41 protein-coding genes and 1 tRNA gene (1 of these 42 only partly in view) are annotated in these 57671 nt (G+C 50.2%); 15 read left to right on the top strand and 27 right to left on the bottom strand.

Annotation, left to right across the window (positions count from 1 at the left end; translation table 11 throughout):
• Positions 1–123 precede the first annotated feature (123 nt).
• The 9 genes from AAA857_RS04285 to AAA857_RS04245 all read right to left on the bottom strand — a co-directional run bounded on the left by AAA857_RS04285 (position 124) and on the right by AAA857_RS04245 (position 16822).
• The gene (locus AAA857_RS04285) at positions 124–315 is read right to left on the bottom strand and encodes a cold shock domain-containing protein (RefSeq protein ID WP_338173471.1); all 192 of its coding nucleotides are present in this window, start codon (positions 313–315) and stop codon (positions 124–126) included.
• 67 nt (positions 316–382) lie between these two features.
• Positions 383–1102 carry an ABC transporter ATP-binding protein gene (locus AAA857_RS04280; RefSeq protein WP_338173469.1) on the bottom strand — a complete coding sequence of 240 codons (720 nt, stop codon included), beginning with the start codon at positions 1100–1102 and terminating at the stop codon, positions 383–385.
• Positions 1099–1884, bottom strand: coding sequence for an ABC transporter ATP-binding protein (locus AAA857_RS04275; protein ID WP_338173467.1), 786 nt, complete (start codon positions 1882–1884; stop codon positions 1099–1101). Before AAA857_RS04275 ends, AAA857_RS04280 begins: the two co-directional genes overlap by 4 nt.
• A complete protein-coding gene (locus AAA857_RS04270; RefSeq protein ID WP_338173465.1) occupies positions 1881–5480 on the bottom strand; it encodes an ABC transporter permease in 3600 nt (1199 codons plus the stop codon). The genes AAA857_RS04275 and AAA857_RS04270 overlap by 4 nt, the downstream gene beginning before the upstream one ends.
• Positions 5481–5563: 83 nt before the next feature.
• Entirely contained in the window at positions 5564–7798 is a 2235-nt protein-coding gene (locus AAA857_RS04265) for an ABC transporter substrate-binding protein (protein ID WP_338173463.1), read from the bottom strand.
• 137 nt (positions 7799–7935) lie between these two features.
• The gene (locus AAA857_RS04260) at positions 7936–8448 is read right to left on the bottom strand and encodes a GNAT family N-acetyltransferase (protein WP_338173461.1); all 513 of its coding nucleotides are present in this window, start codon (positions 8446–8448) and stop codon (positions 7936–7938) included.
• Positions 8449–8494: 46 nt separating this feature from the next.
• On the bottom strand, positions 8495–10327 hold the full coding sequence (locus AAA857_RS04255) for a hypothetical protein (RefSeq protein WP_338173459.1): 1833 nt from the start codon (positions 10325–10327) through the stop codon (positions 8495–8497).
• Positions 10328–10395: 68 nt separating this feature from the next.
• Positions 10396–10477, bottom strand: a tRNA-Leu gene (locus AAA857_RS04250).
• Positions 10478–10510: 33 nt separating this feature from the next.
• Positions 10511–16822 (bottom strand): hypothetical protein, encoded by a 6312-nt coding sequence (locus tag AAA857_RS04245; protein WP_338173457.1) that lies wholly within the window; start codon positions 16820–16822, stop codon positions 10511–10513.
• Positions 16823–17008: 186 nt separating this feature from the next.
• Here AAA857_RS04245 and AAA857_RS04240 point away from each other — a divergent pair, with 186 nt between their 5' ends.
• Positions 17009–18022: a hypothetical protein gene (locus AAA857_RS04240; RefSeq protein ID WP_338173455.1), complete on the top strand. Its 1014-nt coding sequence runs from the start codon at positions 17009–17011 to the stop codon at positions 18020–18022.
• Positions 18023–18086: 64 nt separating this feature from the next.
• On the opposite strand, the gene rpsJ is transcribed toward AAA857_RS04240, so the two are convergent.
• The 5 genes from rpsJ to AAA857_RS04215 form a co-directional block, all read right to left on the bottom strand.
• Entirely contained in the window at positions 18087–18416 is a 330-nt protein-coding gene (gene rpsJ / locus AAA857_RS04235; protein ID WP_338173453.1) for a 30S ribosomal protein S10, read from the bottom strand.
• A 42-nt stretch (positions 18417–18458) separates the two neighbouring features.
• Positions 18459–19748, bottom strand: coding sequence for a translation elongation factor EF-1 subunit alpha (gene tuf, locus AAA857_RS04230; protein ID WP_338173451.1), 1290 nt, complete (start codon positions 19746–19748; stop codon positions 18459–18461).
• Positions 19749–19856: 108 nt separating this feature from the next.
• Positions 19857–21308, bottom strand: a complete 1452-nt coding sequence (gene pyk, locus AAA857_RS04225; RefSeq protein WP_338173449.1) for a pyruvate kinase — start codon at positions 21306–21308, stop codon at positions 19857–19859.
• Between the two features lie 20 nt (positions 21309–21328).
• Positions 21329–22522 (bottom strand): PKD domain-containing protein, encoded by a 1194-nt coding sequence (locus AAA857_RS04220; RefSeq protein ID WP_338173447.1) that lies wholly within the window; start codon positions 22520–22522, stop codon positions 21329–21331.
• Between the two features lie 52 nt (positions 22523–22574).
• Positions 22575–25259: a DNA polymerase domain-containing protein gene (locus AAA857_RS04215; RefSeq protein WP_338173445.1), complete on the bottom strand. Its 2685-nt coding sequence runs from the start codon at positions 25257–25259 to the stop codon at positions 22575–22577.
• Positions 25260–25366: 107 nt separating this feature from the next.
• On the opposite strand from AAA857_RS04215, the gene AAA857_RS04210 reads away from it, so the two are divergent.
• The gene (locus AAA857_RS04210; RefSeq protein ID WP_338173443.1) at positions 25367–26437 is read left to right on the top strand and encodes a branched-chain amino acid aminotransferase; all 1071 of its coding nucleotides are present in this window, start codon (positions 25367–25369) and stop codon (positions 26435–26437) included.
• Here AAA857_RS04210 and AAA857_RS04205 read toward each other — a convergent pair.
• The 4 genes from AAA857_RS04205 to AAA857_RS04190 all read right to left on the bottom strand — a co-directional run bounded on the left by AAA857_RS04205 (position 26431) and on the right by AAA857_RS04190 (position 28547).
• The gene (locus AAA857_RS04205) at positions 26431–26940 is read right to left on the bottom strand and encodes a plastocyanin/azurin family copper-binding protein (RefSeq protein WP_338173441.1); all 510 of its coding nucleotides are present in this window, start codon (positions 26938–26940) and stop codon (positions 26431–26433) included. The two genes, AAA857_RS04210 and AAA857_RS04205, sit on opposite strands and share 7 nt — an antisense overlap.
• Before the next feature lie 62 nt (positions 26941–27002).
• Entirely contained in the window at positions 27003–27449 is a 447-nt protein-coding gene (locus AAA857_RS04200; RefSeq protein WP_338173439.1) for a signal recognition particle subunit SRP19/SEC65 family protein, read from the bottom strand.
• A 55-nt stretch (positions 27450–27504) separates the two neighbouring features.
• A complete protein-coding gene (locus AAA857_RS04195) occupies positions 27505–27885 on the bottom strand; it encodes a 30S ribosomal protein S8e (protein WP_338173437.1) in 381 nt (126 codons plus the stop codon).
• Between the two features lie 53 nt (positions 27886–27938).
• A complete protein-coding gene (locus AAA857_RS04190) occupies positions 27939–28547 on the bottom strand; it encodes a fumarylacetoacetate hydrolase family protein (protein WP_338173435.1) in 609 nt (202 codons plus the stop codon).
• 76 nt (positions 28548–28623) lie between these two features.
• Between AAA857_RS04190 and AAA857_RS04185 the strand changes: the two genes are divergently transcribed.
• The gene (locus AAA857_RS04185) at positions 28624–29130 is read left to right on the top strand and encodes a PUA domain-containing protein (RefSeq protein ID WP_338173433.1); all 507 of its coding nucleotides are present in this window, start codon (positions 28624–28626) and stop codon (positions 29128–29130) included.
• A 56-nt stretch (positions 29131–29186) separates the two neighbouring features.
• Complete coding sequence (locus AAA857_RS04180; RefSeq protein WP_338173432.1) at positions 29187–29771, top strand: hypothetical protein; 585 nt, start codon at positions 29187–29189, stop codon at positions 29769–29771.
• Here AAA857_RS04180 and AAA857_RS04175 read toward each other — a convergent pair.
• The 3 genes from AAA857_RS04175 to AAA857_RS04165 all read right to left on the bottom strand — a co-directional run bounded on the left by AAA857_RS04175 (position 29768) and on the right by AAA857_RS04165 (position 33490).
• A complete protein-coding gene (locus tag AAA857_RS04175) occupies positions 29768–30175 on the bottom strand; it encodes a hypothetical protein (RefSeq protein ID WP_338173430.1) in 408 nt (135 codons plus the stop codon). The two genes, AAA857_RS04180 and AAA857_RS04175, sit on opposite strands and share 4 nt — an antisense overlap.
• Before the next feature lie 11 nt (positions 30176–30186).
• Entirely contained in the window at positions 30187–32403 is a 2217-nt protein-coding gene (locus AAA857_RS04170) for an SAP domain-containing protein (protein WP_338173428.1), read from the bottom strand.
• A gap of 94 nt (positions 32404–32497) precedes the next feature.
• Complete coding sequence (locus AAA857_RS04165; protein WP_338173426.1) at positions 32498–33490, bottom strand: hypothetical protein; 993 nt, start codon at positions 33488–33490, stop codon at positions 32498–32500.
• A 55-nt stretch (positions 33491–33545) separates the two neighbouring features.
• Here AAA857_RS04165 and AAA857_RS04160 point away from each other — a divergent pair, with 55 nt between their 5' ends.
• From AAA857_RS04160 to AAA857_RS04150, 3 genes are all read left to right on the top strand, one after another.
• A complete protein-coding gene (locus tag AAA857_RS04160; protein ID WP_338173424.1) occupies positions 33546–34781 on the top strand; it encodes a RimK family alpha-L-glutamate ligase in 1236 nt (411 codons plus the stop codon).
• Between the two features lie 75 nt (positions 34782–34856).
• A complete protein-coding gene (locus AAA857_RS04155) occupies positions 34857–35036 on the top strand; it encodes an SAP domain-containing protein (RefSeq protein WP_338173422.1) in 180 nt (59 codons plus the stop codon).
• 49 nt (positions 35037–35085) lie between these two features.
• Positions 35086–35622 carry a hypothetical protein gene (locus AAA857_RS04150; RefSeq protein WP_338173420.1) on the top strand — a complete coding sequence of 179 codons (537 nt, stop codon included), beginning with the start codon at positions 35086–35088 and terminating at the stop codon, positions 35620–35622.
• Position 35623: 1 nt separating this feature from the next.
• Here the strand turns inward: AAA857_RS04150 and AAA857_RS04145 are convergent, their stop codons facing one another.
• A complete protein-coding gene (locus AAA857_RS04145) occupies positions 35624–38650 on the bottom strand; it encodes a DEAD/DEAH box helicase (RefSeq protein WP_338173418.1) in 3027 nt (1008 codons plus the stop codon).
• Positions 38651–38744: 94 nt separating this feature from the next.
• Positions 38745–43814 (bottom strand): CARDB domain-containing protein, encoded by a 5070-nt coding sequence (locus tag AAA857_RS04140; protein WP_338173416.1) that lies wholly within the window; start codon positions 43812–43814, stop codon positions 38745–38747.
• A gap of 150 nt (positions 43815–43964) precedes the next feature.
• Here AAA857_RS04140 and AAA857_RS04135 point away from each other — a divergent pair, with 150 nt between their 5' ends.
• Together AAA857_RS04135 and AAA857_RS04130 are read left to right on the top strand one after the other, a co-directional pair.
• Complete coding sequence (locus AAA857_RS04135; RefSeq protein ID WP_338173414.1) at positions 43965–44357, top strand: hypothetical protein; 393 nt, start codon at positions 43965–43967, stop codon at positions 44355–44357.
• A gap of 15 nt (positions 44358–44372) precedes the next feature.
• Complete coding sequence (locus AAA857_RS04130; protein WP_338173412.1) at positions 44373–45356, top strand: S26 family signal peptidase; 984 nt, start codon at positions 44373–44375, stop codon at positions 45354–45356.
• Here AAA857_RS04130 and AAA857_RS04125 read toward each other — a convergent pair.
• Positions 45323–46090 (bottom strand): hypothetical protein, encoded by a 768-nt coding sequence (locus tag AAA857_RS04125; protein WP_338173410.1) that lies wholly within the window; start codon positions 46088–46090, stop codon positions 45323–45325. The genes AAA857_RS04130 and AAA857_RS04125 overlap by 34 nt on opposite strands.
• A 48-nt stretch (positions 46091–46138) precedes the next feature.
• Here AAA857_RS04125 and AAA857_RS04120 point away from each other — a divergent pair, with 48 nt between their 5' ends.
• Complete coding sequence (locus AAA857_RS04120) at positions 46139–46903, top strand: hypothetical protein (RefSeq protein WP_338173408.1); 765 nt, start codon at positions 46139–46141, stop codon at positions 46901–46903.
• Here AAA857_RS04120 and AAA857_RS04115 read toward each other — a convergent pair.
• Positions 46884–48359: a site-2 protease family protein gene (locus tag AAA857_RS04115; protein ID WP_338173406.1), complete on the bottom strand. Its 1476-nt coding sequence runs from the start codon at positions 48357–48359 to the stop codon at positions 46884–46886. The genes AAA857_RS04120 and AAA857_RS04115 overlap by 20 nt on opposite strands.
• 95 nt (positions 48360–48454) lie before the next feature.
• Here AAA857_RS04115 and AAA857_RS04110 point away from each other — a divergent pair, with 95 nt between their 5' ends.
• On the top strand, positions 48455–48973 hold the full coding sequence (locus AAA857_RS04110; RefSeq protein WP_338173404.1) for a hypothetical protein: 519 nt from the start codon (positions 48455–48457) through the stop codon (positions 48971–48973).
• A gap of 2 nt (positions 48974–48975) precedes the next feature.
• Here AAA857_RS04110 and AAA857_RS04105 read toward each other — a convergent pair whose 3' ends face one another.
• The gene (locus AAA857_RS04105) at positions 48976–49602 is read right to left on the bottom strand and encodes a macro domain-containing protein (protein WP_338173402.1); all 627 of its coding nucleotides are present in this window, start codon (positions 49600–49602) and stop codon (positions 48976–48978) included.
• Positions 49603–49759: 157 nt separating this feature from the next.
• Here AAA857_RS04105 and AAA857_RS04100 point away from each other — a divergent pair, with 157 nt between their 5' ends.
• The 4 genes from AAA857_RS04100 to AAA857_RS04085 all read left to right on the top strand — a co-directional run bounded on the left by AAA857_RS04100 (position 49760) and on the right by AAA857_RS04085 (position 57085).
• The gene (locus AAA857_RS04100; protein ID WP_338173399.1) at positions 49760–55060 is read left to right on the top strand and encodes a TIGR03790 family protein; all 5301 of its coding nucleotides are present in this window, start codon (positions 49760–49762) and stop codon (positions 55058–55060) included.
• A 33-nt stretch (positions 55061–55093) separates the two neighbouring features.
• Positions 55094–55327, top strand: coding sequence for an Lrp/AsnC ligand binding domain-containing protein (locus tag AAA857_RS04095; RefSeq protein WP_338173398.1), 234 nt, complete (start codon positions 55094–55096; stop codon positions 55325–55327).
• A gap of 155 nt (positions 55328–55482) precedes the next feature.
• Positions 55483–55749: a non-histone chromosomal MC1 family protein gene (locus tag AAA857_RS04090; protein WP_338170917.1), complete on the top strand. Its 267-nt coding sequence runs from the start codon at positions 55483–55485 to the stop codon at positions 55747–55749.
• A 241-nt stretch (positions 55750–55990) separates the two neighbouring features.
• The gene (locus AAA857_RS04085) at positions 55991–57085 is read left to right on the top strand and encodes a tyrosine-type recombinase/integrase (RefSeq protein WP_338173396.1); all 1095 of its coding nucleotides are present in this window, start codon (positions 55991–55993) and stop codon (positions 57083–57085) included.
• A 220-nt stretch (positions 57086–57305) separates the two neighbouring features.
• On the opposite strand, the gene AAA857_RS04080 is transcribed toward AAA857_RS04085, so the two are convergent.
• Positions 57306–57671: the 3' portion of a helix-hairpin-helix domain-containing protein gene (locus AAA857_RS04080; protein ID WP_338173394.1), read on the bottom strand. The gene runs 108 nt beyond the window's last position; only the last 366 of its 474 coding nucleotides appear in the window; the start codon falls outside the window, past its right edge — the gene reads right to left on this strand; its stop codon occupies positions 57306–57308.

Below are 57671 nucleotides of genomic sequence, written 5' to 3'. Positions count from 1 at the left end.
AACATCCATGCCACTCATTCCGATGGGCTGGAGGTGTGTTATCCGTAGAGGTTCCGGTGCAAAGGCACAGCTCACGCTGATTCATGCTAGAGCGTATGTTCTGCAGAAGCAGAAAACGGTGTCTCACTCGACTTTGCTAACGCCAACGGCGTTTGGGCCTTTGGGACCTTCACCGACTTCAAACTGAACGGTATCACCGTCAGTGATCTCTCCGGTGACCTCGGAGATGTGGACGAAAAGGTCGTCTCCACCTTCAACTTCAATAAATCCGAATCCTTTTACTTGGTTAAACCACTTGACTGTTCCTTGCGCCATATTTGCCGGTCAATTCTTCAAGTACTTGAGGGCGATGGAAAGAATAGTCTGATTTAATGGAAATATATCAGTCATCGTGAGAGCCGAGGAAGTATTCTCCAATCTCAGGATCGTTGAGAATGAATTCTGCATCACCCGTGTGTACGACCTTTCCATTGGCGAAAATATAACCCCGGTCCGAGCGAGCGAGACTCAAGCGAGCATTTTGCTCAACAATGAGGACTGTAATGCCCTCTTTGCGCAGGTTGTCAATCCGTTCGATGATCTGTTGCTGGTAGAGCGGTGAAAGGGCGGCTGTAGGTTCATCGAGGAGCAGGAACGAGGGGTCGGAAATCAAGGCACGTGAAATGGCCAACATTTGTCGTTCTCCGCCCGAGAGTGAAGCAGCCAGGTCGTGCTCTCTTGAACGTAGGTCTGGGAACATGTTGAGTGCTCGTTCAATGCGTTCTTTCAGGACTTTGTTTGAAAGGGAATTACCACCCATTTGCAAATTCTCTTCAACAGAGAGCGTCGGAAACACGTTGTTCACTTGGGGGACATAGGCGATTCCCTTGTTGACCAATTGGTCTGTACGCAATTTCTCGATGGATTCGCCGTCATAGGAAACTTCCCCGCCGTAATAGGTTGCAATCCCAAACAGAGCCTTGATGAACGTGGATTTACCGCAGCCGTTAGGACCGATAATGGTCACGAATTCACCTTTGTCAACATAGAGGTCCACTCCGTAGAGAATCTGTACACTCCCGTATCCAGCGGTCAACCCTTTGACATCAAGCATTCGGGTCATTCTTCTTCACCTCCATCGCTAGCTCCCCCGAGATAGGCTTCAATGACTGCCCGGTTGGATTTGACTTCTTCTGGAGTCCCGACCATCAGGATTTCTCCTTCATTCATGACGACAATACGGTCAACACCTTGGCGCAAGATGAAATCCATGTTGTGTTCAATGACGAGGACAGAAATCCCTGTCGTATCAACGAGTTCGCGCAAATTGGTAAAGATTTTCATGGCTAGAGGGCCGGCAACGCCAGCAACAGGTTCGTCCAGCAACAACAAATCTGGACTTCCCATCATTGAACGTCCGATATCAACAAGTTTGCTCTGACCGCCGGAGAGTTCACTCGCGAGGTTGTGGGCCATATGAGGCACTTCAAGCTGGTCCAATACGGCAAAGGCGTTAGCGAGGCGTTCTTTTTCGGATGGACGCGAACGCCCTCTGAACAGCGACAAAATTGGATTGGGTGAGAATTGTTTACGCGGTGGAACGAGCATGTTCTCAATAACCGTCATGTCCTTCCAAAGGCGAGTATGTTGGAAGGTACGGGTCATGCCAAGTTTTTGAATTTGGTCTGGACGCTTGTCTGAGACATCTTTTCCAAACACTTCAACGGTTCCTGATGTCTGTTGAAGAAGACCGCTAATGCAGTTGAAAGTGGTTGACTTACCGCACCCATTTGGACCGATTAAACCAATGAATTCTCCCTTCTTGACCTCAAAGGTGACATCCTTAACAGCGACAAGTCCGCCGAATTCCATTCGTAAATTCTTAACCGACAAAAGTGGCTTCATTGTTCTTCAGCCCCCTTTCCTGCTGGATGCGGAGGCCGATAAGGAACCTCAGGTAGCAACCCTTTGGGATTGTATCGCAGTGAAAAGACGATGAGAAGGCCAATGAGCAACACCTTGACGTAAGCCATTCCCGCACGAACGACTCCGGTTGGATAAGCCTCCTCGATAGAACGGTCATCGAAGAAGAACGAGCCACAGGCAAAAATTAGACCCACCCAGAAGAAGGTCTCCCGCACTGATTCCCATTTGACAAGATGAGCGAGAAGGACAATTGCGATGCAAATCCACATGACTTGGACCTGTTCAATGACAAGCCATTCAAACCAACCGTCAATGGTAGCAGCAACTTCGTTGAGAGGGAGGTCGGAACTTCCTTGACCTGCTACGAGGACGTTGAAAACAAATTCCATGAGGACAATGATTGATGCTCCGATGATCATTCCACGGTTGTTTCCAGCCCCGCCAATGATGAACGCAGCCCAAACCAAGAAGGTGGTTTTAGCAGGTGACATGAACGACGGTTGGAATCCTGTTAACTTCCATGCCCATAGTGCGCCGGCAAAAGCAGCAATTGAGGCACCCAATGCTAGGCTTGCTGCCTTGTGGCGCAGAACATCATGGCCGTGATGTTGTGCAACCTCTTCATCTTCTCTGATGGCTCGTAGAATTCGCCCCCATGGTGATTTAAGAACCGTGTTGAGCAACCACCAGGCTAGAATTAAACCAATCAGGCCTATGGTTGCGAGGACAAACATGTAAGGTGCAGGTTGGCCGAGATTAAGCCATTCACCAACGGTTGCGGCCATGCTCTGTATGCTGTCATCTCTTGAACAGGCCACAGGAGAGAGAGGGTTTCCGTTTGCATCGTTCGGAACGGAATCTCCGCAGAACCACCATTCTTGAAGCGGTAATTTGTATCGAGATATACCAACCGCACTGCCCCAGGAGCCTGCTCGAAGGAGCGGTTCTCCACTCAGTAGCACCCGAACGATTTCGCCGAGTGAAATCGTAATGATGGCGAAGTAATCGCTTCGCAAGCGGGCGGTAGGATAGGCAAGGAACCACCCAGCCACAGCGCCAAGGAACATGGAAAACAATACGGCGTAAACAATTGGCCAATCATAACCGTGCAGTTCCTTAGGTGCAGTCAAAATACCAACGGTAATGGCTCCGATGGCGGCAAAGAAGATGACACCAAAGTTGAGCTGGCCGGTAACTCCGGTATGCAGATTAAGTGAAAGCGCAAGGATTGCAAAAATGGCAAACGTGACCATGACGTTGGACAGTTGAAGCGTTTTCACAAAGCTTGCTTGGTCCGAATCCGCAACGGGAAGCCAATAAATGAGGCAGGCCATGACGACAGCGAGAACTCCAAACGACACCCATGAGCCAAGTTCACTTTCACGTCCATAGGACATGTGTAATTTTTTGAGAGCGCTGTTTCGTTTGTCAACGACCGTGTCACGGAACTTTGTTTTCCCGGTGTTGGCCAAACGGTGTGCATGAACTCCGATGAAGCCAATCTTTGCATCGACTGCTTTCGTTGCCGTACGCCACATGGTCCCACAGCGGGTACTTACAGCATCCCAGCGACTGGAAACGAGAGCGATACCGGCAAATGGTGCTGATTTCTTCATCTCTTTGCCTTGGAGTGTGTAGTAGGCTTCGCGCCATGCGATGAGATAGAATAGAATCGGTACCGCAGGCCAAAGCAACATACCGATACCGGAGATGAGTTCCACCAAAACATGCTCAGCCTGCATGAACGATAGCCAGGCTTCTTGTTGGACAGCAGTGTAAGTTTCAGGGGCATGAGACAGAGCAATGGTTTTATCTCCACCCGTCAAGGTTTTGAAAATGTCACTGTCTGCAATGGAGTGCTCCCTAACAAACCGGCTGAAGACATAGGTGATGTATGCAGCAAATGTCGTGAGAAGATAACGCTGGCCGCGGAGGCTGTTTCGAACGCTGAAATGGTGAAGGCCAAGCGGGGCAAAGAAAATCCCCAGGATGGACGCTCGTTTCAGATTAGGAGTGAAGTCTTCTGCGGCTCGAGTTCGGATCCGTTTGATGTTCCACTTATCATAGGCATCGCCGATTCCCTTAGGCATGACAAGAAGGATAGCAATAATCATGACATAAGGCATCACTTCGGCAAGATTCGCATAATTTGAACGATCCAAGGGGGTTCCAATTCCCATCAAGATAGGAGAGGACACCGAGCGGACAAATCCAATCAGGAGCGCTCCCACAATCGCGCCTGGTACCGAGCCGATGGTTCCGAGTACGATGACAGCAAAAGCGGGCAAAAGTAGAGTGAATCCCGTCTCAGGGCTGTAGCGGATGGTCATGGCAAAAATTGCCCCTCCGAGCCCAGAAATTCCTGCTGACAGGAAAGCGCTCATCATGTGAACGCGCTCTACGTTGATTCCGCAACTTGCAGCAAGTTCTGGGTTGTCAGCAACAGCGCGCATGCGACGACCAAGACGGGTCTTGGTCAACAAAAGAAGCAACAAACCAACCGAAGCGAAGATGACGAAAGGCATGGCTGCGTTGTAGTAGGAATAATTTGCAGTGAGTTCGGTGACGCAATCTGAGCCCACCGAGTATACATCTGCAATGGGCTTTGAGCCCTCACTAACGACTTTTTCATACACTGGATTGGATGCTGTACCTACATTTTCACAAGAACCGTGGGTGTAGGTGGCGTCACTTGCAAGAGAACGGTCCCCTAGGTTGAGTTTCGTCAACATTGTGGGTGCTTCAAACCGCTGCTCACGAGCAATACGCCAGTCAATGTCCGGTTCAAACAATTTCGTCCCTGCACCAAAACGCAGGTAAACAATCGCTCTCAAAATAAGAGCAACACCTAGAGATGCAATCATCATGACGTCAGCACTTGATTTTCGGTCACGGAATCCTCTGAAGACCAAACGGTCAATGATGATTCCAGCAAGGCCTGTTAAGACAAAGGCACCAAGAAGCGTCCAAAGTAAAACGGTCCAAACCAAGACACCGTCCTTGGGAACCGATACGAGCGGGAAGAAGTAGTCCATCCAAACGATCATGATGGCGACGTACATCCCCAGCATGAAAAATTCGCTTTGAGCGAAATTCCCGTATCGCTGAACGCTGTACGTCAAGGTACAACCAACTGCGATTGCTAGGTATGTCGATGACCATGTTAAGGTGCTAAATCCAATTGAGCTCAAATTGAAGTAGATAACGGCGCTTGAATCAAGTCCAATCATCAACAACTCTATGGTGAACAATACGACGAAGAGCAGGAATAACGGCGAGAACGCCATCAAAACGGTTCTAAGCCATCCATGCTGCACGTCATCAAAGACGACCTTCACCAGGAGGAACCCCATCGATATGAGCTGGATGGACTGTGACAGCCAAACCATGTCATTGGGAAGGTTTCCCAGCAGTATCGCATCAATACCGTTGCCGATGCCCGATTGAAACATCAATCCCAGAATGGCATCAATGGCCACGACTGTTGCGATCACAAGTCTTCGCTTGAGGCGAGGGAGTTCCTGCCACCGATGAGATAGAGAGGATTTGTCCTTTGATTCGTGCTCGGAGTCCATTCAACAAAGCCTCCGCATATCGTCCTTAAGGCATGCAAACAATCCTTGGGGTAAAAACCCCCCAAGGATTAGTGCAAACAAGTTCACTCAGCGTTATCTTCGACCCCGCCTGCAACCGTCCAGTACTTGGTACATGTGAAGGTTCCATCAGCAGCGTCAGAAGCAGCGTAGCCACAGATATCGTAACCGTCGCCACCAACGTCTCCGTTAGCAAGGAAGGTGTGGAGTCCACTTGCGCCTTCGTATGCTGTACCGACTGTGTTGATTGCTTCGCTAGGAGTGTCTGCATCAGTAAGAGCGGCTTGACCGAGCATCATGATTGAGTCATAACTGGTCAAGACATAGGACTTGATCGAAGTGATGTTTGAAGCATCGTAGCGTGCTTCAAAGTCTCCGAAGGAGTCTCCCGCACGTGGGGTTGTGACATAGAGTCCGTCAGCAACGACGTCGTCGCTGAGCTCTACAAGAAGCCCTTCACCAGCAGGTCCATCACCAGAGAAGAGCATGATGTCGACTCCTTGGGTCGAAATTTCGTTAAGAATCATAGCAGCATCGGTCACGTAGGAGACCATGAACACAGCGTCACAGCCTGCGTTAGCAATCTGTGTGATTTCTGAAGCAATATTGGTTGCTGTTTCAGCGTATCCAATCTTCTGGCACAATTCGCCGTCCCATGCATCTTCGATAGCATCTGCAAATCCTGAGCCGTAATCGTTGGTCATGTGAATGATAGCAGGGTTGGAAACGTTCATTGAGGCCATCATTGCAGCAGCTGCTGGTCCTTGAATGGCGTCAGAAGGAACGATACGGAAGAAGTCGGGGTAAGCCGTAGCGTTGCTGAGGCTTGGGTTCGTGGATGCGTAGGAAATCATTGGGATTCCTGCAGCGGACAACACAGCGTTAGCGGCCATGGTAGCACCGGAACATGCGGCACCACCAACGGCGATAACGCCTGAGTCAACCAAAGTCTGTGCAGCAGCAGCAGCGGCGGTGCCGTCACAGCCAGAGTCGACTTCAACAAGTTGGAATTCAACCCCGAAGTCTTCGTACATGGCGTTCAGGTCAACAATCGCTTGTTGAGCACCGAACTGGAAACCAGCAGCATCTTGTGCTAGAGGTCCAGTTAGCGGGTTCATGAATCCAAGTTTGATGATTTCATCAGGGATCACAACGCCGTCTGCGACAGTCCAGTATGCAACACATTCGTACTCTCCATCGGAGGCACCGTCTGCGTAGTAGTCACAGATATCGTAACCTGCGCCACCAACGTCGCCGTTGTCAAGGAAGGTGTGAAGGCCGCTTGCACCCTCGAAAGCAGTTCCGACGGTTGAGATTGAGCCACTCATGTCGGTTGCGTTCAAGTTGTATGCTTCACCGATGATGGTAACGGCATCGTAGGAAGTCAAGACGTATTGCTTGATACTTGGGATGTCTGCTGCAACGTATCGTGCTTCAAAATCACCAAAGGAAGAGCCAGCACGAGGCGTGGTCACGGTTAAACCGTCTGCAACGCTGTCGTCGCTGAGTTCTTCAAGAAGTCCTTCGCCTGCTGGTCCATCGCCGGAGAAGAGCATGATGTCGAGCCCTTGTGTTGCGACTTCATTGAGGATGAGAGCGGCGTCGGTAACGTAGGAAACCATGAACACCGAGTCGCAGCCTGCGCTAGCAATTTGAGCGACTTCAGAGGAAATGTCTGTAGCGGTTTCAGCGTAGCCGATCTTAGCACAGACATCGCCGTCCCATGCGCCTTCGATAGCGTCAGCGAATCCTGAGCCGTAATCGTTGGTCATGTGGAGGATTGCTGGTGATTCTGCATCCAAAATGGCCATCATTGCTGCTGCTGCAGGTCCTTGGATGGAGTCACTAGGGACAACACGGAAAAAGTCAGGGTAAGCCGTAGCGTTGCTGAGGCTTGGGTTGGTGGATGCGTAGGAAATCATTGGGATTCCTGCAGCGGAAAGAACGGCGTTAGCAGCCATTGATGCGCCAGAGCACGCAGCTCCTGCGACAGCGACAACTCCTGCATCAGCCAATGTTTGAGCGGCTGCGGCACCGGTGGTACCGTCACAGCCGGAATCAGCAACAACCGCTTCAAAGGTGGTTGTGTTTTGTGCTGCGTTCAAGTCGATAACGGCTTGAAGTGCACCGTACTCAAACCCAGCCGCATCTTGAGCCAAGGGTCCAGTTGCTGGGTTGAGGAACCCAATCTTGACGACGTTTGCGACGACGTCTGTTTCGTCAGACGAATCATTGTCAGAATCGTCTTCATCGTTGCTTGTACAACCTGCTAGGGCAGCGGTCATAAAAGCTAAAGCCATTAGTGTGGTTAGCAATTTATTGTTCATTGTTCTTCCTTCCTTGCCTTTCGGAAGGTTCTTGGTGTTATATGGCTATCGCCGATTTATTGGCTGTAGGTCGCCGACCCAAGGCAAATCAATCACGATTCTAGCAGGATTTAATCGGTTGTGTGGAGGTCGATTTCAAACAAATAAGCAGCATCTTCTGCATAGTGTGCCGGCAGATTCGTGGGGTCAGCAATTGTTACCGGCTCCAAAGAGGAGAACCCATGACTCGTGTACAGACGAATAAGTCCAGGATTGTAACCTACCGTATCAAGGCGTATGAATCGAAGGTTATTCTCAACACATTGGGTTTTGGCCCATTCAACCACTAGGCCAACCAAAGCGTTTCCACGTTGCATTGGATGGTTGGCGATTCGGTGGAGAAAGAGAGACGGTTCTGTCGGCCCCCAAATGAGTTCATCATCATAGGCAACAACCCAAACGCATGCGAGTCCTCCATCGATCAAAAGTTTCCATTGACGGCCCTCGCGAATCTCTGCTTCAACGAGTTCTGGGCTGATTTTAGGCCATTGAACCGTACCTTTGGACTGCTGCAATGCCGTCGCCGCATCGTAGAGCGAGAGAATTGCTTCAAGGTCGCCCAACTCACTCTGAAGAATCTCCATGAACTCCCCTCCTCGAATGGGCATTTCAACTTTTCAGAGCAACCATTCACGGTTTGTAATCCAAGAACATAAAAATTCCAAATATGAACACGATGATAGGGACAATGAGCATCTCAAATCTGGACCTGCGCTTAGCAACTACATCCAATTCGGTACCCAAGCTCATGATGGACCCCTCGCCTGTTTCAGAGGATGGAACCATAGTAATCAGCGCACTGCCCTCTGTCTCATCTCCACCCCAAGCATCAAGATGCTCTCGCGTCCTCGGAACACAATCACCCAGAACATACAGGGGGTCACCTACGCCAATAGCACTGACGGTCCACTTCCATTTCCCTTTCTCCCATTCAGCAATGTTTGCGCCAAGGTTTGATGTTTTATTTTTCGCCTGCCATAGGCTTGGGTCAATGATCATGCCCCCCGTACCATCGTGCAAAACAAATGGAACACCACCGTTTTGGGTTTCACGATGTTCCCAACCGCATTCTTGGCCATCGTCTGTTTGCCGACAGACATACTTGAATGAGGACCAGGTCCAAAGTACAGTCCCCTGCATCTCTTCGCCTCCAACAGTAAATGCTGGCGTTCCAGCACTGGAAGGACGTACTTGACCAACGACCTCAGCTTGGCCAACCGCAACACTCCGAATTGGACTTGTTGGGAGGTCGTTGATGGTCTGGGATAACTTCGCTTGCCTGTATGCACTGAAAAACCATAGAATGTTAACGATCGTGACAAAGAACGTCATAAGGAACCCAATCATTGTATGAAAATCAGAGCCGTCTCGAGCACGAAGGTCCGAAGACAACCATATGAACGACACTGCGAAGGTAATGGCTCCTAGACTGTAAGGCGTCAACATGGCGGGGCGTGGTGTTCCGATACGTTGAGGGTGCTCCGGGATAAGTGAACCATCTCCGTCTTGAGCGAAAACGTTGGCGTACGATGCAGGAAGCGGAGGGCATCCAAACAGCCAGTCGTCAAACGCTTGGCGAAGCGGTTGTTTTGCAGGCCCGATTACCTCGCCGTTGGGTCCGCAGTGTTGGAACTGCCTGCCTTCCAACCCAAGGACACCCACTGCAGATGCTGACTCTTTGGCATCGGTTTGATTTCTCTTTCGGATTCTCCTCAGGTCATAACTAAGGGGCGAAGGGGTGCTGTACATGAAAATTAAGCCCCCTATTCCACTGGCGAGGAGAGCGAAGCGTCCTGCATCTTCACGTTGTGTAATTTCGGGTGGGCTTCCCTCATCGTTGAAACCCTTGATTTCTGCGAACGATAAGAGTTGATAATATTCGTTTGGTTCGTTTTGAACCAGCATGTACGTCATCAACATCCGATTTTCGCTGCTGTCTCGCCCGTAGCCTCTGACATCATCTTCCCATGCCTGGTTGCACCCTGGTTGGATAAAATCACCCTCTGGGTCCAACGTTCCTGATCGATCAAATGATGTTGTAATGGAGTTGCCCGCCTGATCCCTAAATGTAACAATAGACCTTTGGCTTAATTCGTAACCATAATTGATATCCACATTGCCATCCTCATCTTCGCTTTCATAACATCCTTCTGTGCCGATTATGCCTTCTTCCAATTCCAATGGGATCAACACAAAGGCTGCTTTGTTGCTTTGATAATGAGGTTGCTCATATCCATCTTGAAGGGATTGAAAGTTGTAGGAATCAATGTCCCCGAGTTCATCCAGCCGGTCGGCCTCAGATAATTGAGGAATGTCTGGAATGGACTGGCCGGAAGAATACATAGTAAAAGCACTCACAAACATGCTTAATGCAATCAAATATCCAATGAGGCCTCTCCATGTAGGAAGTGGGAACTTGAACAAACCTTGGTCCAAGTCTGTAACGTCATGCTTCGTGGCCATGTTAATCAATACGAACCTTCGTTTTTAACAGAATTCCCTTCTGCGGTGCAATTGAAGAAGAAAAAAGGTGCCGGGGGCAGGATTCGAACCTGCGAAGCAATATGCAGAGGAGCTTGAATCCACCCCCTTTGACCACTCGGGTACCCCGGCTTCTTGGTTCGGGCTGATGCCTTCTCTTCTTGACTATTCCTCTTGGGAGGTGTCCATGAGTTCTGGTGGTCGAGGCGGGGGGCGCGTTCCAAAAACAATACGTCGTATTTTTGCTCGTTGATACACTTCCTCCCGTTCTTCCCATCTCTGCCGTGCAATAAACAGCACCATTCCAGCCAAGACTACCGAGAGCAAGGACAGACTGAGCAAGGCCATTTCCCCTTGAGCGTCGTCGGGATCGCCACTCCTAATATCAGCCAACGGAACTGGGATTCTTGGCGTCATGTTTTCAATCTCTACCGTCAAACCAAGCCGTCCGGTTTTCCATGCCTCAACTTCCCAAACATAGTTTGACCATTCACCTCGTGAGAGTGAGAGTGTTTCTGTTTGAAGGAGAACTCCTTCATCATCCCGTAGATGGACCGTCAAATTACCGTCCAGCAATCCAGCGTTTGCAATTCGCACGAAAACCGAGATATTTTCTCCGACTGATGGTCGGAACGGAAGGGCTGAGATATCGGTAAATGTCGGCTCAAACGCGACCCACGTGACTCCAATTCGAAGTGGGTCGCCAGAAGTGCCTAATCCCACCAGCGGTCGACCTGAACGGTCTGAGCCTTCAAACCAAACAACAAGTAAATCACTGCGTTGAAGTTCAACACCGTTCGGTTCGAGGTTCAAAGTTGACTCGTAGATGAATTTCGTATTCAATGAAAGGTTCAACGGAACCAAGGTCTGCCCTTTTGACCCCTCAACTTCCTCGCCCATTCGGTAAAACACGTGGTGGAGAATCAACGGCTCAGGAGGCATGTGTGTATCATCACTCACCATCAGCATCAACGGTACTGCTTGAAGTGAATCAGAAGCAATCCCTTGAAGCGAACCGGGCGCGAGCGTAAGTTGTGGGGCGAGATCATCAACAACAACTTCGTATTCTAATGATGTTAAGTTATATCCTGAAAATCCGAGAACATCAACCTGTAACCCCCCATAATCATGATACAATGTATTCTCGTTCATGATGACATCAAAGACAAACAACCCGTCGCTTGAATGGGTGATGTTGCCCGATTCTTTCCGTTCACCGTCAGTCAACTGCCAGGTTAACTGACCCTGCTCAGGAAGGAATTCGGCAAGATGGTCGGTGCCTGCATGGAAAAGGCCAATTTCGTGGTGGACTCGGTCATTGCGATGGAACCAATAGGTCGTTTCGTTGTTTGAACCAAGAGGTTGAGTCGTGTCACTGATGTTGATCCAGCGCATATCAAGGGCGTTGGAAGGCACCCATGAGAGGCGGTTAATTTTGGACAAGCCCAACCCTAGGTCATTGCCCTCATCAAAGATTTTGAGAGAAGGAGTCCCTCCTTCATCCATCAAATCAAAGGTTGCGTTCCATTCCAAACGGAACTTGATTTGGATTTGGAACATGGATGTGAGGGGACGCTGCGTAACCGACACTGCAGGCGCCCCCAGGAAACAGGTTTCATCGAAGATGACTTCTCCAAAGCGAGGCCCGTAATGGACGTTACAGTCGTCGGGTTGATCTCTTCCCAGCAATGCAAACCGGATGCTTTCAAGAGAATTCAAACCGTTACCGTCCGAAATATCAAACGAAAACGTATGTTCTTTGCCGGCTAAAAGTGAGTTGTTGACAAGGTCCATGTCGATGCTCTCTATGCTTAGAAGCGTATCGTAACGCATTTGCACCGTAAATGTAGCAAGGTCATTCGCTTCACCAAATGAGCCTCCACCTCGAAGGGAGTTTCCGCCTAAATCCTCGCTTTCTAAAACGATACTAACGCGACCTGTATTGCTTGCGAAGCCAACTGCATCTGTCCATGAAAGAAGCGGTAAATCAACTTCTAACTCTGTACTACCGAGGTTGAGGCTCACGTTTTCTTGTTTGTATTCACTTTGGTCCATCACACCATCATTGTTAGAATCGTCCCGCGCCTCCATCCAAGAGAAGATACTTAGCTGAGGTGAGACACCCTCAATGTCCATGATATTGAGACGGAGTGGAATGTCTTGTCCATTCGTCCAAACGTGTCCGTCAGCAAGAACTTCTTCTCCCGAATCCAAAACCGTCAGTGATGTCACCGTTGGAGATACGATATCAAAGAGGAACCGGACCGGCGTGATGATGACCGTTCTGTCTTCGCTCGTGGATAAAGAGGCACTCAGAGGACCCGGCCTGGAAATTGTTGGTTGTATTTGGAGCCACGTATTGCTAGGCACCTCATCCGACAACTGTGGAGAGATGAGTGGAAGAGAAAACCGTCCATCAAGGCCCACTTCGGTCGTCCAACTTTGAGACCAATTAACCGCTGAACCCGGCCATTCATCTGGACCGCCCGATTCGTTCCTAGGGGGGACTGTGTGAATGTTAATCTGAATTTCAGCATCACCTTCAGAAATCCATTCGTTAGAGATTCCCTCCATACGAACACGGCCTTCTGCAATCATTGAACGGTTACTTGATAGATGGAATGGCCAAAGGGGGTTGGTCCAATCATCCAATCGCCTTGAAAGGTCGTCTGTGACTTCAAATTGAACGATTTCCATATCATTTTCAACTTCATTGAAATTGGTTTTTCTCACCGAAATTGCTGGACCTGTTTGCAGTCCATCCGTGTCGGTTCCATAAGTCAGCACATGAAGGTCGTCAACATCGTTGAGAAGCCAAGTGCTGGTAAACACCCAAGTAATGCTGCAGGAATTTGTGTCGCAAAAGACTTGAGAACTTGATGTGTTGATCGGTGCAAGGCCCATGCCGTTGAGATGAAGGAAACGAGGCGTTGTATCAAACCGCTCGGCCTTGGCGTGGACGAAGGCGTCTGCTGCATTGTCTGTTCTAGAAAGAAGAAGTTCAACCTGTTCAAAGTCGGCTGCATCTTCTGCTAAATCAACGGGGTTGATTCGTTGATGGTGGGTGACAATCGTAATCGATTCACCCGGGAGCCAGCGCGTATGGTCCATTTCCTCCACTGATTCAATCATCAACGGAGCGGTCTGAGCCTGCAGGTCAAGCGTGATCCCGCCACTCTGAGTTGAAATATGGAGGGGTACGTCAAGAACTGCGCGCATATCACCCATAAACGACGCTTGTTTAGCCTGATTAAGGAGTGCCCCTGGAATCTCAATGTTGTAAGTTTGCACATCGTACATGTGTTGGAAATCAATTATTTTCAAGTCACCCTGACCTTGGAGCAGAATGGAAAGTTGACACGTGGCCAAATCAAGACCGGCCCCATAAGACCGTTGAACGACTCGATTTGGACATGTTTCATTGGATGTGTAGATATAGCCGGTTGGGCCCAAAACCGTAGTTTTGATCACCCCGTTAACCAGTAAGTCCACGGTTCCACTTGTGTTGGTAACGAGAATGTGCAACACAGTGGTTGGAACGAAAGAATTCACCGTGGTAGTGGGCACAACTGCAGTGTAATTCACCCGATAAGGCAGGGAATTGACCGAGACTGAGGGGGAAGGGGCAGTGGCGTTCCACTGCCATTGTTGTTGGTCATACTGAGCGTGTGAAAATTGATGGTTAAGTCCAAACGAAGGGGAGGCTCCTGTTTCTGGCCACTGCCAAAGACTGAGGTTGTTGTGGCCGAGTTGAAGGTGGGGCGAACGGGGCGGTGAGACGCAATCAAGTGTCATCTTTGCCCGATGGAAAACCTCTCCGCCGTTCGCATCAACCCGAAGGGAGTGAACAAGTTCGGGTGTACCGAGATAGGACATGTTGAGATGATTCACGCCCCCCCCTGCGCTTGTATAAGACGAGGTTAGGAGTTGGGCTCTTGCATTGGTCCATGTCAAATTGGCCCCATAGGTGGTCAATCGATATCCTGAATGCGGGCAAAGTGCAACGGGGGGCAAATCAGCCCCCGACGTCCCGTTAACCTCAAGGAACCCTTCGCTGCTCAAGACCGATTGTTGGAAAGGAGCCAGTGATTGAAGGTACTGAGGACTAATGTAAACTGTAGAACCAACTGTTAAACTGTGAATAAGGGGGGTGACCAATACGTCCAGAGTGCTCATTTGGACACGGAGATAGACGACAGGGTGCTCGATGGGGTCAATCGCCAAATGAAACGGCAATACCAGGTCATTATGCCCGAGAATTACCGACCCACTGGCGTCCAAGACGTCAATGGCCATCGCGGTATCGTCTGGAACATAGGCCCATCCATCAACCAAACCGTAACCGTAGTTCTCGTCGGGATAGAGCGCTGGTGATGTCCAAGACCCTTCCGATTCAAACACGTCGACTTCGATTCCAGCGTCATCAATGTACCACCCATCGGCTTCAATATATGTATCTGAAAAGAACGAGAATCGAGCTCGCACCGTAGTTCCAGAGAGATTGGAAAGGTCCTTAGTTTTCAAATCAAAACCACGGGGGGCATTGTTTCCACCGCAGCCCCCAGCCACGTTTGAACCGTCGAAGATACCTTCTCCGAAAAACGGTGAATTGCTGTTTGGGGTTGAAATTTGGTCATGAAAGGAGGTCGTATCTACCGGTAAAAACCACCATGAATCTCCTCCATCGGTTGAAATGGATACCGCTCCGCCGTCCCAATCTGCTTCTGAGCAAATCCACGAGCGAAACGTGAGACGAGCCGTTGCGTTTTCTGGAACGACGTATTCCGGGCTGACCAGATGTGTGTAAATGTTGGGCTGGTAACGTGTTGTGAGGTTGATTGCTGCACCGTTGAGGCCCGAGTGGAATGCTCCAGGACCGTACCCCGATGTGTTTCTTGTTTGACCGATTTCCCATGTTTGTGCGCCAGTTCCTTCAACATACCATCCCGAGGGGGTGGTCAATGAAGATTCAAACGCGTCCGAGTCAAATGAAGCACCGTTCATTCCGTATTGGTTGGTCCACTGCCATTCGTTGATGTCTCCATTGGGGGGGGGGAGCCATCCCTCTGAACTCCCGACCGTACCGGAGGGTTGGTTTGAGAAATTTGCTACGAGCCTCTTTTGCTCCAAGGGAGTGCCGATGTTGCTGTAAACGGAAACATCGTCGATCATGATCCCTTCCCAACCGGATGAGCCGCTTCCACCAAACCCTACCTGAGAACTGGTAAGCACTACGAATTCCAAAAGTGCATGACTGGCATTGACGTGAGTAGACGCATTGGCTGGAAGTGAATACACCTGAGGCACCCAACGATTGGACTCGTCCATGTAGTAGGTTCCCTGCCAGTTAAACCCGTTACCTGGAAGGCCCGGAAGGCCTGAAAGCAGCTGCCATGTTGTTCCGTTATCGAGGCTCAGGAAGGTTTGCATGTTATCGTTAAAACTTCCTTCAAGGTCCCAATTCGCCCAGAATTCCAAATCAAGCGGACCCGCCATCCCTGACAAATTTGCACCAACTCGCAATATTCCATAGGCGTCCGATGCATACGAGCCAGTGAGGTTTCCGTGAAACCAAACGCCCGGCAAATCTCCGGCATTTGAGAGATTCATATTGTCAAGAAACCATCCTCCACGAGGCGAAGAGGTTGATGAGGTCTGAAAACACATACGAAATTCAAACGTTGTGGCGCCGTGAGGTAGGATCGAATCGAGGGCAAATTGAGTGGACAGCCATTGACTTGACTGGCCAGACCAAATTTGAGAGGGTGTATTTGAAAGTCCTGAAGCGTTGCTATAACCGCCCACTGGGACAAGGGTCTGCCATGCATTCTGGGAAGAAGACCTCCACTCCATCCAAGCAGCGTCGGAATCCTCCAAAGCCAACCATTGGTCAATAGAAAGCGTGTAATCTTTTACAAATCCAGGAATTGAATACGACGGTGAAATGAGACACCCTGTCATGTTTGCCTGCAGGTCATGAGGGTGAACGGTCCCTACGACATTCTGACCGGAAGGCGCTGAAACAGGAAGGTTGTGAGAACTGTTTGTAGTCCAACTTCCTGGTTGAGTAATGCCCCACACCGAATGATGAAGGCCCGTACCCCTCCAACCGACTGCTGTTTCAACAAGGGATTCAAAATTAGTGAGGGTGGCGATGGATTGTTGTGAGGCCAGGCTCAATTGCCCCCCACGACCAATTCCCTGAGTTCCATTGTGAGTCCCACTCCACCCGTTCCCAGAATCAATGCCAAACGAGGATGATGAATCCTCATTCTCCAACCATTCCGGAGTGATTGAAAGGTTTCCTCCAAGGAACGTCTCGTTGTAGGGGACTGAGAGGGCGTTGTTTTGTGTCAATGAAACACCCGTGGCATTAACTTGAGGCAGGTATGTCTGCGCCATAGAGGGGTTTTGTTCTTCTTGAAGAGGGTAGGATACTGCTGCGGTCCAGGAGGTGACGACCATCATGAGCGCCATCAAGAATGCGGAACTGCGTTTCTGCAGCAGGCGCTTTGACGGAACTTTGGCCAGCAATTTATTCTCACCTTACTCCTACAGACGAGGTTGTTGGATATGAAGGGGTGTCTTTGACGCATCACCATGCACCAACCCAAACCAGGATGAGAAAAGGGTTCAAATCAAGTCACCTGCACGACCCGACTGATGTCCTCAATTCGTGATCTCGACAGCGCACAAGCGCGAGAGATTGAGGAACAACTCTTCACGACTCATCGACAGCAGTTACCCCGTCATGTACCCGTCCCACTGCCCCGTCAGGACTTTTGGGAAATGATCCGAAGGTTGCTCTCAAGCCTTGATTTGGACATTCAGGAAATGATGCGAAAGGGGGCGACTGATATGCGGCTCCAAAATTTACAGAAACGCCAAACGAACATTCGGCGAATTGCATCGGAACTTGCTCGAAAGCGAATGGTAGCCATGATGCAACACGCAGCCAGTCAGTCCCTTCGAGGTGCGATGAACCCCGGAATGGTCCAGGAGTTGCCTGCAATTGACTGGCAGCGACACGATCCGGCTGAAAAGGCATTTTATCACGCCCTAATACTCAACGTTGACCGTTTCAAGAAAGAGATCGACTGGCAGGGTATGCAGCAAGGCATCGTGGGTGAAATCGACCGAGGGCCCATGACTCACGCCCCCGGAACCATGCAACTTGACGCTTTTTTGGAGGCTGGTTCCGAAGGACTAACATCGCAACCCCCTCCAGATTTGGCTTTTGAGGATGACCTCCCTCCGCTAGGAGAACCTGAAACTGATGAAGAAGACCGACTCCTTGATGAAGTTGAATGGCATGACGAAGAAGCCTACCTTTTGGAAGACCCAACACATTCTGAACCAATCCCTCTGCCTCTCGCTTCAATCCCTGTTGCTGGAAAGCACGGTGCAGCAATGGAACTTGCTCCATCAAGTGAACCAATCGCCATCATTGATGAGCCTCCAATGGATGCTCAAGTAGAAGTCAATGAGCCCAATGAAGAAAATACTTCAGTTCAGGACGAACTTGTTCGGGTTCGAATCCTTGAATCCCTGCCTGAGCCGATAGTAACCGAAGACGGAGAGGAACTCAGTCTAGAAGGCGGAGACATTCACTTCCTTGACACACCAACGGCAACATGGTTGATGGATGCCGGCGTTGCAGAGCAAGCAGAGCTTTGATTTTACAACCTAAAGTTGTCAAAAACAAACTTATGTCGTTCTCAGATGAGAAGCAAGTTGAGACTCAGTTGACGGAGCGCATTGAAATTTCAATGCTCACGGTGTCAGGGATTGGAATCTTTGTAACCAGGCGAAGGGCATTTTCGTCCTTACCGGTCGAGATGTCCATTTCAAGAAGTCGCTTGTGTACGCGAAGTTCCCAGTGATCGTAGGTTTCACTGCCTTCACCGTCTGGAGCCTTGCGAACAGGGACTACGAGACGACGTGTGGGCAGGGGAATTGGCCCACGAAGGGTAATTCCGCCTGTATCACAGATGGTTTTGATTTGGCCTGCAACCGAATCGAGATCTTTGTGGTTTTCACCGGTTAATTTGATAACAGTCACTGCGGCCATGCTCTCCCCTCCTTGAATCAACAATCATTGCTCGAGCAATGCTCACTTCTTATCGATCTTCAGACAGACACCTGCGGCGACGGTCTTACCCATGTCACGGATAGCGAAGCGGGAAAGTTCTGGGAACTTGTCCATTTGCTCGATAGCCATTGGCTTGGTGGGTTGGAAGCGGATGAGGCATGCGTCACCGGTCTTGAGGAAGGAAGGGTTAGCTTCCTTTCCAGCCTTGTTGGTCTTCTCAAGAAGTTCCATGAACTTCACAGCAACTTGTGCGGTGTGAGCGTGGAACACTGGGCAGTATCCAACGGAGACAGCCTTTGGAATGTCCATAAGTTGGATTTGACCGACGAAGGTCTCATCGTGACGAACGAACGTAGGTTCGCTGTCGGAGTATCCAGCAACGTCACCACGGCGGATGTCGGTTGCAGCAAGTCCACGGACGTTGAATCCAACGTTGTCACCAGGTTCGGCCTTTTCGACCATGGTGTGGTGCATTTCAATGGACTTCACTTCACCGGACTTTTGCGATGGGTTGAACACGATGTTCTTTCCAACGTTTAGTGTACCGGTTTCAATCTTACCAACAGGCACAGTTCCGATACCGGAAATCTTGTACACATCTTGGATAGGCAAACGGAGAGGCTTGTCAAGAGGCTTGCTTGGCATTGGAGTAGCGTTGATGGCTTCAAAGAGAGTTGGTCCCTTGTACCATGAGCACTTGTCAGACTTGTTGTAGACGTTGTCGCCGTTAAGAGAGGATGCAGGAATCATTGGGACGTCGTCAGGCTTGAATCCAGCCATCTTAAGGAGCTGGGAGACTTCTCCACAGGCCTTGGTGTACTTTTCTTCTGCCCAGTCAACACCGGAAATATCCATCTTGTTGACGTGAACGATAAGTCCCTTAACTCCGAGAACCTTAGCAAGGAAAGCGTGTTCCTTGGTTTGAGCGTTAACACCGTCGTTTGCTGCACAGAGCAAAACAGCGGTATCTGCTTGGGAGGCACCGGTGATCATGTTCTTGACGAAATCTCGGTGACCAGGAGCATCGATGATGGTCCAGTAAAAGTCAGGAGTAAAGAATTCCTTGTGAGCGACGTCGATGGTAATTCCACGCTCTCGCTCTTCCTTAAGTCCGTCCATAACGTATGCAAGTCCGAAACCGGCCTTACCAGCTTCTGCAGCGAGTTTTTCGTTCTTTTCGATAACGTGGCCTTCAATGTGACCAGAGTCGAGGAGGAGACGTCCAACGGTTGTGGACTTTCCGTGGTCGACGTGACCAATAAATACGATGTTACGGTGTGGCTTGCTTCTGTCTTCCCATTGTGATGGCATGGTAATCGCTCCTTAGCAAGCCTTCCGAAAAGCAACCCCTATATGAAAGCCGCGACGCGTTCAATTTTCCCGAATTCTCTTCAAGTTGTGGAATAAAGCAGTCCCAAGTCACTGTGAACCTACGATTTCGCCATTCTCGTCAATACGATACAATCTGAGTGTGCTGGTTGCTCCACGCATAGCGAGGGGGCTACCAGATATGGTGACAACTCGTTCTCCTGGACCGATTCGGCCTTGGAGCGATAACAACCGAACGGCTTCTTTCATCGTTTGCGACCCTCGTTCGTGTTCTTTCACCAAAACCGAATCCACGCCAGGCAACAAGCAAGTTCTCCGGAGCGCACGCAACCGGTCGCTGACGGCAGTGACTGGGATGTCTGGCCGGTAACCGGAAACCAAACGCGGTGCATTACCGTGCTCGGTAGCAACAACAATTCGGGTTGCGCCAGCTTCCTTTGCGAGTTCAACGCCCGCATGCGCAACGGCACGGGTGGAACGGAATCGAGCGAGTGCATTTGGACGCTGGTCGTGTGATGCAAGACCTTGTTCGGTTGCATAAGCAATCTTAGCCATCGTTTTCACCGTTTCAAGCGGGTATATTCCAGATGCTGTCTCTCCCGATAACATGACGCCGGTTGCTCCATGGCGAATCGCAGTAGATACATCACTCACCTCAGCGCGTGTCGGACGAGGTTGAAGGGTCATGGAATCCAGCATCTGAGTTGCTACGATGACCGGCATACCCCGTTCAAGGGCTTTGTCAATAATGGTCTGTTGCGCCATTGGCACGTCCTCAAGAGGGATCTCAACACCCAAATCGCCACGAGCGACCATGACCGCGTCAGCCACATCAAGGATTGAGTCAAGATTGACCAACGCCGATGGATGTTCGATTTTTGCGATGATGGGGACGTGCATGGATGCCGCTTTCACGGCATTCTTTGCGGGAATCAAATCCTCCGCAGTCCTGACGTAACTCACTGCGATGTAATCTGCACCTTGTTCAAGAGCATGGGCCATAGCTTTCTCGTCTTTTGGACCAATGGCTGGTAGTTCTACCAGGGTACCAGGGACGTTGACTCCTTTGCGGCTGCTAACCGGTCCGCCATCTTCTACGCGGCACGTCACCGTGGAATTTGGAGTTCCAGGCGTCTGAACGACCACCATGCGAATGAGCCCGTCTGCAATCAATATCGGGTCGTTGGGTTTGAGTTCTGCCGAGAGGCCCCCGTACTGAACCGGAAGTGAACTTCCATCGGTCGACTCCATTTCATTCAAGCCGCAAACCAATTCTACCGTTGAGCCAGCCTCCAGCATTACCACTCCTGGGAACGAGCCCAAGCGGAGTTTAGGTCCCGGCAGGTCGGCAAGAATACAGGTAGGGCGGCCCAGTTCATCCTCAATTGAGCGGATTCGCTGGTAAAGTTCTGTCTTGGATTCGGGTTCACCATGAGAATAATTGAGACGGCATACGTCAACGCCCGATTCCATGAGTTGTGTCAACAACGAACGCTCTTCGCTTGCCGGCCCAATGGTGGCGATAATACGAGTGCGGCGCATGTTGAACAACCCTCCCTAGTTCACTTGTAATAGAGGCGTATAACAAACAGGTCAACCTTGATATCGTTCGGGCGTTCATTGTGAACACTCAATGTCCATTCACCGTCTCCATAGGTTGTTTCACCTTCTGTGAACATGTATGATGACATCTTAAGTTCAACACAATATTGTTCGTCATCGCAATCACCAAAATCGCGGGACTCATCAGCAGTTTCGCTGGTATTTTGAGCTTCATCACCCTCTTCATTGTAGGCGTAAATGTCAATTTTGTTGTTGTTGGCTGAACCGGCTCCTGGGATCCAATCATCGTCCTCTTTAGGGTAGGTGAGTTCCGATGTAAGTTTTCGAATGGTATTTCCACTTTCTTTATCGTAGTGAATGACAACGTCAAAGTCCAGTTCAACTGCACTGTTTGATGTGTTCCCTCCGATTTCAAAATCCTCCCAGTATCCTGCATAGTTTACGAAGACATCGATGGTTGCGCTATCGGTCATTCCGACGTTGTTGGTGACGGTCAAGCCGACTTCGTATTCGCCGGGTTGAACGTCCTTCCATTCCACTGTTTCACCTGAAAGGTCATCGTCGTTTTCACTGTCTCCATCATTATCCTTGTCTTCGTTAAGGTCCAAATCCCAAAACCATTCAGTAATGTATTGAGAAGAGTCTCCGGATTCAGAAGGTGACGCATCAAGAGAAACGGTCATTGTTTCAGAAACCGAGCGGTCCGTGTTGGTTTTCTCACGCGCACAGATCCAGAGAACGATGTCTTGCTCTTCACTTATGGAATCGTCCTCACAATCTTCATCGTCAGAATATTGGACGATGGTTGCGATGGGCTCTACAGCCCCCGCTTCCACCACGGTTACGGTTCTAATTTGTTCGGATGTACGTGTTCCATCGGAGATTTCCAAACTGACCTCATAGGTGCCTGCTTCGGTAAATGACCATGTTGCGGTACGTCCTGTTGCATCAATGTCGTTAGAACCGACGCTGTCAAAATTCCAACGGTAGGTCAAGGAACCGTCGCTTGGGGTTGAACTCGAACCGTCAAATGTGACGGCGTCCCCAACCCTCACATTGCTTGTTTTGGAAACTGAAAATACCGCAAGCAGGTCCTCATTCGAGGACGAACCATCGTCTTCAAAGATGCAACCGGACAACGCTGAACACAGCATCAAGGTTGAGAGCAACAAGGGCTTCAGCATACTTCCCATGCCTTGTGGTAACGGTATGTTCATGAAAAGGGCTTCCATGAGTTGGTTGAATCTAAAACGAAAACAGCGAGGTTTGTCGGTTGCCGGTGTAGAGGTCTTTTGCATTCCAGCCAAAGACCTCCGTTATTCTCCCAACTGCTGTTGCCAATCGTTCTGCATAAAACTGACCATCATAATCGGAAATACCGCCGTCTTCTTCCGCTTCGTACCAAGGAACAACGTTCATTGGGCGATGGTTCGCATTGACAACGACGTAGGATACTTTCATTCCTGAAGTGAAGCCCAAACCGCTCTTGATTCGTTGTTGGGCAACTCGGACTTGGGCCATGCTGTTCGGATTAACGTAATCTTTGGTGAAATCAACATCACCAATATTTTTGACAGGAGTACGTACGATCTTTCCTTTACACGATTTTGCGAGGATCAATTCACTGGCTTCAACTTCCTTGTTCTTCAACGCCTGAACACGGCTCAAAGCATAGTCTACGAGGGCCTCGCCCTGGTCAGCAAGAGCGTAGGAGAAGATCTCCTTCATGGTGGCAGTGAGATAGGCAAATGAGTCAGTACGCTGTGTTTCATAACCCCTTACCAGCATTTCATTGGTCGGCCAAACCACTTGGCCGATGTATCGCTTCTTGGCACCATGGCTGAAAAACACAGACAATCCGCGTTCGAATTCCAACACTGCAGAAGCCTTACTGAAGCGCTGAGCAATGTGTTGACCGAAAGAGACCATGCCGTCCAACGCCTCTTGGAACTTGGCTTGTTTGGCCAGCCCTTCGGAGTCGCTACGGTCGATTGCTGCAAGGTCATCCTCCGATAAATAGCTCGGAGCATCTTGACCCACCGGGCTACGAACAAAGATTGAGTCGGTGTCCGAATATACCACGCCGTGACCTTCGTCATCCAGAGCAGCGATGATCGTCTTGATGTTCTGTCGCGCCCAGGCTGTAATTGAAGAACCAAGGTCTCGATGGGTGAAACGGTAAAAGCCGCTGGCAAAAACTCCGTAAAACGAGTTCATGAGAATCTTAACCGCATATTGCATGGCGTCATGAAATTCAACTGAACCTTGGTCACCGGTGGATTTTGAAAGTTTGAGAGCAGCCTTGTGTTGGTCCCGTTTGGCCATGAGCATTTCCAATAATTCGGGAACCAGCCCTTTTCGAGAGGTTTGGTGGCGAAAAACCGCGCCAGTCGGTGCTGTATGAACCTCTTCACCTTCCAAAGGTTGGTCGGGTTGACCCGGGTCCACTCGAGTGGTATAGCAGATGTTATGGCCGATCATAATGGACGGATACATGCTCTTGAAATCCAATACGGCAATCCAAGGGTGGAGCCCTGCTTCAACATCGTGAACATAACCTCCAGTGATCTGCCCCTCTTTTGCTTCCGCAGAACCGGTGAGTGGGACTGCGACATTTTTCGAGTCCGCCAAACGGATAACTAAGGAATCAATCAACTGACTCGTGCTACCGTTTGCCGCTGTTTCAAACGGTACCTTCGCAACAGATGCAACCGCTTCTTTGCGTCGCACTGCTTGAATCGCTTGCAAAATATCCAAGGGCAATTCTGCGTCCCTAATGCAATATTCCATGACTTCATCGGGCCGGGTGGCCCATTCATGGTCCATATTTGATGCATCGACGTCCATCTTATGTTTGCCTTCATCATCCGGAAACAGTAAGGTTGCTACAAAGGAAAGCGTTTCTCGGCGCGGCTTGAGCGCTTGTCGTGCTTGCCACCACGCATCCATAACAGCCCGTCCGGCTATATTCCAAGCCCGATTGGTTTGGCGCTTGGGCACCAAAGCATCCCGATTGCGTTTCATTTCAGATTCAAGAACGGGCGTGCGCCCCCAACCCAACAGTTGTGATTGTGCCTTCCAGTCTTTTTTCTTCGTCAACGCCGCCGTCCGGTCCGCAAGCCTTGGAAGGTCAAAGTTGTCAATGTTGTAACCCGTGATGATATCTGGGTCGTGCTCCCTCACCAAGGCAGTGAGTTCTCGAAGAATGGTTGCTTCATCGCCGCGATAAGAAAACGATTTCCGTTCCCCGGTTGCAAGATCTTCAATCCAGGCTGCAGCGCACAAAACAGTTTCATGTTCGATGCTTGTTTCTAAATCAAACGAGAACATACGAAAAGGAACTTGGAACGGCTCGCTTGCTACAAGGTCGTCAACATGACAAACTACGGTAACATCAACTGGATAGCGGCCTGCACCACCTGCCTCCAGAACCCGTTTCTCTCCGTCATCTGGTCCGTCCTTCTCGTCAAGAAGGTCCCCTTTGAACCCGATGTGGACGCCCAAATCACCATCGAGAAAGAGGCGGTTGACAAACGGAATGTCACCTGAAAATATTCGCCATGATTGAGAACGCAACTGTTTCCGTAGCGAAGGAACATGAAACGGTTGCTCGACTTCAACGGTCCAGACAGGGCGATCTCCTAATTCGGTCAACTTGACAACGGGGCCTTCTATTCCAACCACGTGTTCCATGTTCATGAGGGATTTGATCCGGTCGGCCAAAAACGGTGGGATTTCTTCATCGATGTCCCACGGTCCAATGGGCGCAATCTCAAAGGTTGGACGTTGGCCCTTAGCGAGCAAACAGATGGAGCGCCCATCGTCCATCCGCCCGAATAATTCCAATATTGTATGAGGGGCTTTTCCATCCGCAGTGGGCCGTTCGTAGGACCGGTATCGTCCGGTCACTACGCCCATCCTGCCGTCCATAATACTGCCCCGCAGCATGCTTACTCGCCGACCCCATTAGAACCCATCCGTAGAGTTTTACGAAAGCAGAGCAAGAACAAGTTTTGGAGCCAACTCTACCGAGAGGAATGCTTGAAAGCCCACGGAGCGTGGCTCTGTCTACCAGCGAGGGAAAGGCCATGAATGAATCATTTGATTGGGATAGCCTTACTTTTTCCCTTACTCCCACTGAGACGATGTACATCACTGAAATCGAAGGGGATGCACCTTGGATGCCGGGGCGGTTACAACCCTATGGAGACATTCCTATGTCTCCTGCTGCAGGCGTTCTCAATTACGGCCAGGGTTTGTTCGAAGGAATGAAGGCGTTTCGAACCTCAAAGGGTCGCATCGTGTTTTTCAGGCCTGAAGAAAATGCACGTCGTATGCAACGAGGCGCAGACCGCCTGAAGATGCCGCCCGTTCCTGAATCGGTTTTCATCGATGCTGCTGAACAGGTTGTTGCAGCCAACATCAATTGGGTCCCTCCATCCGGCAAGGGGGCCATGTATGTGCGACCTCTTCTCATGGGCAGCGGTCCGATTTTGGGAGTCGCCCCTGCACCATCCTACACGTTTTTGATTTATGTCACCCCTGTTGGCCCGTACTTCAAGGGCGGAGTCAATGCGATTGACCTCCTCATCTCCGAACGGCACCATCGTGCTGCACCGGGAGGCTCTGGCGGTGTCAAGGCCATTGGGAACTACGCCCCTGGAATGAAACCAAGCAAAGAGGCAAAAGCAGACGGGTATGCTGAAGTGATTTACCTTGATGCAGAAACACACACCTGCATTGAAGAAGTCGGAGCTGCCAACTTTTTCTGCATCAAAGATGACGTCATTTACACTCCTGAATTAACGGGTACGATTCTTCCTGGAATCACCCGTGACTCGATCGTTCAACTTGCACGCCATTTCGGTTACAAAGTCCACGAAACAAAGGTAACTGCCGACTTCGCCATGGAGGCAGATGAAGCCTTTTGCTGCGGTACTGCCGCAGTCATTTCGCCCATCGGGAGCATTACACACGGCAATGAAAAGCGCGTTTACGGAGAGGGGCTGCCCGGTAAAGTAACCACTCAACTGTACGATGCACTGACTGGAATTCAAAACGAAACCGAGGAAGACGTCTTCGGATGGTTGCACGAATTGCCTCAGTAACGTCGACGGGCAGCGATAACACTTGCAGCAATTGCAACAAAGGTCAAGGCTGCAGATAGCGATGGAAGGCTTTCATCATCCATCATTGTTGCATTGGTGTCGGATTCATTGGTCGTGTTTCCTTCCGTGGATGGGGGTGCAGGTTCAACAATAATTTGCCCAACCATCCCAAACGCAGCGTGAGGTTCACAAACAAAATCATAGGTCCCGTTCATGCCGACCTCGAAGGTAAAGGAATAATCAACATCCCTCTGAGGTTCACCGGAGTCAAAGAGTTCATTCGCCTCAACTGCATTGTGCGGCAAGGCTTGCCCGTCCCAAAAGAAACGCACGGTATCGCCTTCAGTAACGGTGACTGAAGAGGGAGAAAATCGTAGATTTGTGCTGTCGACAGTGATGATAACGTCTTGAGGCTCTTCTTCTTGAACCATCGGAGTGAGGTCTCCTTGGAGCCCCATTGAGCACAGAAACAAGACGAGGGCTAAGGAAACTGTTCTTCGCATGTTAATTTCTCAACCCGTTTGGTTATCAAACCATGTTTACAAGAACCCCGCTGAAATCCGGTTCATTTCTTGAATTTCGAACGCTTTTTGAATCCACCCGAAGTTTGTTTTTTTGGGCTTTTTCGTTGTGAACGGGCTCTGCGGTCGCCGGTTTGTGGACCTTGTGACGCCTGTTTTTCAGCTTGGTTTCGCTGGTCTCGTTGCATTTGTCGCCATTGGCCTCCGATGAGTTGCAACAATTCTTCTTTTGAAACGGCCCCAATGCTTGACTTGGCTCCTGAGGCAGAGACCCACAATCTTCCTTCCTTCCCGTGAGGGCGACTTGGATGTGATGTATGCTCTTCTCGCTTGATTTTCTTGAGGCCTACCTGTCGGGCAGCCATAAACAAGCCTTCCAAATCTGGCTTTAGGACCGAAGAATCCTTTGGAACACGACGGCCGTTGCGTCGAGAGATTTTCATGTCAAAATAACCAGGCCAAACGCACAATCGGTCGGGGTTATGGTCCATCGTATCGCCTCATGTAGGGGTTATGCCCCAGTGCACTTGAGGCCGTCGGTGGTATTCACTCAATCAAAACGCCGTTGATAACGCCGTCTTTTCCTGGTCGAGAGGTGATCTTTACTGTTCCTTTATCGGTTTCAATAACAGCGCCCTTGACCAAAATGTTACGACGAACATAGTTGGGGTCGGAGGCGTTTTCAATCACGCTGTGAATGGTACCAAGGAAGGTCTTTCCAGTCTTGGAGTCGCTGATGCTGACTTGATTTGCAGCCATGACACGAACCATGGAGTTTCCACCGGTCTTTCGGTAGATCTTTCGCTTGGGTTCGCCAACGAGAGCGAATTGCTTCTCTGTTGAGATTTCAGTTGAACGCTTACCGCGTGCTTGTACCTTGCGTCCGCCGGACGGTTTGCGTCGTGAAATTCCGTGCCATTGCGCCATAGGGATACTTCCTGCGAAGCCACCGACCAGCACGGGCTATATGAAATCAACCCTCACTCACAGCGCATCGTGATTTCGGATAAAACGACGTCTTGCGGACCAATTAACCTGCCAATAAGAGCATCACCGGGCACCAATTGAGCCACTCCAGAAGGAGTTCCCGTAAACAGAACATCATTTTCTTGAACGGGAGCCCACTCGGAAAGTGAGGCCATTTGGTGATGAATTGGAACGGACATTTCAGACAAGAAGGCAGATTGGCGAAGATCGCCATTCACAGTGAGTTCTAAACGTAGACCTGTCTGTTCGAGATTGATCGCTTCCCAAGTTGAATTCCATTGATGCCATTGACCAATGACAGCGCTTGAACGGAAACACTTTCCTTTGGCCCAAGGCCATTGTTTTGCACGTAATTTGCTTTGGGCTGGTCGGTCGGTGAGGTCAAGGCCAACTGCGAGCGCAACCGGTTCTCCATTTGCACCAATCTTCACAACGCATTCAACTTCATGGTGCATTTCTCCGGGATGTTGACTTACGGGCAAGGGCCCTGTTTCGTGGAGACATTGGTCGGGTTTGATGAAAAAGATGGGTTCAGCAAGGGGTTGGTTGCCTAGTTCAAGTGCATGTTTTGCAAACGTTCGGATGGTACACCATAGGGCCATAACCGCCCCAAGGACTGGCTCCCCATCAAATTCCCTATGGACGAAGAATGATAACCGGTCACCCCGAGAACGGAACATGACCAACGATTGGACGATGAAAAAACGCAGACCTGTTCGTCGCAAAAACATCGCTCCTCTCCTGAAGCAATTGGAGCAAGACTTGGCCGTTGACCTCAACGTGGAAGGTGGATTTCTTGAAATGGCAGAATACGGCCCATGGACCATGGTTTTTGTCAATAAAACTCCCATCGTGATCGAGCTGACAGATGATAATAACGACCGATGTGTCTTCCTCACACTCCGAGGATTCCTGGGCCATCAGGACGCAAACAAATGGGTTGAAGTTGACCACGGTGCGATTCCGTTTCTCATGAATGGAGCCGACTGCATGGTGGCCGGCATTCATGGCGCTGAAGAAAGTGTAGAAGAGGGTGATTTGGTGTGGATTCGAGACATGAAGCACAAACGCCCCCTTGCCCTTGGTTGGGCCTGCATGTCCAACGAGGGATTGGTGTCTGAAACCAAGGGAAAGGGCATAAAAACCGTCCATTGGGTTGGCGACGAACTCTGGGAAATGGAATAGGGTCTCACGGGTTTCCCTTAGTAACTTAAAAAAACGAGGACGGGGTGAAAGGGACCATGGGGAAGGCTATCGTAAGTGCAATCTGTTTGTTGCTTTTCATCGCTCTTCTTCCAAACGGAGCGGCAGCTGGAGGAGACGACGGCCAAGATGCGAATCCCACAGAGGACGTCCCCTTTACCGTCGAAGAGCGAACCACACCTTCTCAAGACGGGGAAAAGTGGAAATTAACCGTGGCCGTTGATGGTGACGCTTCAGAAAATGGGACAACACTTACCCTAACCACTCAAATCTGTATTAACACCGGAATCTGCGACCCACCCGTCAATCACGAAGTGGCGGCCGAAGACGGAACTTACAGCCTGACATTAACGCCTCCTAGCGACCACAGCTACGTTAACTGGCGAGTCAAAGCAACCTACGCTGATGATTCAACCGATGTATTCCCCGATGGAGACTGGTACAAGACCTGGTCAACCTGCTATTTCACTGACGGAGCGTATGGAGGCATTCATGCAACGGGCAACGGATGTGACATTCCTGCTGAAGAAGAGGGATTCCTCCCCTTCGTCGGAGTTTCATTGATGGCCGCAACCGTTGGTGCTGCGGGCCTTATGATCGCACGAAGAACCAAAATAAATTAACAACGGTGATGTTCTACCAAGCGTTCTAAGAAACGACGGTGTTCTTGGGTCCAAGAAGTAAAACGCACACTGACCTTGTCACGTTTTTTACTGAGTTTACCGTTGTGAAAACCAGGGCAGTGAAGATCACTGGAAACCAAGGGCAAATGGGTCCCTTTACAGGTCACGGTGCAACCGTCCGGTTCAGCCCTTGCTGTTCCAAAATCAAAGTGTACTTCATTCTCCACCAAGTCACAGGTCAAACCACCCGCTCGCATGAATCTCATAAGCGCCTCGAGAATGGCTTGTCCGTCTTCTCCCTTTGCGGAATCAACGCCCCCGTACGCCGAAAGAAAACTCAATTCGGCCTCGTTTTGTTCCATGAGGTGGTCCAGTCCGCGCCCGTCTTCAGTTTCCTTTGGCATGAACAATCACCTCATACCGTTTTCAAGTGAGTCCAACCGACTACCCGTCCATCGCTTGCATCCGCGACCAAAGAAAACTGATTCGTCCATCCACCAGAATCCCACTTCCGCTGAACATCAACCGTGGAGGCGCCACTTACCGAATCAAACAGTTCAGTGATGTCGATTCCAAATCCTGAACCTGGTACAACAACCAAGTATCCTATTTGTGTTTCATCATGCAAAGAGCCGCTTGAGGTAAACAAAGCCTCTGTCCCGCGCAGTGCAGGGAAGCGCTGTTGATTCATGAGTCTCGATTCAACCGCCTCAAGGGAAAGAACTTCTGGTATGGAATCCCGATTGTGCGTGATTGAATCGTCAAAAGTTCCTTTTGCAATGTATTCACATTCAAGGGCGTCGTTTACCCCTTCTACAGAATAAAGCAACCATCCGGCCGTGTCATCGGTTGCCACCCAAGAAATGTTCCATTCGGTTGCCGTCCCATTCGGTTCGTCAATGGCCCGCCAGATGTAACCGTCATTATTGAGCGCCGAATTGGCGCCACTTGCGACGCTTCCGAGGTCGGAGACACAAGCAATGGCTGTATCAAGTGGGTGAGGGCGATGCGTGCTGTTGTCAGGCATGTGCAATCCGTCCACGCCCCAAGCGATCAATTCGTCATCGTCCGGGTTCAATTCGTTCGCTTGTGGACGGTTATCATACGAGCGCCCCAATTCCAATGCCTTTACACCACGCTGAAGATATGTGCGTTCAAAGGTATGATGAAGTTCAAGTTCTCCCTCTGGAAGTACTGCATCAACGCCCCGTTGCTGCCATCCTGAGCAACTGGCTTGATTCGATTCACTGCTGCTTATGGCCACGTCAACACTCTGTTTAACAGCCCAAGGACTCACCCCATCAAGCCAGAGGTTCATCGTTGCATAACCCAGACATAGGTCCCGAACGTCTTGCTGAGTTGCTGTGACTTTCCACATGTTGGTAGAGCCGATTTTTTCGGTACCAATAACCCTCCATTCCCATCCAGAACTGGTACCAATTGCGTCCTTCGTAATGTATTCATTTCCAAAGAAACTGGAAAGTTCTACGGGTTGGAGAATGAGCCCTAGCCCCGGTGATAAAAGGTCAAGATTTCCAAAAAGGCCACCAATGCCATAACTCATCGCTGTGCCTTGGTATTCACCATCAAGAGAGGCGGAAAAGTCAACCTGGGTACCGAGATTAACCTCTTCCCGAAGTTCAGTCCAGCGCGTCACGGTTAGCATTCCATTACCATCGCCACCCAATGAGGTCCCGCTGCATGCATCAGAACCGGGAATTGAACTCCTCACATGCCGGAAAATTTCAAACTTCCCCGGACCGGTAAAGTCCATGTTGTTGGTGCTCTCGACTGCGAGCCAATCCATACCTTGTCCGCCTTTGGCGCGAACGGCTCCTAGACGATCTAAGGAGCCTTGATTGGTCAACTCTGATGCATCGCCATCAGTAATTTTGGCTTCTCCACTGCCCTCGAACATCATTCTTATCTTGCAAATGTCATCTTCTGTTTCAATGCGGTCAGTAATGAGTTCTACAAATTCCTCTGTGGCCATAAAACTTCCATCGAGGACAGCATAACGCATTTCATCACCATAGCGCAGTGAATCTGCGGTGAACGGCTCAAGTTGATTGTTGATGTAATACCAACCACCTGCTCCGAGAATGATCACGGTGAGGAGGACTGCGGCGACTTGAGGCTTCTGAAGCATCTCAACCAAGGTCACTGGCGAATCGCTGCGTACCGAGCTCACCCCAGGTGATGCTGCTGGTTCGGTTGGCGTTTCTTCAGATTGAGGTTCGTCCTCGCTCTCGCCTTCAACCAAGTCCGCATCTAAAATTTCTGCTTCAAGGATGTCGTCATCTGGAGCATCATCCGAACCTTCGGCTGTTTCGATTTCGGTTTCGGTTTCGGTTTCGTCCTCGGATAATGTTGGAGTAAGCGTATCTTCGTCTTCAAGAGAAAACATGACCGCCTCTTCATCCTCAACCGATTCTGAATCCTCATCCAAGGTGGAGTGGAAGGTCGCCGTCTTGTCATCAAAAACCTCAACGCCAAGAGTTTCTTTGTCAACGCCTGCTTCAAGCAATCGCTCGAGCAATTCGGATTTTTTACCACTGGCAGAGAGGTCGTTGAGAATACACAGGGCCTTGAGTTTAGCAACCGTTAGCGTGGTGGTTGCTGCATCGCCCATAGGTTTCCCTCACTCTTCCGTAGGCATCTACCCTTTCAAGGATGATGCTCATTTGTGACTTAGATGCATCATAAGTCAAGGGTTTATACTCGCTTCACTCCTCATGAGGATGGTATGTACCGTCTTCGTTTTGGACGTATACCGTCTGCTCGTAACTTCCATCTGCCATTTGTTTGAAGAAAAATCCATGTTCAGCAGGGATAAACTGGACGTCTTGAGCCCCGGCATCCATCGCTGAATCCATGTCGGGTTCGGGCGAAGGGGGAGACGCTGGACCTGCTCCATCGGGCGGGCTGCTTGGTGCGGCTCCAGGAGGACCGCTTGGCCCGGGAGAAGGCGGTCCGGTCGGACCTGCTGCCGCCAAAACTTTGCTTTCAGTGGTTTCATGTTCGCCTTCAAGAATGGCTCGCAGTGCTTTGCCGTGTTTTTGAGCCCCAACAAAGGCAAAACCGGAAAGGAGCAAGCACAAGAATCCAGCAAAACCACCAATAAATTGGTTCGGGTATACCTTCCCAGAAACACTCATTCCATTGCCGGGTTGGCCAATCTTGGAGCCTTCATCATCAAGGTATTCTGCAATGACACAATAATGGCCGGGATCCACTGCAAATTCAAATTCGTAAACACCGTCTGGTAGAACCGAAGTCGTTGTTTCTTGGTACTGGTACTCATGCGATTCACTGTCTTTTGCTATCGTTGTAAATTCCCCTAAGTTGCTTTGACAGTCTTTCTGTTCAAGAACATATACGCCAATGTTGACATTGGCTTCTGATGGGGGTTTGGATGCTGTCACTTCAATGTTCATGGGGACATCAAACATGTCTTCGCCATCAACTGGCAGTCCCCATACAAGGCCGATGTCCTTTTCTGCAGAAGCCGTAAAGTCATCATAATCGGCTGAGAAAGGCATCGGGAACAATGCAAAAACAAACAGAATAGCGGCAATTCCGAGGTACATGAACACGTTCCATCGTGCCTGCTTTAGCCGGCTCTTTCGTTCATCCATGCTCATTTCTTCGAGCACTTCATCCTGGTCATCATCCACCCTTAAAGCGCCGGCTGCATCGAGTTCCTCTTCATCGGACATAGCCCTCCCCATTTCTTCCGAGCACTTGAAAGGCGCGTCCGTTCATGGAGATATCATGGCGACCGATGGTCATAAGAATGAACCGGTAGGCCGAGAGGGTATGGGTCTACGTCTTGCCGTTCTCAGCCGGGGGCCTCGGTTGTACAGTACCAGGCGTATCGTAGAGGAGGCAAGAAAACGAAACCTCCGAGTCGATGTTTGCGACCCAATGAAGTTCTCTTTGATGGTCATGGACGGGAGTGTTGATGTCCTTCACAAGGGAAAGCCGTTTTCCTATGACGCCATCATACCTCGTATCGGACACTCCATCACTCAACACGGAGTCGCTGTGTTGAGGCATATTGAACAACTCGGAATGTGGACCGCGAATACCAGCCAAGGTATCCTTCAAAGCCGAGACAAATTGCATGCATCACAGATTTTGGCCCGAAATCGTATCCCCATTCCACGAACCGTCTACGTCCGTGATATTTTGGATGTGGAGCAAGCCATCGATGCTGTAGGAGGACTCCCTGTCGTTGTTAAAGTGACCCAAGGTACCCAAGGGGAAGGCGTGTTTTTGCGTCATACCGCCTTTGAAGTGCGCAATCTCGTTCAAGGGCTTCTCTTAACCGGGAAATCCGTCCTGGTGCAGGAATACATTGCTGAATCTCACGGCAAAGATATTCGCGCTTTGGTGGTTGGTGACCGAGTCGTTGCTTGCATGCGTCGTAGAGCACGGGGGAGAGAATTCCGCAGCAACTTTCACCTGAATGGAACCGTGGAAAATGTCCAACTGCCGGAAGACTATGCTGAAGCCGCCTGCCGTGCTGCTCGTGTGCTCGGTTTGAACATTGCAGGAGTGGATTTGCTGGAAGGAAATGATGGCCCATTGGTGCTTGAAGTCAACTCATCCCCTGGACTTGAAGGCATTGAGAAAGCGAGTGGCGTCAATGTAGCTGGCGCGATCGTCGAGTACATCATGGAAGACACTGCTTTTAGAGAAGTTGACCTTGACCAATTGCTGAGAACAGTCCCTGGTTCCGGTGTACTCTCACTTCAACTGATGAACCATCCCAAAATGGTTGGAAAGCGCCTGCACGAAGTGTTTGCCTCCATTCCAGTATTTGCACTATCACGGGGAGACCGTTTGGTATGGAATCCTGATTCCGACCTACAACTTCGTTACGATGATGTCTTGGTATGTTACGGTGAACTCACAGAACTCCGTTCATCGCTACGCCAAGCAATGCTTGGTGTTCCACGAGAAGCGTTGATGTTTGATGATCACGCGAATCAAAGTGAAGTTTGACCGTTTAAGGGTATCCTCTTCTATCCTTTAGAATGTAGGAATAACGGTTATATGCGCAAAATGTTAGCACCCTGTATGGACTATGAGTCGCTCACCCTTCTTGAATTGAAGAAACAATGTAAATCTCGTGGACTCAAAATCTCAGGTAGCAAAGACGATGTTGTCATTCGACTCATGGAAGCGGATGAAGCCCAAAACGGGGGTTGTTTCAACCCGGGATCGTTCAACCCGTTGTTTACCATCAAGGCGGATTAGCAGGACCAATTCCCGCCATGCAGCAGATTGTCATGCCTCCAAAAACAGCATGTACGAAACTCTTGGTACGTTCATTATTCTGTATGCATTAATCCGAATTGGTTGGTCCATGGTGTGGACGCTTAATAACGACCAGATGATCGGTTGGTTGCTTTCACCGGTCGGGTTTTTGATAGGTATGGGATTCCTCATAGGAGGGGGCCTCATACATCAAGAGTACAAAAACGGAATTTATCTCACCATGGGTGTATTGGTCGTTTCGGGATTGTTGAGCCTTGCCTTCCATGCAGAAAAAATGTCCGAAATGAATCCTGTCACGCTGGTTTGGGGCGATACTGCAATGTTCATGACCTCCATCTTGTGTTCGTTTTCGTGCCTCGCAATCGTTGGACTTCCGCTCCTGTTGGGCGATGGAAACATGAAGTCAGGTTGGCCCCCCTCAATCCAGCGAATTTTTGATGCCAGCGGTGGGGGAAACAAGAAAAAACAGATTTCATGCAGCAACTGCAACGAAAAACTCAATGTCCCCAAAGAATATTCTGGAACCATTCAGTGTCCTGCTTGTAAGTCCAACATGCAGGTTTGATTCATCCCCAAAAACGACGCGTTCGGGCATACTCAACTTCCGCTCGGTGTATGGCTTCAAGCAAGCCTTCTTCATCACCCTGAGGCACTTTGACAAGAAGGCGAATCGCAGTAGCTTCTCCGATTCCCCGGCCCATGAGACAAAGAATCGCTTCAAGACCACGGTTCGCAACGATGCTTGCATTCTTCATCATTCGGTCTTGCTCTTTCTGGTCCTCAGAAGCCACCCATTTCTCGAGCATTGGTTGAAGGCCTTCTCTAGCACAGGCCAGCATTTTTCCTTTACACTTGAGGCATGTATCTGCCTTATCCAACGTGGAATAACGGGCAATGCGGAATCGGCGAGTAGCGTGACATTTCAGGCAACACAGCACTGCTCGCTCGTTCGTCAAACGCAATTTCAGCCGCTCCCTTAACGCAGCGTTGTCCCAATTCGGAAGCAGCATGTCGTCTTGAGTTCGGTTCGATAGGCCCAACGGCCCGGTTGCGGTAATGTGCAATTCCAATAATCCAGATTGAATTCCCTGCATCACATCGCTTGCTCCGCGTACATCCATTCGTTCATGGAAGAGTTTGGAAAGAACTTCTTCCATGACAACGGTGCCGCGATATTTTCTTAGGAGCGCTTGAAGATTGATTCGTCGAGGGTCTACCCCGTGACGAAGGATCCCAAACGTCTTTGCTACCTGAGCAAAACGCCAACGAACCTGTCTTGAATTGGGAACGGTGATGCTCAGCAATTGTTCAATGGCGTCCGGTGGCGTTTCAGTAAGCCAAGAGACGATGTCTTCTGGGCGAACACCGCTGGTTTGCAATGCGATCCGAGTTGGTTCAGCAATGAGGCGCCCCCAGTGACCCGACTTCGTTGACGCCATCGCCAATAAAAAGTGGCCGAGTGCTTCGTTGATCTTAGAGCCTTGACAGATGTTGATGACCAAGGCGTCGTCACGCTCCTCAATGGTGATGACGCGGTCTGTGGGAATCTGTTGAGTGGCTTCCATATGGGATGATATCGCTTCTGCAAGCAAACTCATTCCTTCCGAATCCAGCGGATAATCGCGAAGTAAGCCCTCTTGAGGGGAAATGAGCGAGAGCGGGTCAAATTCAGGAGGAGTGGGTGCCGGTAACAAGCCTAGGTCGCTCGCAATCAAGTGCCGTAAGTATCCAACATCACGAGCAACACCTGCTGGAACGGGAGGCAACTCTCCAAGCCATTGCGGGGCTTTTGCGTGGTCATTTACCGGTGCGACCAACAATTCGGATTGTTCCGGGTCAGCGTCAACAATCATCCATGTTCTTCCAGCGATGACAAAGCGTCTCGGCGTTCCATCTTCCTCTTCTCCAGAGTCGTTCAAACTGAGTACAAAGGCCTCATCAACATTCCCTAAACTTCTGCGAGTGACAGCATCACGCACACGGTAGGAGCGCTTGTCGGGAATCATTGACAGGTGGTGTGAGACCCATTCACGGGTTCTACCTGCTGAAGAAAACCAACCGTCCTTGAATCGCTTGGGCACGTCAACCGTTCGTCCGGTGTACACCTTTGGAATTTCTTCATCCGGAACAGAGTACAGCGGAAGGTCATCCGGTAGCGGATTTTCAGTACCTGCAGCGGCTTCTTTCGCCACCTCATACACCGCCTTAGGCCAACGGTACCACGGCAATTCCTCTGGCTTTGGAATGAAGCGAAGAACCCAGCGTTCAGCAAGTACCTGAAGTATCGCCTCCGTATCCGCTCGATTCCAACCCTCAAATTGAGTTGCGTTCGCCAACATTTCTGTGGCTTCATCGATGGGTACTGCCTTGAAACAATGAGCCATGAGAACCAGTTGGTTTGCCGCGATGGTCCGAGGTCTGTTGCGCCATTCAACCGGTTCAATTTCTCCAAGCATTGCCCTACGTGCAATGACCGTTGATTCGCTGAGGTGGTCTGTGTCCCAAGAGAGAAGATGTCCACGCCCTAAACCCCCGAGTCGGTGATCCGCACGCCCAACACGCTGCAACATCCGGTCAACAGATTTGGGAGAATGGAGTTGCACGATACGCCGAACGCTACCAACATCAATCCCGAGTTCAAGACTCGAAGTGCAGACCAATCCGGAAAGGGAACCGTCCCGAAGTTCATCCTCCATTTGCTGTCGCGTTTCCGCTGCCAGTGAACCATGATGCACTCCAATGTTCAAATCTGGAGCCATTGCTTGGAGGCGAGTTGACAGTGTTTCTGCTTCACTTCGGCTGTTCACAAAGACGAGGCAAGGTGCTTCATTACGCAAAATCGTACACAATTGCCGATAACAAGCATGTTGTCGAGGACTCAGGGTGAGGTCCATGCTCCCGATTTCATCTTCCGGTAGGGGCGTGGTGGATTCCACGGTCAGCTTGGTTTCCCGATGGCCCATTGCAATAATGGCCTTACCCTTTTCAGGTGAAAGCCATTGAGCCACTTCATCCGGATTTCCGACCGTTGCCGAGAGCCCCAGGCGTTGGACAGCGGTGCCGGTTAACGCTTCAAGACGAGCCAATCCAACGCTCAACTGCCAACCTCGTTCAGAGGCGGCTAAATCGTGAACTTCGTCGACAACAACCGCTTTGACCGTTTTGAGCATGGCTCTGAGATTCTTACCGCTAAACATCAACTGGAACGTTTCAGGCGTGGTGACCAGAAGATGAGGGGGTTTACGCGTCTGCTTGGTCCGTTGAGATTGGGGAGTGTCACCGTGACGGACATCAACCTTGAGACCTACCGCTTCAGCAAGTTCTCGTAAACGTCGGTCGATGTCTCGGTTCAATGCCCGAAGGGGCGTAATATAGAGAATCGAAAGTGGCTTCCATTCCTCTCGTAAACATCGGTCAAAAAGCGGTAGAATCCCGGCCATCGTTTTTCCAGAACCGGTCGGAGCGATGATGATGCGGTCTTCACCTTTGGCGAGTTCCGGCAGAACGAGGTCCTGAATCGGCGTAGGCACCCACCCTTTTTCCTCTAAGGCCGTGGCCAATAGAGGGTGCAAATTGGAAAATACACGAGACATACTCTCCCCACCCTCATTGAATATGGCAATGCCCACCCTTCTTGAGGATTTGGCTGATCGGCCATTGGGCAGTTAGAGAAGATGGAGCGAGAGGTCAGTCATCGTCGTCATCGTCGTCGTCATCGTCGTCATCGTCGTCGAAATCTCCGTCTTCATCGTCATCCCAGTCTTCATCTTCTTCGTCGAAGGCGCCTTCACCGTAGTCAATAGAAGTCTTGCTGGCCACAGTAAACACCAAGGCTAGCGTGATGACGGAGAGAACCACAAAGATCCAAGCGAGTGGATTCTCACGAACCGAGTCCAACCAACCGAGGTATTCGCCGTAAGCAATGGTCACGGCGTGTTCGGCGGAGTTGTCATCATCGTTAGCTTCTGGAATCATATTCTCCTCATCGACCACAACTCGAACGCGGTCAACTTCCTTGGAGTCCCATTGGGCGGTTACGAACAATGTTTCGCCTCCATTTATTCCGGTTAGTGAGACGGTTTCAAAGGGCTTTTCATCATCACCAGCATAGAATGAAACCATGAATCGCGTTGTCGTATTTCCACCGGCGTTAAACACATGAGCAGTAATATCAACCTTTGAGCCAGGGGCGATGTGATCATCGCTCATTTCGATGTTGCTGATTCGCAATTCAGGCCCAACAGCACCCAGACGCACCCATTGTCGCTCAAAGTCAGTATCGTCAACAGCAAGTTCAGGAACTGGGCTTGCTTCAGAATTTGACACCAAGGGGAATTGATTTCCAGCAGCGTCATATCCTGTCAGATAGAAACCTACGAAATCCCCTGCCTTGGGAACAATGGTTCCACCCGCTGTAACATCGAGAACTCCAGTCCACATCACGGTTTGTCCGTCTTGTTGCATGCCGAGAAGCGTTGAACCTGCACCGATGGTCATGGTGCGAGTTGAGTCGCGCATGACCCAGTGAACCATTTGCTTCGAACCGGTTAGGTCTGCGTCTTCAGTTCCTTGGAACTCGACAGGAATTTGAGTGAGGTCGTTACTAGCGGAGATGTCAATCACATTGAGAGGTGAGATTCGACGGGTTACACGCGGTGATGCATCATCCACTACCACTTGCAAGGTTGTTGAAACCAATGTCCCTGTCATGTCTTCTCCACGTCCTGGAATGTTCGTAATTGAAATCAAACATGTTCTTGAGGGGGAGGACTGAAGCGTGAGAGCAGATGAAAGCGGAACTTCAACTGAATATCCACCTTCGCTGGTGAGTGACCCATCGGACCATAACTTCTCACCATCAAAGACTTCGACAAGGATACCGACATCTCGTGGGGCTGCGGTTTGGCTGCCTTCGTAAACAACTCGTCCTGTAAATGCTAGACGGTCATCTTTGCGAACGCGGCTGCCATCAGCGACGGGTCCAATACGAGGCTCACTGATGTCTTCAACCTCAAAGTCTGTCGGCGAGAGAACCAAGTCGTTTTCAACCCTAAAGGTGTGTTCTAGAAGCAAGATTCGAGATGGGTCTGAACTTCCAAGTTCTTTGTAGACAAGAGCAACATCGCCCATTTCTTCATCTGGCCAGTCCCAACTGATGATGAAGTTGAATTCTAACATGATCCATGGGAGACCTGATTCATTGGTTGTCTCAACCATGCTGCTGGTTGGTAGTAAGTCAAGGTAAGGTGAATCTGACCAGAACGTGTTGTTCAAACCAGAATAAGAGATGCTTTGAGCGTCACGTTCAGGGTTTGGCCCCTCAAAGTCAAAGACGAGCGAGATGTATTCGAAGTCAATTGCAGTGTTTGCGTCTATGAACCCAAGGGAAATCGTTTGGTGCATTCCAGCATAAACTGCTTCGTTATCTTCGTGGCCAAGCCACTCAAGTCCAGTGAAGACAGCTGCAGAGTCTTTTCGTGTTCTGAAGGTTGCATCATCGTATGAGAAGCCTTCTTCCGATTCGAACTTGAGAAGTTCGTCTTCCGCATTCATGACCGTGTAGTGCAACGGGTTTCCGGCCTGGTCGCCACCGTCCCAATAATAGGAAACCCGGCCCATGTTGGGGTTACGGGAGGTGTCAATGCTCGTAATGAACCACTTGGAGCGGGCTTCTGTAGTATTGCTTACTGTTTTACTCGCATACTCTTCGGGGTCTGGTTCACCGTTACGGTTCAAATCATGGTCCGCCTCAACCCAATATTTGAGCGTGAGTTGCATGGGGTGACCTACTTTGTCCTCAACAAGAACACGAATTGGTTGTTCGTTGGCAGCGGCTTCGTACGCGCCCTCCTCAGGAGAGACGGCCTTTCGTTCAGGATGGGTTGCATCGATCTTGAACGTCCGTTGCCAGTCGGCATTGGGTTGTTGAACATGGTCAGGATTTCGTTCGTTGTATGTTTGCACTTCGTAGGTCATTCCATCAGGGACATCGATGTTCGGAAGGTCAATGGAAACGAAAAACGAGCCGTTGAAATTCGTCGTGTCCCGAGCCGTGCTCTCTACGTATCCGTTTCGTGAAATTCGGACGTCAAAGGCGCTGTCCTTTGGGGCATCTTGAGTGTCTTGGAACCACATTGCTCCTGCGAAGTGAATCTGCTCGCCTGCTGCAACCCAAGATTGGTCAGGGGTATCCAAAGAGGTAACTTCCCCATCATTGTCACGTACTTTCAACCAGCCAAGGCCAAAGGAGCGGTTGACTTCAAGACCCAATTCTGAAGTAAGGGGTAGAGGAGCGTATCCAGCAGTACCGCTGTCGTCCAAGCATCCCGTGCGGAAGCGAACGTTGCTCTGGTCGGGGAATTCACTGGTAACGTAAAACATCCAGTGGATTTCCAAAATCCCGTTGCTCTCAACGGAATATGAATTCGAATCCATGACGACATACTGACCCGGGTCATTGGGCGCAGGGAAGACATCTCCATACTGCCAGGAAAGAATTGGGTTGTTGGCCATTGAATTGGTTCGGAGTTCAAGTTCTGCACTTACCATTGAGGTAGCACTTTCTCCGATAATGTGGCGTGTAACCACCTCATAGGGCGTAGTACGCTCATGGAGGATTTCACCTTCGGGAATGGATATGTCCAAGTTTACCGTTTGCATGATGTACGTTATTTGGAAGGATTCAAGGGTCAGCATACCTGCAGAGCTGGAGGTTAAATCGATTGGGATGTCAACGATACCTGAACCGGTGTCGGGGATGGCAGTGTTCAATGTGCTCACAATCGTATTTCCAGACATACTTGAAGTCACAGTCAGGGGCCCAAGAAGGGCGCCGCTCTGGGCAGAGCGCTTGTAGACGTTCTTCCCATCGATGTCAATCCCAACTTGCTGAGGAGCATTGGAGTGCAGTGCAATCGTCAAGTCCGTTAGTGAAGGACTGAATCTTGATTGTGAGGTTGAAAGTTCAATTCGCAAGCAAAGGTAATATCCGGTTCCAGTCATTGATTTGGTCTGATTAGGAGATGTAAACGAGACAACTCCGCTGCTGCTAGAAGAACAAGATGTGGACGAGCTGTATCCTAAATTGACCCTAATGGAGGTTGAAGACGGTCTTGATTCGTTCCAATCAACGGTTGCGGCGACCGTTGTTTTTGTACCGCTCCCTACGTAGTTGTAGGCATAATAGTATCCTGAGGTTTGATAATTTGTTGTATAACTTAACGCCACATCACCAAGAACCGGTGTTTTTGAAGCAGAACCGTTGAGGGTGGCTCTCCATAATATTGAGTTTCCTGTATTCAAGAACATCACTTTCTGCCCTATGGACGCGGCCTTCCATGTGGTCCCTCCATCGTTGGAGATATCGACCCGAATGCTTGTCCCTGCTGGCGTTGAACCAAATACTCCGCTAAGCGTAATTGAATCAACAGCTTGTGACAAACTCACGGTTTGCCCCACAATCATCTGAGTAGATACGGAAGAAGAACGGACGTCAAAGTGGGCGCCGTCGCCATAAACATGGATTTTTCGTTGCCCTTGAGAGCAATATGATGCGTAATAGTGGCAGGAGAAGTAGACCTTGTGGTCTTCTGTATCAACCATTCCGTAATGCCCTCCACCGGGCATAGTGCGTTGGCCTTGTGGATTCAAGAAGCCATTCTGAACGCTGTAGTAATAGTGAATGCTTTTGTAGCCCGTGTTGTAATAATAGACGTTGTAAGCGATGTTTGGCATGCTTACGGTGAGGCCGGCTCCATAGTCATAGTAATAGGACGTCGACATCATCAACCAAGAATTGTACACGACCGTTGGTGAGGCCGGATTTACTTCTTTGACGTAGTGATTCTGAGCGGAAGTATCGTAAATGGCGACGTACATCTTCCCGGTGTTATCGTCAAAATCGATTCCAGTCACATAATTTGGGTAATTGTAGCTGTACATGGCCTGACAGGTCCATTGCGTCTTGGCTGTGTTCAAACTCCACTTTGAAACGCTGTAGTAGGAGTAATGGGCGGTGTAAATATCACCGTTGTAAATGTCAGCGTCGTGGATGCTCCTGTAGGCATTTGTGTTGCATGGTGTGCCGTAGGACATTGACGCAGTGCCGAGGTAAACCCCAGTAGTAGCATTGTAGCGCATGATGGTCGGGCTGCTTGTCATAGAGGTTGACGTGTACCGGAGAACGTGAACTTGGTCATCGGATACGGGAATGGTAACTCCAGTGTACGTCCAAGATCCCCCAGAAACGGTGATGTCGCTGTATTTCTTGGTAGGGCTCACGTAGCCTTGGTCGCTAAGTGCAACGAATTCCCCGGTTGTGTTGATGGTTGCACTACCGATTTGACTGACTTGGCTTGAACTGCTAAATCGTGGAGAATATTCTGTTGGGTTGCCCTTCAAGTAGACCGACTGACCCGTCACTTCGAGGTTGTCTCGGTAAACCGTTTGGAACGGTGATGGGGCACTGCTGCTCTTTCCTTGGATTCTTCCATCGCCTTCGCCGCCGTAGTGGTCATTGGTTGTGAAGTTGGTCCATGAGGTTTGACTTGCGTCACCACGGAGGTTAAATTCTGCCGAAGTTACTTCAGCACCGTATGGAATTGAGACAACTCCTGCCGCACCGTTGCCGGCTTGAGAAAAGGTATGGGAATAACTCGTTGACCCGTCCTTAAATTGTGTTTCAGTTGTCGCAGCAATCGCTAGAGGCGAGAGCATTGATACTACGAAGAGAAGCGAAAGAAATATTCCAAGACGCATGATTTCCACCTACAGGTGGTTCCCCACTATTCGCATTGCATATGAATGATGCCCCTAGGGGTTACTTTCACGTCCGCCACCTGACCGATTCCAACGCATGAAAACCGAGGGTTCAAGAGGCCTTTAGCAGTGCATTAGACAGGCGAGCCCATGAGTGAAGAGAAATCCCTCCTACCCCGCATGTGGGAATCCCAGTACGGAAAGCAATACGGGATTACTGCAATTGTTGCTGGCGCAAGCGGCGCTTTACTGGCCTTGTGCGCATACCAACTTTTGTTCTTGCAAGATCACGCCGATTGGAGCAAACATACCGGCTTAGCCTTAACGCTCGGATTTGTTTCGAGTATCGTGTTCCTCCTTGCCTTCCCTGAATTCCTCAGGTTTCGTGGCCACATCATCACCCTCGAAGAAATCATGGAAATCCAGTCCACTGCTGAATTACGCCGGCAAAAGAACGATGGAGACCTTTCAGCCCAAATCCTAGGAGCGGGATATCTCGCCCAATGGAATGAATTCCTTGATAGCAGAGGCCTCCGCAGATAAGCACGAGGACGCCCGATGTCAAGCCAAGACCCGTTCAAAACCTTGGTTCTCGAAATCGTCCTTGCGGTCGGAATGATCGCCTGTTTGGTCTTGGCGCTCTTCATTCACACCGGCTCAATGCCACCCCTTGTCGTGGTCGAATCGGAATCAATGGTACACAATGAAAATGGAGAAGTCGGGAGTATTGATGCTGGAGACCTCATTTTGGTGCATGACAATCCCGCAGATACCATCGTCACTTTTGCAGAAGCAACCGACTCAGGACATCCTTCTTACGGGTATGAGATGCATGGAATGGAAGGCGACGTCATCATTTATGCAAAGAACGGTGAAAATGGAACTCCCATCATTCACCGAGCGGTATTGAGGGCCGTTGCGGCAACGACGACTGCCCCTGACCGAACAGCAACACCACCTTGCCCTGTTGACACATCCTACGACGAAGAACTCGTTGGACCTGATGGTGAACTTGGCGCCTGCATCTGGACGTGGACCGTCCCAGGCACCTCTGCGGTGAATGTCAGCACCATCTCGATTCAATTCGACGGCGGAGATGCGGGTTTCTACGATTGCAAACGTCCCGCCCACGGGAATGTTGAGCCGCATCTCGTCGTTTGGGATTGGCGGCCAAAGCACGAAGGAATTCTCACCCTTGGAGACAACAACCAGTGCTCGGTTGACCAAGGGGCTTCAGCCACCAATGGTTCTGCGGGAGTGCACGGACAGAGCAGCGTAGTAGGGCCCATTCGCGACACTTGGGTTTTGGGCGTTGCGGGTGGTGAACTGCCCTGGATTGGAACGGTGAAACTGATGGTAGGTGGGCCGAACTCCTATGGAACTCAGGACGTTCCCAATTCCTCATTTTTAGCACTCTTTACGCTCATTGCTGCAGTTCTTCTCTCCCCGCTTTTCACCGAACGAGCCTTCAAGAGTATTCTTTCAGGAGCGCCGGAATTGAAGGAAACTTACATTGAAGATTCGCTCAAAGAATCAGAATAACCTGCACGCCAAAGGGCTTCTTCCATGGTTGACCCGCCACAAGCAACATGGTGTGCTTCTTGCAATGAAATGGTAAGGGTCCCTTTGGACCGTTTTCTACTCAATCTTTGGATGTTACGAAGTTCCCCTTCTGTTGGCTCCACCGTCCTCCTCTTCAGAACGGGTTCACCCTTGAGAAGAGCTATTTTGAGGGCTGATGAAGCATGTTCATGCCTTCCATTGCCCTGACTGGTTCGGTGTTCATTCACCTGTGAAACTCGGTACCCTTCACTCAGAAAACGGTTGATGAGCCGGTCACGGTGAAGAGGTGAGCCGTGCCCAATTCGCACGTCAACAACCATGGGGCCGTAGACGCGAACCAGACCGATCACGTGTGAAACGGCATCTTCTACCGATTCATCTTGTGATTTCCCAAGCAACATTCCTTCGACCAACCAAGCACAACCCGGGCGAGGGCCGGGGTCAATTCCAACGGTCAAGCGATGGACGACCTCCAATTCACGAAACGAGCGATAAAGATGGTGGACAGCATCCTCCACTCTTTCTGCAGTGGTTCCGATCCCATTGCCACCAAATCGTTCGACTTCATCGGGTGTTCCAAACCACCATCCATGCGGGTCGGGAAGCTCTTGTTCAAGGTCAACAAGTTGCGCATTGAGGTGTTTCGATTGAAGTTCTCGCAAGAGACGGTAAGCCATACGAAAATCATCGGTTCGCACGTACACCGTCTGCACAGAATACCCTTATTGCCCGTCCCGTTCTAATCTATCGGTAAGCGGCTCATGTCAAGAACGAAGCAAAACGCTCACGGCGAAGGGCTTCCTTCCGAAGTCATCAAGAACGATGGACAACGATGTTGGGCCATGACGGGCGCCTATGAGCGGGAACTTCGCGAGGTCCTTGCAGGAACCGAGAAAGGCGTCAAGGCTGTTTCTCGGTCGTGCTCTCCGGAAGAAAAGGCGAGGATGTATCTCATCCAACGCCGGCCGTTTTTGGTTGTTCGTGCAGCAGGGTCCGGCATGGAAGGAAGCGGTGACCTCCTCGCTCTTAGGGGGGATTGTTGTTTTCCCATTGAAGTCAAAACTACAAAGGCGGATAAATTGTATTTTTCAGGGCGGACAAAAGATCAACTGAACGCCATGATACGAGAGGGTGAACGGTCAAACCTCATGCCGTTGTACGCTCATAGAAGAAAAGGCGTTCGTGGAGATTCATGGAGGCTCTTCCGCGTCGAGACCGATGGACTTACCGGGACATTGAGGCGTCTGGTTTCTCATATTCCGGCCTTACCTCTCAATCGCAATGGAACTCCGTTCATTGATTGGGAACAAGGAATGCCCCTCAACAAGTTCATCTCTCTGCTCTGCTCTCATGAAGGAGAAAGTACCGTTGCTTTGAAGAAATTGAAACAGCGTGCTGAAAAGCAAGGCGTTCAAACAAGTGTCGCTCAACCTTCCCCGAGCAAAACAAGTCAAGACATCTTGGCTGAACTTGAACGACGGCGCTCATCGGTTGTGAGTCAAATCCTCAGAAATAAGGAACAATAAGCGTGAACAAGAGCATGCCCAGAAGGGCGAGCGAGGAATAACTCGACGCACGTTGAGACAAATGGTCCACCCACATAGGATGCAAATCCCACAGTTTGAGTTTACGTCCAAGTCGTTTTACCCCGCTCAAGCATGAATGCACGATGTCTTTCAGCATGTGGCCTCCATCAAAAGGAACCATAGGGATGAGATTGGTAAACCCAAGGAGAATATTGACCCACATGAGCCAAAAGAACAAACTCGTCAGGAACAGCAACCCATTGGTACCAAGGATTGAGGCAAGAACGCCATCGCCAGCTACCAACAATGATTCTTCAAACGGGTGTATCGCAACACCGTTGAGTTCGAAGGGAGCGATCATGATGCCAATCAGGTGAAATGGAATCGTTGTTGCCCGTTGGCCCAGTGTAGCCTCGCACCCGCAAACCAAGTCAAAGCGTGGGCCAATCGGACCAGCAAGACGGTCAATTCCCGAGGTCCCGTCTGAAACCCCTACGACTCCGAGAAATGCGGAACCGGGCGTTACCCCCATGGATTCGAGAGTTTTGTTGTCTGCACCCAAACTTAATCGGTAAGCATGGTAGTCAGTGAGCGTTACTGTTAGCGTCTCCCGTTCGCCGCCCTCATGACGCACAACAAGGTCAACAGTGTCATTAGCACCGTACAGAGCCAGTGTTTCCCTGAATGACGTTGTACTTGTTACAGGGGTTCCATCGATGGAAACAATCGTGTCCCATGGTTCCATCCCTGCGTCATATGCACCTTGATCCACTACGATGCCACGGACGTGAACGCCATCTTCAGCGGCCGCAAAACTTCCAGCAATCCCTCCGAGGAGGAGGAGCATGATGAACGATGCAAACAGATTTGTTGCAGGCCCAGCGGCAAACATTCGCAAGCGCTCTCTTCTTGGTGCCCGGAAAAGTTCCTCAGATTGCGGTTCAGCAAATGCTCCAAGGGGAAGCGGTCCGAGTTGAAGAAGACCAAACGATCGTATTCGCATACCGTGAGCACGAGCGAGTAAGCCGTGCCCGAGTTCATGAATGACCAGCGAGACAATGAAGGCCATTACTCCCCATCCGAGTGGAATCACAGGGTTGATTCCGGGGATTGCAACCAGTTCACTCGCCGTAGGGGGCGGGGCTGTTGAAGGATACAAGATTGAACTGATGAAGGCCAATGGGACCAACAGACCCACAACCAACATAGAAATAGAACAAATCCAAAGAGAAAGTTCACCGTATGCTCTCCAGAATCTTCGGGGCTTTGCGAGTCCCTCAAGCAACCGCTGACCGCGCTGCGTTCGAACCATCAGCACGATGCCCAGGGCTCGTGTTGCATTCCATCGGTCCAGTGTCCCGTTACGCTCCCAAGTTTTGATGAGAATGTACCACGCGAAAAGCAAAATAAAGAGCAGACTCCAGTTCGCCTGGATTGAACCCCAACTTCCCACCATAAACACCCGACGGTCTGTTCTGCCTTGAACGTTGATATGGGTCTTGGAACAAAAATTGAACAAACCTTCATCATGGGTCGATGGGTGCTTTAACCGTGCTTAACTACAACATGGCCATCGAAGTGTGGTGTGAAAAAGCCTGGGGCGAAACTCCCAAGAAAATTTCAGAGTGGGCATCAAACGATGAAACCGTTCAGGTATTTTTACGCCTCTCAGCCAGCGTATTGATTGCTGATTTCGAACTGAAAAAAGACGGAACACTCACGATTCGCCAACACTTGCACATCCCTCTTGAGACGTGGAATCCTGGCTCTATACAGGGGATACGCACCCCCGAGGGGAAAACGCGCTTTTCTCACCGCAGACAAACCATCTATCTCTCCAGCGAATTACGAGCCCCGGAATGGGGTGCTGCATTACTTGAGGACTGGTTATTGGGCATGCGAAGTGATGTGAACAGGCCGAAAGACCGAGCGCAACGCCTTGCAGAAATAAACCGGATGAAAACCTCTGTAGAACGCAACTTGGAAACTGCAGCGGTTGAACATGTGAGCAAAGAGATCAGCGAACTGGATACGCGCATTGACCGTATCGGTAACAATCTCGCCGAGTGAACTCAGTCCATGGTCGTGTCAATGCCAGGGAACAAATCAGCTCCTTCGCGATAAACCGTTCTCATGTTGCTGATGAAGTTCTTTTCCTTTACAACAATGGTGTATTCCTTGATGCCGTAATCTTTCTCGCCATCCAGCATCTCAAGCAAAATTTCGAGCGTAAGGCGTGCTCCTTCCCGATGCGGGTAGGCAAAGATGCCCATAGAGACCGGCGGGGAAACAATCGATTTGATACCGCCCATTTCCTCAATGGTCGCAAAGAGATTTGCGTAGGTTTCAGGGAGAAGTTCTCGACGCGCCTCGTCTTGATTTGGTCGACGGCAATCCGGACCTACAACGTGAATAATGTGCTTGTAATTCTCACCGAGAGAAAACGGCTCAGTGACGACATTCTTTGTCACAGCACAAGGTGGAGCGTTAATTTTACGCATCTCAAGGCAGATGTTTCGAGTGACTTGTGTCAATTCTTTTCCAGCCTTCATGTGAATCATGCTGTCAATGCCTTCGCGCCCTGAAAGACGGTTGTTGGCGGGCGTAATGAGGGCGTCTGCGGAGTGGTTCCAAACGTCGCCACCCATAACGCGGAGCACTCCCCATTTGCATTTTCGCGCCATGTAGAGTTCTGCCATCAGTCTACCAAGAGGGGCGACCCTACATATTAGGTTCGCATTATTTCCATGAAAATGCTCATAATCGTTGGAGCCATTGGTTGTTTCATCGCTTCCTTGAGCCGTTCTTGTGAACAGAAACCGATACCGCTAAAGTGGGCTCTACGGTCCACAACCCATGACCACGAAGGCAAACAGCCTAGCCTTCGTTATGCTTTTGCTGTTCTCATCACTGTCAGCGGTCGTTCAACCGCATGACCGTCTTCGTGATGAACCAATGGAAACCGAGTTGCCTGATTTGTTTGACGGCTTCTTTGTCGGTGAAAGTGAAGATGTCTGGAACATGACGCCTTGGCCCACGGTTGCCGTCCCGGATGGGTTTACTTACATGAGCGTCATTGACTACAGCGATGTCGGGGTTCTCATCAACAACCTTTCAGAAGAAAGCAGGACCATTGGGTGGGCCTTTGTTGCTGCAAGAAATATTTCTCTTGACCGAGTGTTCATCTTTAATCAAAGTGGAACGCCGGTTGGAGAAACCATCAATCGAGAAAAGTTCAACACGTATTTCGCTGAACCTTTCCTCGAAATGCTCCAAAACAGTTCATCATCATCACAACTCAATTACCTGGTGACCACCAAAGGAATCCCCCTACGCATTTCAGGTGGAGCAGACAAGGCCAGTTTTGATCAAGAAATCGCCTTGTTGGGAGGGACCTACAACAGTTCCATAGGAGCAAACAACTGGTTTAACCATGGCTACGGCCCGTTGGCCGGTCAAGAAATGAATTCCTTTACCAGAGATGAATACGGTTTCTTCCTCGTCACTCGGTTAACAGGCTACACCGTCGATACCGCATTGGAACTGATCGAACGAGCAAACAACAGCCTCGGAGAACGGGGAACGTTCGTTTTGGACCTGGCTACAAATCGAAACGGTTCGGGATACAAGTACTGGAACGATGACCTCTACACTGCGAATTCAACGCTGAACGGCAGCATGGGTTTGCCGGTATTTTTTGACCAAGAAAGTCAATTTGTCACCAACCTTTCCAACGTCATGGGCTATGCTTCTTGGGGCAGTAACGATGGTCATTGGGATACAAATCGAATTCCAAACTCTGGTTTTGACACAACCGATGCTGCATGGGGCATGGGCACCAGATATTGGGAACACACGCTACCTGCGGTCAGCGCTGACGAAGGGTTCTCTTGGGGATATCAAAGCGGAATCAAGCAAGGAGGGTCCGGAGCCTTGGAAGGAATCCTGGACACGAACTGTTCGGGCCAGGATGGGACGGCTGTGGCGGGGCTCTTAGCAGAATACTTCGACAACAGCGGAATCTCCGTTGGCAGCACAATGCCGGACTTGACCACCCGTGAACCCAACGCCATACGGGTTGAACCGACACTTGACTGGACTTCGAGAGGGTCGGCCTACCCTGGCTTAGATGCTCGATTCAATACCCATTGGAGTGGAAGGTTTACTGGAATCATCACCGTACCAGAAACCGGAAATTGGACCTTCCATCTCGAAAGCGATGATGGTTCCGAGCTTTGGCTCAACCACGCCAGTTTGGTTCAGAACCATGGAATGCACGGCATGAGGACCGTTTCAAATTACATCAATCTAACAGCAGGAGAACACGACCTGCGCGTTGAATTCTACCAAGGTGGAGGACCTCACGGACTTCGTTTGTTCTGGGAGGGGCCCAATCAATCCAAAGCGATCATACCAACATCTGCCCTAAGTGTATCATCCATGGAAGGCCCACAGCCGAATTATCTTGAGCATCGTTGGGATTTTGAAGAGGGAACGGGAACTCAGACCAACGACAGTTTAGGAGATGCAAATCTTTCCTTTTACGGCATGAACGCGACCAATTGGGTCACATGCCCCGGCGGCTCATGTTTGATGTTTGACGGCCAAGACGATTACATTGAAGTTGATGTGGAGGACTGGTCCGGGAACTTCACCGTCAGTCAATTTGTAATGACGAACACGACCAATCAGCCCGCCTACGCTTCCACCTTTGCTTCAGGAGACACAGCGGGGTCCAATGCATCGTTCCAACACATGATGCAATCCTCAGGATGGTACCTCCACAACGACCAAACCAATTTCTTTGGCGACGTAACAACCGAGCGTTGGGCTCACCTTGCAACAGTTTTTGACAACGGAACCGTCCGTCAATATTTCAACGGCCAGTACGTTGGGAGTACCACTGCACCTTCAGGGGACTTCAATAATTTCGACCTCTATCGTATGGGTGTTAACCGAGCAGGTTCTTCCTTTTTTGAAGGAAAAATTGACCGAGTGCTCGTCTATTCCACAGCCTTATCACACAGTGAAGTGCATCAAATTTCACGCGAGATCCTTCCGAACTGCCAAGTCTATTCGGGTACAAATCAGGAAACTACAACCATTTGGCAAAACATCACGTTGCCCGAAAACCACACCTCTCACGCATGGCTTCTGAGTTCATACGGCATGATTGAAGGCTCCATTGGAGGGACTTACACGCTCCAAGTTGAAGCCAGAGATGCTAACGGAGCCTTGCTTTCGACCAATCGTTCGTCGGGTAAAACCTTCGAAACCAACTGGAACAGTGACACCCTAAGGTTCCGGCCTCATCCCCAGGCAGTCTTGTTCAACATCAGTATTGAAGTCATGATGACTGGTTTTTCTCAGGAAGGCTCCATGTTCCTAGACACCATGAGGTTGCAGGCAATCCGCCCTCATATGGATTGGGTCAACGGTTCAATTGCAGAAACTGCAGTATCGACCGGTGGGCGTTCATTCAATTGGAATACCAACTACGGGCAATCGCTGGTAGCTGACCTGATCGAAGACGGTGTGTCGGGAGTCAAAGGCTATGTCTACGAACCCTATCTTACTGCAGTTGGCTATCCCAGCGTCTTGCTTCCGGCTTATGCATCGGGGTACAATCTCGCTGAAAGCCACGCTGCCGCCAGTACGGTTTCGGGTTGGATGGGCGTAGTGGTCGGCGACCCCAAAATGGCCGCTTATGCTGACCTCATCCACGATATCAATATCGTCGACGCACGCGTTGTGGGCGAGGTCAATGTTGGTGAGCCAACCTTGGTCCAAGTTGCGGTTGAAAACCTCGGCATGGCTCCTTCAAACGGTTCGTTAATGATTCAATCAAGAATCGGGAACGTCGTTCTCAACGAATCAATCCTTGAAATGCCCGCTGGGGACCAGCCCGGTAGCAGAACAATCGTCAACCTCACCATTGAGCCAACACAACCTGGATATTTTGAAATCCGTGTCCGATACGTCAATGCTTCCAACGAGCAACGAATTGAGAACAACATGGTCTTATTGTCTCTTTTTGCTAACGAGGCCCCGAACATCATCAATGGTTACTGCAACGCACCAACCTTGACCAGAGGCGGGTATACGGTATGCACTGTACAGGCTCAGGATGACACGAACGTCACGAGGGCAACGATGAGTTGGCAGATCGTTCCAGACAACAAGTCCGTGAATGAAAGCCGCTGGGTTCAGCAAAATATGGGTCAAATCGACAGTTCTCGCTGGCAGGCAACACTCATCATACCTACAGATGTTGAACTTGGAGAAATCGCACTGCGAATTCATGTCTATGACATTGCAAACATGAGCGATGAAGCAACCTATCTGAACGTTACAAGAATTGTTGATGCCCCTCAAACATGGCACGGACCTCATGTTACGGACCTTGACCCGCCCTCATGGAACCGTGCATCCAATCTACCCAACAAACCCAGTGAAGGTATTTTGCGCCACCGTACTTACACCCTAACCAGTTGTGCTAGTGATGCGGACTTTGATGTGATGCAACCTCCCCCAGTGTTTTCTGTATCGAGGGGAAACCTGACCAATACAACATCCGTTGTACCTCACGATGTCAACATCTACTGTTACAGTTCAAATTTATCGCTTGAACCGGGCATGTCTCTCGAGGATGTTGATGTTCAAGTTCGGTCAATAGAAGGCTCGTTGTTGTTGCAACGGACTCTTCGTGTGGATGATGTCAACCCCGAAGTATCCCTGTCCATGGCCAATAGCAACGGGACTGTTCTTGATGCAGTAGTAGGCAATGGAAGAGAACACCTCATCGTTCAGGTATCGGACATTGATGACCCGGCCACCCCATTCATCGGCGATGTCATGGTCTATTGGCCAGGGAATGAAATGTTCCAAATTCCTCTTGACATACCGCAAGGAGTCTCAACAGTGAGCATTCCCCTGAGTCAAATTCCAACCGCTTTAGAATCCGGCGAACTTGTCATCGATATTACGGGCAGCGGCCTCCACGGTGGAACTGCCGATGCTACGTTGAGCATTCCCTTTGAATTCACATTGCCTGAAGTGGTCTTCATTGAAGTCTGTGATGATGAAGGCCCAACGCGCAACATGACGTTTGGTCAAACTGCAACCTTGGTCGTCGGCGTCCAAAGTGACCGTCCTCTTGAAAATCCAAGCGCCAGGCTCAGTCAATTAGGGCGTTCTATTGTGGCACCATTGACCGACGAACCCGCATGGGGCGAAGGCGATCCCCCAGAAGCATGCGCCGGTGATGAAAACCAAACCGACATGGGCTGGTATCACTTCCGTATCAAAGTTGATAACTCGTTTTCGGACGGCCCTGGAAAGATTGTGATGAACATTCGAGATGTTGACCGACTGCCAACCTCCCTCACCGTTGATATGATGTTCCAACACGCACCAACCTTACTCGGAGAATTCAATTCGTCGGCCGCATTACCAGGCGAGGACATCCAAGTTACGTTGCCGGTTGGAGACGAAGACGGCTTGCATACGGTCATTTGTTCGTTTACCATCCATGACCCGTCGGGGGCATTGCTCACGCAATCTGCTACGATGGCGGGTGAAGAGATGAACTATGAAGCAGAATTGAACTGGATGTACCCCATACCGGGATCACTAGCAAATCAAACGCTTAGCTTGGAGGTAGGTTGCCTCGATGATCAAGGCATCCGCGTTACGCAAACTGCAAACATCACCGTAGGCCCGCAGGAATCTTGCCCCAATTGTTCATCTAACGATTCAACTCGAGGAGATGCAGCAGACCAGAATGATACCCTTTCGGGTACAGCAATTGCTTCTCTTGGTTTGTTGGCTCTTATGATCATACTCGGAGCAATCGGGTTTGCGGTAAAAACGAACAAAAAATCAACTGAAGAGATGGATTGGGACGTTGAGGAAAATACCGGTCACGACCTTGAATCCATGTTTAACAACGACGATCTCATGGACCAGGAAGGGCCTGACCCTTCACAAGAAGAAGGCGCAGAGCACGACTTCATTCCGGATGGTTGGACAGAAGAGCAGTATCTTCAGTGGCTCGATGGACCTGCGCCAGAAGGATGGGGAGTGGAGCAATGGACCGACTATGTCGCCGAACATAAGGCCAAATTAGACCTCCATGAAATAGTAACGGAAGGATGATGAAGACGAACAGCGCCCCTTGACTTGAGCAGCATGGCCGTCGGATACGTATTGATTAATGTCCAACCTGGTACCGAACAAAGCGTGTACGAGTTGATGAAAGCCCTTCCTCATGTTGACGACGCTACGGTGTTGTTTGGAGACCATGATTTAATTGTCAAGCTCATAGCTGATGACCTCGCTACCATTGCAAAAGCAGTTGTTGAGCATATTCGTCAAGTCCCTGGGGTCATTGACACAAAAACTCTCGCTGGCGCAGAGTTCTAAAATCTAGTGATTGAGAAACCGCTCCACTGAGGGGTTATTCTTCGAAATAGCGGCTCGGAAAGGGGTACTGAACTCCATATGTGGCGCAGTCTTGCCTTTTTTCGGGAAAAGTATTATATGCTCGTTGAGGTAAGGCGTTACCGGAGGAAATCCAAATGTCAGACGGAAAAAAATACTTCGTTCTCATGGAGAATGGAAAAGATACGAGCCAGGTTTTTGCGAGCAAACAACCCCGCGGTGCGGCCCTTAAGGCTGCAACACGCGGACACGAACAAATCCGCCTACGAGAGCGTGGCACCAAGCGTGTCCACGTCTTCACAGGCAGCATCAGTATGGTTGACAAGCCAGTAGGCGGACCAGACTGGCTCCCAGACAAGATCAAGAAGGCCAACGTCAAGAAGCAAGGCATCGAGCACCTTTGAGTGCCCCGAGCCCTTCTTTACAGCCATCCAACTTGAACCATCAAGTTGAACAGCGCCCCCATCTGCTCTTCGGCGCAGATGCGGGCCTCAAACTCTTCTTTACTCGGCCTTACCAGCGTTAGCCACGAAACCATGGCTCGCTCGCCAGCATGACGATGGCTTCATAAACACGGTTTGTCATTCCACAACGTCCTCCGGGACATGGGATGCACACTCGCTTCGGCGAGAGGCGGTGACGCCAATGAATGAACGTGAAACGCGAACGCCACAACCAAAGGCCATGAAGCCAAGCCAGCAGCGCTTGGTTGAGGAAGATTTGAAGCTTCCAGCGCGCCTTACGCATCTTCGTCATCTCCCTTGGGCAGAATGTTACAAACGACAATTGCACGCTGAAAATAAGTCACTAAATACGCAGAAGTCCTACTTTTATGGACTTCGCAGTCTCGTTGAAACCACGTTGCATCGAGAACAAGTTCTGAGTGAATCTGAATACGAATCACTGAGCATTGAATCCCTTGCACAACGAATGGAACCAATGAACGGACGGATTGACCTCTGGGCCCACTCCATCGCTGGGCTTCGGCCAACGACGTACAATGCAAGACTTGCTGCAGCCCGCCATCTTCTCCGATGGTTGGGACTCATTTGGCCTGAGCATCTCCAACGCGCACGAACTGGAAAGCGCCTACCAAGAACCCTTACTCGTCGGGAACTGACGACCGTATTGGAAACAGCCTCTGTGAGTGAAAACCCTGCAACTGCGTTTCTTGTGACCATGATGCTGGATACCGGAATGCGAGTCAGCGAAGTATGTGGCCTCAACCTTGATGACATCGACGTGGATGATGCGTCGGCCCTTGTACGCGGAGGGAAGGGAGATAAAGACCGATTGGTATTGTTCACTGAGCGAACCCTTGAGCGGCTTCAAGCATGGTTACCCATCCGAACCGCACTGGTCGATGGATCTGAAGGCGCATGTTTGGTCAACCGGCATGGGCGTCGTCTTCAACCCCGTAGTGTTCAACGAATGATGGATGCATTAGGTGAACAAGCAGGCCTCCCCAAGGGAAAGTTAACGCCGCATGTACTTCGTCATAACTTCGCAACAGGTTTACTTGAACGAGGGGCAGATTTAGTCACCATTCAACGCCTGATGGGCCACGCAACGATCGCAACTACTCGCGTTTACCTTGAGATCTCAGACCAAACGCTCAGAGAAGTGTATCACCGAGCCCAAGCATTACGAGAAAACATGGGTCAACCCGAGCGGATTGAGGAACAAATGGTCGATACAACGCCTTCTACAAGTGCAAGTGGAATTGAAACCGAACTATGAGGTTGATTTTTTCCGTTTCGATATTTGTGCAGGCCCTGTCCATGCACGAGTCGGTTGAATCGTTTGGCCATGATGTCCTGTGATGGGGCAAAACTTTCCTGAGCGGCATCGCGAACAGTTTTCCTTCGAAGGCATCTCAACGGTCTTTCTAAGACGGCCGTATTTCCTCCGGGGCATGATAAGACTTCAACCGTGAAGGTCTTCAAAGGTAGCGGTGAATTCACTTCTTTTTGAACCAAGGCATGTCCTTTACAGACCGTGGCACCTTGATCGTTGGACCTTTACGGTCAGATTCAGTTTTGGTCTTGAGGGAGGAAACTGCTTTGGTCTTCTCCACGACACCTTCAGCGACATCTTGAGATTTCTTCATGACCTTTTGTGTGCTCTTCTTTGCCTTACTAGCGGCATTAGTGGCTTTTTTCTTAGCAGCAGAGGCCGCCTTTTTGGTACTGCCCTTCACTGAATCTTTAACCTTCGTTGCAGATTCTTTAACTTTGGTTGCAGCCTTTGCAGCAGCGAGGGTTTTTTTGGCGACGGCCACCGAAAGTCCCGCCTTTTGCAGAGATTTGGGGGTTGATTTAGCCAG

Origin of the sequence: Candidatus Poseidonia alphae (assembly GCF_943787815.1) — an archaeon.
Lineage (GTDB): Archaea > Thermoplasmatota > Poseidoniia > Poseidoniales > Poseidoniaceae > Poseidonia > Poseidonia alphae.
This window is presented reverse-complemented; position numbering and strand designations above follow the sequence as displayed.

Coding starts and splice junctions, on each gene's coding strand:
- AAA857_RS04240 (WP_338173455.1), top strand. CDS start 17,009: ATGTCCTCAATTCGTGATCTCGACAGCGCACAAGCGCGAGAGATTGAG.
- AAA857_RS04115 (WP_338173406.1), bottom strand. CDS start 48,359: ATGGTGGGAAGTTGGGGTTCAATCCAGGCGAACTGGAGTCTGCTCTTT.
- AAA857_RS04135 (WP_338173414.1), top strand. CDS start 43,965: ATGAGTGAAGAGAAATCCCTCCTACCCCGCATGTGGGAATCCCAGTAC.
- AAA857_RS04095 (WP_338173398.1), top strand. CDS start 55,094: ATGGCCGTCGGATACGTATTGATTAATGTCCAACCTGGTACCGAACAA.
- AAA857_RS04140 (WP_338173416.1), bottom strand. CDS start 43,814: ATGCGTCTTGGAATATTTCTTTCGCTTCTCTTCGTAGTATCAATGCTC.
- AAA857_RS04200 (WP_338173439.1), bottom strand. CDS start 27,449: ATGGACCATAACCCCGACCGATTGTGCGTTTGGCCTGGTTATTTTGAC.
- AAA857_RS04165 (WP_338173426.1), bottom strand. CDS start 33,490: ATGTCCGATGAAGAGGAACTCGATGCAGCCGGCGCTTTAAGGGTGGAT.
- AAA857_RS04105 (WP_338173402.1), bottom strand. CDS start 49,602: ATGGCAGAACTCTACATGGCGCGAAAATGCAAATGGGGAGTGCTCCGC.
- AAA857_RS04275 (WP_338173467.1), bottom strand. CDS start 1,884: ATGAAGCCACTTTTGTCGGTTAAGAATTTACGAATGGAATTCGGCGGA.
- rpsJ (WP_338173453.1), bottom strand. CDS start 18,416: ATGGCCGCAGTGACTGTTATCAAATTAACCGGTGAAAACCACAAAGAT.
- AAA857_RS04280 (WP_338173469.1), bottom strand. CDS start 1,102: ATGACCCGAATGCTTGATGTCAAAGGGTTGACCGCTGGATACGGGAGT.
- AAA857_RS04245 (WP_338173457.1), bottom strand. CDS start 16,822: ATGGCGCTCATGATGGTCGTCACCTCCTGGACCGCAGCAGTATCCTAC.
- pyk (WP_338173449.1), bottom strand. CDS start 21,308: ATGCGCCGCACTCGTATTATCGCCACCATTGGGCCGGCAAGCGAAGAG.
- AAA857_RS04220 (WP_338173447.1), bottom strand. CDS start 22,522: ATGGGAAGTATGCTGAAGCCCTTGTTGCTCTCAACCTTGATGCTGTGT.
- AAA857_RS04170 (WP_338173428.1), bottom strand. CDS start 32,403: ATGGGCGATGCAGCAACCACCACGCTAACGGTTGCTAAACTCAAGGCC.
- AAA857_RS04155 (WP_338173422.1), top strand. CDS start 34,857: ATGGACTATGAGTCGCTCACCCTTCTTGAATTGAAGAAACAATGTAAA.
- AAA857_RS04130 (WP_338173412.1), top strand. CDS start 44,373: ATGTCAAGCCAAGACCCGTTCAAAACCTTGGTTCTCGAAATCGTCCTT.
- AAA857_RS04090 (WP_338170917.1), top strand. CDS start 55,483: ATGTCAGACGGAAAAAAATACTTCGTTCTCATGGAGAATGGAAAAGAT.
- AAA857_RS04265 (WP_338173463.1), bottom strand. CDS start 7,798: ATGGCTTTAGCTTTTATGACCGCTGCCCTAGCAGGTTGTACAAGCAAC.
- AAA857_RS04205 (WP_338173441.1), bottom strand. CDS start 26,940: ATGCGAAGAACAGTTTCCTTAGCCCTCGTCTTGTTTCTGTGCTCAATG.
- AAA857_RS04175 (WP_338173430.1), bottom strand. CDS start 30,175: ATGCCAAAGGAAACTGAAGACGGGCGCGGACTGGACCACCTCATGGAA.
- AAA857_RS04215 (WP_338173445.1), bottom strand. CDS start 25,259: ATGGACGGCAGGATGGGCGTAGTGACCGGACGATACCGGTCCTACGAA.
- AAA857_RS04260 (WP_338173461.1), bottom strand. CDS start 8,448: ATGGAGATTCTTCAGAGTGAGTTGGGCGACCTTGAAGCAATTCTCTCG.
- AAA857_RS04270 (WP_338173465.1), bottom strand. CDS start 5,480: ATGGACTCCGAGCACGAATCAAAGGACAAATCCTCTCTATCTCATCGG.
- AAA857_RS04145 (WP_338173418.1), bottom strand. CDS start 38,650: ATGTCTCGTGTATTTTCCAATTTGCACCCTCTATTGGCCACGGCCTTA.
- AAA857_RS04255 (WP_338173459.1), bottom strand. CDS start 10,327: ATGGCCACGAAGCATGACGTTACAGACTTGGACCAAGGTTTGTTCAAG.
- AAA857_RS04190 (WP_338173435.1), bottom strand. CDS start 28,547: ATGGCCCTATGGTGTACCATCCGAACGTTTGCAAAACATGCACTTGAA.
- AAA857_RS04180 (WP_338173432.1), top strand. CDS start 29,187: ATGGGGAAGGCTATCGTAAGTGCAATCTGTTTGTTGCTTTTCATCGCT.
- AAA857_RS04210 (WP_338173443.1), top strand. CDS start 25,367: ATGCTTGAAAGCCCACGGAGCGTGGCTCTGTCTACCAGCGAGGGAAAG.
- AAA857_RS04160 (WP_338173424.1), top strand. CDS start 33,546: ATGGCGACCGATGGTCATAAGAATGAACCGGTAGGCCGAGAGGGTATG.
- AAA857_RS04150 (WP_338173420.1), top strand. CDS start 35,086: ATGTACGAAACTCTTGGTACGTTCATTATTCTGTATGCATTAATCCGA.
- tuf (WP_338173451.1), bottom strand. CDS start 19,748: ATGCCATCACAATGGGAAGACAGAAGCAAGCCACACCGTAACATCGTA.
- AAA857_RS04120 (WP_338173408.1), top strand. CDS start 46,139: ATGTCAAGAACGAAGCAAAACGCTCACGGCGAAGGGCTTCCTTCCGAA.
- AAA857_RS04195 (WP_338173437.1), bottom strand. CDS start 27,885: ATGGCGCAATGGCACGGAATTTCACGACGCAAACCGTCCGGCGGACGC.
- AAA857_RS04185 (WP_338173433.1), top strand. CDS start 28,624: ATGACCAACGATTGGACGATGAAAAAACGCAGACCTGTTCGTCGCAAA.
- AAA857_RS04100 (WP_338173399.1), top strand. CDS start 49,760: ATGACCACGAAGGCAAACAGCCTAGCCTTCGTTATGCTTTTGCTGTTC.
- AAA857_RS04285 (WP_338173471.1), bottom strand. CDS start 315: ATGGCGCAAGGAACAGTCAAGTGGTTTAACCAAGTAAAAGGATTCGGA.
- AAA857_RS04085 (WP_338173396.1), top strand. CDS start 55,991: ATGAATGAACGTGAAACGCGAACGCCACAACCAAAGGCCATGAAGCCA.